The 57,671-nt window shown below is 58.6% G+C and carries 57 protein-coding genes (2 of these 57 running past the window's edge); 24 read left to right on the forward strand and 33 right to left on the reverse strand.

Translation table 11 applies throughout. The features are described 5' to 3' along the window. On the forward strand, positions 1–669 hold the 3' portion of the coding sequence (locus GH722_19775; GenBank protein ID MRG74004.1) for an ABC transporter permease subunit. It extends 144 nt beyond the left edge of the window; the window shows 669 of its 813 coding nt (coding positions 145–813); its start codon lies off the left edge, out of view; it ends in the stop codon at positions 667–669. A gap of 172 nt (positions 670–841) precedes the next feature. Here GH722_19775 and GH722_19780 read toward each other — a convergent pair whose 3' ends face one another. The 17 genes from GH722_19780 to GH722_19860 all read right to left on the reverse strand — a co-directional run bounded on the left by GH722_19780 (position 842) and on the right by GH722_19860 (position 19,469). After that, the gene (locus GH722_19780) at positions 842–1,750 is read right to left on the reverse strand and encodes an ABC transporter permease subunit (protein ID MRG74005.1); all 909 of its coding nucleotides are present in this window, start codon (positions 1,748–1,750) and stop codon (positions 842–844) included. 3 nt (positions 1,751–1,753) lie between these two features. Then, positions 1,754–2,692, reverse strand: a complete 939-nt coding sequence (locus GH722_19785) for an ABC transporter permease subunit (GenBank protein ID MRG74006.1) — start codon at positions 2,690–2,692, stop codon at positions 1,754–1,756. Between the two features lie 5 nt (positions 2,693–2,697). Beyond that, a complete protein-coding gene (locus GH722_19790; protein ID MRG74007.1) occupies positions 2,698–4,155 on the reverse strand; it encodes a hypothetical protein in 1,458 nt (485 codons plus the stop codon). Next, positions 4,152–4,877 carry a hypothetical protein gene (locus GH722_19795; GenBank protein ID MRG74008.1) on the reverse strand — a complete coding sequence of 242 codons (726 nt, stop codon included), beginning with the start codon at positions 4,875–4,877 and terminating at the stop codon, positions 4,152–4,154. The genes GH722_19790 and GH722_19795 overlap by 4 nt, the downstream gene beginning before the upstream one ends. Then, positions 4,874–5,869, reverse strand: coding sequence for an ATP-binding cassette domain-containing protein (locus GH722_19800; GenBank protein ID MRG74009.1), 996 nt, complete (start codon positions 5,867–5,869; stop codon positions 4,874–4,876). The genes GH722_19795 and GH722_19800 overlap by 4 nt, the downstream gene beginning before the upstream one ends. Then, the gene (locus GH722_19805) at positions 5,866–6,693 is read right to left on the reverse strand and encodes an ATP-binding cassette domain-containing protein (GenBank protein MRG74010.1); all 828 of its coding nucleotides are present in this window, start codon (positions 6,691–6,693) and stop codon (positions 5,866–5,868) included. The genes GH722_19800 and GH722_19805 overlap by 4 nt, the downstream gene beginning before the upstream one ends. 70 nt (positions 6,694–6,763) lie before the next feature. Continuing rightward, on the reverse strand, positions 6,764–8,374 hold the full coding sequence (locus GH722_19810; protein MRG74011.1) for an oligopeptide ABC transporter substrate-binding protein: 1,611 nt from the start codon (positions 8,372–8,374) through the stop codon (positions 6,764–6,766). 32 nt (positions 8,375–8,406) lie between these two features. Beyond that, positions 8,407–9,306, reverse strand: a complete 900-nt coding sequence (locus GH722_19815; protein ID MRG74012.1) for an SIS domain-containing protein — start codon at positions 9,304–9,306, stop codon at positions 8,407–8,409. 226 nt (positions 9,307–9,532) lie between these two features. Next, a complete protein-coding gene (locus GH722_19820) occupies positions 9,533–11,509 on the reverse strand; it encodes a TRAP transporter fused permease subunit (protein ID MRG74013.1) in 1,977 nt (658 codons plus the stop codon). A 90-nt stretch (positions 11,510–11,599) separates the two neighbouring features. Then, the gene (locus tag GH722_19825; GenBank protein ID MRG74014.1) at positions 11,600–12,586 is read right to left on the reverse strand and encodes a TAXI family TRAP transporter solute-binding subunit; all 987 of its coding nucleotides are present in this window, start codon (positions 12,584–12,586) and stop codon (positions 11,600–11,602) included. Positions 12,587–12,846: 260 nt separating this feature from the next. Continuing rightward, positions 12,847–13,629, reverse strand: coding sequence for an SDR family NAD(P)-dependent oxidoreductase (locus GH722_19830; protein ID MRG74015.1), 783 nt, complete (start codon positions 13,627–13,629; stop codon positions 12,847–12,849). Beyond that, positions 13,626–14,735 (reverse strand): FAD-dependent oxidoreductase, encoded by a 1,110-nt coding sequence (locus GH722_19835; protein ID MRG74016.1) that lies wholly within the window; start codon positions 14,733–14,735, stop codon positions 13,626–13,628. Before GH722_19835 ends, GH722_19830 begins: the two co-directional genes overlap by 4 nt. Beyond that, a complete protein-coding gene (locus tag GH722_19840; GenBank protein MRG74017.1) occupies positions 14,732–16,171 on the reverse strand; it encodes an FAD-dependent oxidoreductase in 1,440 nt (479 codons plus the stop codon). Before GH722_19840 ends, GH722_19835 begins: the two co-directional genes overlap by 4 nt. After that, the gene (locus tag GH722_19845; GenBank protein MRG74018.1) at positions 16,164–16,454 is read right to left on the reverse strand and encodes a (2Fe-2S)-binding protein; all 291 of its coding nucleotides are present in this window, start codon (positions 16,452–16,454) and stop codon (positions 16,164–16,166) included. The genes GH722_19840 and GH722_19845 overlap by 8 nt, the downstream gene beginning before the upstream one ends. After that, positions 16,451–17,353, reverse strand: a complete 903-nt coding sequence (locus GH722_19850; GenBank protein MRG74019.1) for a dihydrodipicolinate synthase family protein — start codon at positions 17,351–17,353, stop codon at positions 16,451–16,453. Before GH722_19850 ends, GH722_19845 begins: the two co-directional genes overlap by 4 nt. A 38-nt stretch (positions 17,354–17,391) precedes the next feature. Then, positions 17,392–18,294, reverse strand: coding sequence for an SMP-30/gluconolactonase/LRE family protein (locus GH722_19855; protein MRG74020.1), 903 nt, complete (start codon positions 18,292–18,294; stop codon positions 17,392–17,394). Beyond that, on the reverse strand, positions 18,291–19,469 hold the full coding sequence (locus GH722_19860; protein ID MRG74021.1) for a CoA transferase: 1,179 nt from the start codon (positions 19,467–19,469) through the stop codon (positions 18,291–18,293). Before GH722_19860 ends, GH722_19855 begins: the two co-directional genes overlap by 4 nt. A gap of 105 nt (positions 19,470–19,574) precedes the next feature. Between GH722_19860 and GH722_19865 the strand changes: the two genes are divergently transcribed. Next, positions 19,575–20,921 carry an aspartate aminotransferase family protein gene (locus GH722_19865; GenBank protein ID MRG74022.1) on the forward strand — a complete coding sequence of 449 codons (1,347 nt, stop codon included), beginning with the start codon at positions 19,575–19,577 and terminating at the stop codon, positions 20,919–20,921. Position 20,922: 1 nt separating this feature from the next. Then, positions 20,923–21,798 carry a 3-keto-5-aminohexanoate cleavage protein gene (locus GH722_19870; protein ID MRG74023.1) on the forward strand — a complete coding sequence of 292 codons (876 nt, stop codon included), beginning with the start codon at positions 20,923–20,925 and terminating at the stop codon, positions 21,796–21,798. A 21-nt stretch (positions 21,799–21,819) separates the two neighbouring features. Here GH722_19870 and GH722_19875 read toward each other — a convergent pair whose 3' ends face one another. From GH722_19875 to GH722_19890, 4 genes are all read right to left on the reverse strand, one after another. Continuing rightward, complete coding sequence (locus GH722_19875; protein ID MRG74024.1) at positions 21,820–22,656, reverse strand: helix-turn-helix domain-containing protein; 837 nt, start codon at positions 22,654–22,656, stop codon at positions 21,820–21,822. 125 nt (positions 22,657–22,781) lie between these two features. After that, positions 22,782–23,270 (reverse strand): GAF domain-containing protein, encoded by a 489-nt coding sequence (locus tag GH722_19880; GenBank protein ID MRG74025.1) that lies wholly within the window; start codon positions 23,268–23,270, stop codon positions 22,782–22,784. A gap of 17 nt (positions 23,271–23,287) precedes the next feature. Then, a complete protein-coding gene (locus GH722_19885) occupies positions 23,288–25,045 on the reverse strand; it encodes a gamma-glutamyltransferase family protein (protein MRG74026.1) in 1,758 nt (585 codons plus the stop codon). A 14-nt stretch (positions 25,046–25,059) separates the two neighbouring features. Continuing rightward, a complete protein-coding gene (locus GH722_19890) occupies positions 25,060–25,965 on the reverse strand; it encodes an MBL fold metallo-hydrolase (protein ID MRG74027.1) in 906 nt (301 codons plus the stop codon). 85 nt (positions 25,966–26,050) lie between these two features. Here GH722_19890 and GH722_19895 point away from each other — a divergent pair, with 85 nt between their 5' ends. From GH722_19895 to GH722_19915, 5 genes are all read left to right on the forward strand, one after another. Then, on the forward strand, positions 26,051–26,830 hold the full coding sequence (locus GH722_19895; protein MRG74028.1) for a GntR family transcriptional regulator: 780 nt from the start codon (positions 26,051–26,053) through the stop codon (positions 26,828–26,830). Between the two features lie 79 nt (positions 26,831–26,909). Beyond that, positions 26,910–27,848, forward strand: a complete 939-nt coding sequence (locus GH722_19900) for a tripartite tricarboxylate transporter substrate binding protein (protein ID MRG74029.1) — start codon at positions 26,910–26,912, stop codon at positions 27,846–27,848. A 17-nt stretch (positions 27,849–27,865) separates the two neighbouring features. Further along, on the forward strand, positions 27,866–28,465 hold the full coding sequence (locus GH722_19905) for a hypothetical protein (GenBank protein ID MRG74030.1): 600 nt from the start codon (positions 27,866–27,868) through the stop codon (positions 28,463–28,465). Positions 28,466–28,477: 12 nt separating this feature from the next. Further along, complete coding sequence (locus tag GH722_19910) at positions 28,478–30,082, forward strand: hypothetical protein (GenBank protein ID MRG74031.1); 1,605 nt, start codon at positions 28,478–28,480, stop codon at positions 30,080–30,082. Positions 30,083–30,165: 83 nt separating this feature from the next. Continuing rightward, positions 30,166–32,157: an NAD(P)-binding protein gene (locus GH722_19915; GenBank protein ID MRG74032.1), complete on the forward strand. Its 1,992-nt coding sequence runs from the start codon at positions 30,166–30,168 to the stop codon at positions 32,155–32,157. A 2-nt stretch (positions 32,158–32,159) separates the two neighbouring features. On the opposite strand, the gene GH722_19920 is transcribed toward GH722_19915, so the two are convergent. Genes GH722_19920 through GH722_19935 form a run of 4 tightly spaced genes read right to left on the reverse strand, consistent with a single transcriptional unit; the run spans position 32,160 to position 36,307 of the window. After that, positions 32,160–32,888 (reverse strand): SDR family oxidoreductase, encoded by a 729-nt coding sequence (locus tag GH722_19920; GenBank protein MRG74033.1) that lies wholly within the window; start codon positions 32,886–32,888, stop codon positions 32,160–32,162. Positions 32,889–32,914: 26 nt separating this feature from the next. Next, entirely contained in the window at positions 32,915–34,315 is a 1,401-nt protein-coding gene (locus GH722_19925) for an AMP-binding protein (GenBank protein MRG74034.1), read from the reverse strand. After that, positions 34,278–35,153, reverse strand: a complete 876-nt coding sequence (locus tag GH722_19930) for an amidohydrolase family protein (protein MRG74035.1) — start codon at positions 35,151–35,153, stop codon at positions 34,278–34,280. Before GH722_19930 ends, GH722_19925 begins: the two co-directional genes overlap by 38 nt. A gap of 2 nt (positions 35,154–35,155) precedes the next feature. Continuing rightward, positions 35,156–36,307, reverse strand: coding sequence for an acyl-CoA dehydrogenase (locus tag GH722_19935; protein ID MRG74036.1), 1,152 nt, complete (start codon positions 36,305–36,307; stop codon positions 35,156–35,158). Positions 36,308–36,363: 56 nt separating this feature from the next. Here GH722_19935 and GH722_19940 point away from each other — a divergent pair, with 56 nt between their 5' ends. Then, on the forward strand, positions 36,364–37,968 hold the full coding sequence (locus GH722_19940; protein ID MRG74037.1) for an FAD-binding protein: 1,605 nt from the start codon (positions 36,364–36,366) through the stop codon (positions 37,966–37,968). Here GH722_19940 and GH722_19945 read toward each other — a convergent pair. Together GH722_19945 and GH722_19950 are read right to left on the reverse strand one after the other, a co-directional pair. Beyond that, positions 37,962–38,720 (reverse strand): glucose 1-dehydrogenase, encoded by a 759-nt coding sequence (locus tag GH722_19945; GenBank protein MRG74038.1) that lies wholly within the window; start codon positions 38,718–38,720, stop codon positions 37,962–37,964. The two genes, GH722_19940 and GH722_19945, sit on opposite strands and share 7 nt — an antisense overlap. Position 38,721: 1 nt before the next feature. After that, the gene (locus GH722_19950; protein MRG74039.1) at positions 38,722–39,573 is read right to left on the reverse strand and encodes a UTRA domain-containing protein; all 852 of its coding nucleotides are present in this window, start codon (positions 39,571–39,573) and stop codon (positions 38,722–38,724) included. 73 nt (positions 39,574–39,646) lie between these two features. On the opposite strand from GH722_19950, the gene GH722_19955 reads away from it, so the two are divergent. The 14 genes from GH722_19955 to GH722_20020 all read left to right on the forward strand — a co-directional run bounded on the left by GH722_19955 (position 39,647) and on the right by GH722_20020 (position 53,850). Beyond that, positions 39,647–40,753 (forward strand): hypothetical protein, encoded by a 1,107-nt coding sequence (locus GH722_19955; protein ID MRG74040.1) that lies wholly within the window; start codon positions 39,647–39,649, stop codon positions 40,751–40,753. Between the two features lie 3 nt (positions 40,754–40,756). Next, positions 40,757–41,485, forward strand: a complete 729-nt coding sequence (locus GH722_19960) for a DUF2848 domain-containing protein (protein MRG74041.1) — start codon at positions 40,757–40,759, stop codon at positions 41,483–41,485. A 63-nt stretch (positions 41,486–41,548) separates the two neighbouring features. Then, on the forward strand, positions 41,549–43,120 hold the full coding sequence (locus tag GH722_19965) for a hypothetical protein (protein MRG74042.1): 1,572 nt from the start codon (positions 41,549–41,551) through the stop codon (positions 43,118–43,120). Positions 43,121–43,195: 75 nt separating this feature from the next. Continuing rightward, positions 43,196–44,209, forward strand: a complete 1,014-nt coding sequence (locus GH722_19970) for an ABC transporter permease subunit (protein ID MRG74043.1) — start codon at positions 43,196–43,198, stop codon at positions 44,207–44,209. Next, positions 44,209–45,105: an ABC transporter permease subunit gene (locus GH722_19975; GenBank protein MRG74044.1), complete on the forward strand. Its 897-nt coding sequence runs from the start codon at positions 44,209–44,211 to the stop codon at positions 45,103–45,105. Before GH722_19970 ends, GH722_19975 begins: the two co-directional genes overlap by 1 nt. Continuing rightward, on the forward strand, positions 45,102–46,091 hold the full coding sequence (locus GH722_19980; protein ID MRG74045.1) for an ATP-binding cassette domain-containing protein: 990 nt from the start codon (positions 45,102–45,104) through the stop codon (positions 46,089–46,091). Before GH722_19975 ends, GH722_19980 begins: the two co-directional genes overlap by 4 nt. Then, positions 46,088–47,068 (forward strand): ATP-binding cassette domain-containing protein, encoded by a 981-nt coding sequence (locus GH722_19985; GenBank protein MRG74046.1) that lies wholly within the window; start codon positions 46,088–46,090, stop codon positions 47,066–47,068. Before GH722_19980 ends, GH722_19985 begins: the two co-directional genes overlap by 4 nt. Before the next feature lie 27 nt (positions 47,069–47,095). Next, entirely contained in the window at positions 47,096–49,099 is a 2,004-nt protein-coding gene (locus GH722_19990) for an NAD(P)-binding protein (GenBank protein MRG74047.1), read from the forward strand. Further along, positions 49,056–49,514, forward strand: a complete 459-nt coding sequence (locus GH722_19995) for a hypothetical protein (GenBank protein MRG74048.1) — start codon at positions 49,056–49,058, stop codon at positions 49,512–49,514. The genes GH722_19990 and GH722_19995 overlap by 44 nt, the downstream gene beginning before the upstream one ends. Beyond that, positions 49,511–51,133 carry an FAD-dependent oxidoreductase gene (locus tag GH722_20000; GenBank protein ID MRG74049.1) on the forward strand — a complete coding sequence of 541 codons (1,623 nt, stop codon included), beginning with the start codon at positions 49,511–49,513 and terminating at the stop codon, positions 51,131–51,133. The genes GH722_19995 and GH722_20000 overlap by 4 nt, the downstream gene beginning before the upstream one ends. Continuing rightward, on the forward strand, positions 51,130–51,567 hold the full coding sequence (locus GH722_20005; protein MRG74050.1) for a hypothetical protein: 438 nt from the start codon (positions 51,130–51,132) through the stop codon (positions 51,565–51,567). The genes GH722_20000 and GH722_20005 overlap by 4 nt, the downstream gene beginning before the upstream one ends. After that, the gene (locus tag GH722_20010; GenBank protein ID MRG74051.1) at positions 51,564–52,484 is read left to right on the forward strand and encodes an EamA family transporter; all 921 of its coding nucleotides are present in this window, start codon (positions 51,564–51,566) and stop codon (positions 52,482–52,484) included. Before GH722_20005 ends, GH722_20010 begins: the two co-directional genes overlap by 4 nt. Before the next feature lie 30 nt (positions 52,485–52,514). Then, positions 52,515–53,588 carry a methyltransferase domain-containing protein gene (locus tag GH722_20015; protein MRG74052.1) on the forward strand — a complete coding sequence of 358 codons (1,074 nt, stop codon included), beginning with the start codon at positions 52,515–52,517 and terminating at the stop codon, positions 53,586–53,588. A 4-nt stretch (positions 53,589–53,592) separates the two neighbouring features. Continuing rightward, on the forward strand, positions 53,593–53,850 hold the full coding sequence (locus GH722_20020) for a hypothetical protein (GenBank protein ID MRG74053.1): 258 nt from the start codon (positions 53,593–53,595) through the stop codon (positions 53,848–53,850). A gap of 3 nt (positions 53,851–53,853) precedes the next feature. On the opposite strand, the gene GH722_20025 is transcribed toward GH722_20020, so the two are convergent. From GH722_20025 to GH722_20045, 5 genes are all read right to left on the reverse strand, one after another. Beyond that, on the reverse strand, positions 53,854–54,195 hold the full coding sequence (locus tag GH722_20025; protein ID MRG74054.1) for a type II toxin-antitoxin system RelE/ParE family toxin: 342 nt from the start codon (positions 54,193–54,195) through the stop codon (positions 53,854–53,856). Beyond that, positions 54,149–54,382 carry a type II toxin-antitoxin system ParD family antitoxin gene (locus tag GH722_20030; protein ID MRG74055.1) on the reverse strand — a complete coding sequence of 78 codons (234 nt, stop codon included), beginning with the start codon at positions 54,380–54,382 and terminating at the stop codon, positions 54,149–54,151. Before GH722_20030 ends, GH722_20025 begins: the two co-directional genes overlap by 47 nt. A 73-nt stretch (positions 54,383–54,455) precedes the next feature. Beyond that, positions 54,456–54,674 (reverse strand): hypothetical protein, encoded by a 219-nt coding sequence (locus GH722_20035; protein MRG74056.1) that lies wholly within the window; start codon positions 54,672–54,674, stop codon positions 54,456–54,458. A 21-nt stretch (positions 54,675–54,695) separates the two neighbouring features. Next, on the reverse strand, positions 54,696–54,974 hold the full coding sequence (locus GH722_20040) for a hypothetical protein (GenBank protein MRG74057.1): 279 nt from the start codon (positions 54,972–54,974) through the stop codon (positions 54,696–54,698). Further along, complete coding sequence (locus GH722_20045; GenBank protein MRG74058.1) at positions 54,965–56,419, reverse strand: thioredoxin; 1,455 nt, start codon at positions 56,417–56,419, stop codon at positions 54,965–54,967. Before GH722_20045 ends, GH722_20040 begins: the two co-directional genes overlap by 10 nt. 119 nt (positions 56,420–56,538) lie before the next feature. Between GH722_20045 and GH722_20050 the strand changes: the two genes are divergently transcribed. After that, a complete protein-coding gene (locus GH722_20050; GenBank protein MRG74059.1) occupies positions 56,539–57,234 on the forward strand; it encodes an FCD domain-containing protein in 696 nt (231 codons plus the stop codon). A 100-nt stretch (positions 57,235–57,334) separates the two neighbouring features. On the opposite strand, the gene GH722_20055 is transcribed toward GH722_20050, so the two are convergent. Then, a protein-coding gene (locus tag GH722_20055) for an alpha/beta fold hydrolase (GenBank protein MRG74060.1) crosses the window boundary here: on the reverse strand, positions 57,335–57,671 show its 3' portion. Its footprint extends 506 nt past the window's final position; 337 of the gene's 843 nt are visible here — the last part of the coding sequence; the start codon falls outside the window, past its right edge; its stop codon occupies positions 57,335–57,337.

The following is a 57,671-nucleotide window of genomic DNA, read 5'->3' on the forward strand; positions in this document are numbered from 1 at the left end:
TCGTTTCGCTGGTATGAGGCGATTCTGGACCATCCGGAGTTCATCGAGGCCCTGTTCAACAGTCTCGAAATTGCAGTGATTGTTGCTGTGGTGTCGACATTGCTGGGCACCACGACAGCAATTGGCATCTTCCGTTATCGCTTTCATGGACGGACGGTTCTTCTGAACCTGATCTTGTCGCCGCTGATGCTGCCGCAGCTTATTCTGGCCATCTCGCTGCTGATCTGGCTGTCGCAGCTTGGTCTGACAGGGTCAATTCTGGCCATGCTGATTGCCCATGTGATTGTCACCCTGCCGTTTGTCGTGCGGCTGGTGCTGGTCAGTCTGGAACGGGTTGATCCGAATATCGAGCGGGCTGCCCAGATATCCGGCGCCAATCCGCTGACGGTTTTCCTGAAAGTGACGATCCGCCTGATTTTCCCGGGTATGTTCGCCGGTGCCGCCTTTGCGTTCATCATGAGCTTCGACAATATCGTGGTATCGCTGTTTTTCACCACACCACGGCTGATGACATTGCCGGTGGAGATTTACGCCTATCTGGAGAATGCGGATGACCCGCTGATTACATCCGTCTCTGCGGTCGTGATCTTCATGATTGTTGCCATGCTGATCGTCATCGAGAAGACGGTCGGTTTCTCAAACTCCTTCGCTTCTGTAGAGAAGGGCTGAGGCTCTACGGTCCGGCACCCTGCCTGATACGGGCCGGGGCCGGATCTGTCTGATGTGTGGTGCGCGCGGCCAGTTGTGGCCGGGCCGCAGATATCACAGCCAGGTAACCTGAAACAGAAACGCCATCACCTCGGAAGCAGCCCGGCAGATCAGCTATCTGCCGGGTTTGTGCTTACCTGCCTGAAAGGGTCGGGTCGAGGCGATCGCGAAGCCAGTCACCGACGATACTGATCGACAGGGTGGTCAGGAAGATAATCATCCCCGGCAGGACGGCGATCCACCAGGCTGTCAGCAGATGGACGCGACCGGCACCCAGCATCTGTCCGAGGCTGGTCAGTGGTGGCCGGATGCCGAGGCCAAGGAATGACAATGAGGTTTCCAGCAGGATTGTCTGCGGGAAGTTCAGGGTGAACTGGACAATCAGCACGCTCAGGATATTCGGCAGGACATGGCGCATATAAATACGCGCCGGTGATGCGCCGAGTGACGAGAGAGCGACGGCATAGCCATGCGTGTTTGCCTGTATCACCATGCCGCGGGTCAGGCGGGCGAAGACTTCCCAGCCATAGACACCCATCAGCAGAATAAACAGGCCAAACCCGCCGCCAAAGAAGGCCACAACGGCCAGGGCGATAAGGATGAAGGGCAGGGATGCCTGAACATCCACCATCATCATGATGACTTCTTCGACATATCCCCGGAAATGCGCGGCAATGAAGCCCAGCAGGGTGCCGAGCATGGCACCGATTGCCGTACCCGCCAGCGCCACCATGATTGAAAAGCGAATGGCATAGATCAGGCGGCTCAGGATATCCCGACCGAGTTCATCCGTTCCCAGCAGGAACTGGCTGCTGCCACCCATGAAGACAGGTGGCTTCAGACGGTTGAGCAGCGACTGGGTACGATAATCGTAAGGGGCAATCAGGTCGGCGAAGATGAAGATGAAGGCGATGATTGCCAGAAAGCCCAGTGCAATGATGACAATCGGCGGCCATCGATCTTCGCGGGGCTGATGCGTGGCATCTGCTGCGGTATCAATTGCCGGTTTCGGCGACAGAATGCGTTTCAGAAAGCCCGCCATTTTCTATTCCTTGTCTGCGGTGCTGGAGGCGCGCACACGGGGGTCGATCAGGCCGTAAAGCAGGTCTACCGCCAGATTGACGAAGACCATTGATGTGGCAACCATGATCAGAATTGTCTGTACCAGTGCGAGGTCACGCGACGAGACGGCAGTCACCAGCAGTCTGCCGACACCGGGCCAGGCAAAGACGGTTTCGACAACAATCGAACCGGCAATCAGATCCCCCAGTTTCAGCCCGGCGATGGTCACCACCGGAATTGCCGCATTGGGCACGGCATGCCAGTTGATCCGGCGCGCATAGGGAACCCCCTTGGCACGGGCAGATGTCATGTACTGCTTGTTGAGAACTTCCAGCATGGCCGAGCGTGTGAAGCGGGCGAAGGTGCCGGCGAAATGCGTTCCCAGTGTGATTGCCGGCAGAATGACATGCATCAGTGTGCCACTGCCGGAACTGGGCAGCAGGCGCAGATACAGCGAAAACAGCAGGATCAGCAGGATTCCGAAGAAGAAATTCGGAACACTGAACCCGAAAACCGCGAATCCCATCACGAATCTGTCGATAGGCTTGTTGCGGTTCAGGGCCGAGACGACCCCCAGCGGAATGCCAAGAAACAGGCCGAGAGAGAACGAGACGCCAGCCAGCAGCAGTGTGTTGGGCAGGGCTGCGATAATCAGGGTTGTTGTCGGCGTCCGGTCAGACAATGAAATCCCGAAATCACCGGAAGCCAGCGCCCCGAAATAGGAGAGGTATTGCTCCCACAACGGCCGGTCGAAACCGTATTTCTTGGTATAGTAGTCGACGACTTCCTGAGATGCCTCGTCTCCGACCAGCGCCTCAATCGGGTCGCCGGAGAGATGCAGGACTACGAAGGCAAAACTGATCACCAGCCAGATCGTGAACAGCGCCCGGCCAAACTTGACGAGGAAAAGGTTCAGATTCATCGGATTTAACTGATTGCGCCGGAATGGATATAGCCGACACCGTTGGTGGTGCTGCGCCGGATCGTCATGACACCGGCCCGGCCCTCAACCGAGAACTGGTCGCTTTTATGAACCGGGTCTTCGGTATTGCCGTGCAGAGCCTCGGTCACGACACGTCCTTCCATTGCCGCAGGCGCTTTCAGGCCCAGCAGATGCAGGACGGTCGGTGCGACATCAATGATGCCGGTCGGAACCTCGCTGACATGGTTCTGCCGGAAGGCCGAGCCACCAAACGCCATGAGGTTATTCATTTCGCGGCGGTGCAGGCCGCTGTGAATTGATCCGCCATCCGGCATGTCGCCCTGAAAGAAACAGGTGCCATCGACACCGGCCGCATTCAGACGGTCATCAGATCGCATGATGTAATACAGATCAGCCGACCGCTGGTGGTCGTTGGACAGAAGCGCCCGTGACAGGGTGCCGGGGATAACGCCTTCGACGCCATTCCGGTCAGCACTGAACATCAGCCCGCACCACGGTTGTTCGGCAAGGCCGGCGGCCAGTCGTTCTAGATGCTTCTGGTCGTCGTTCATGGAACGGATGGCACCCATATAGCCAATTGCGCCGACCAGAGTGTCATCATTCTGGCCAATGCTGAAGCCGGCTGCTTTCAGGTCGGGGGCGACAGTGACCCGCTCGCGTGCGGTCAGATGGCCGTGGTCCGAGACCACCAGAATCTGAACATTTTCACCACCGGCACCAGAATCTCTCCAGTCCAGAAGACGGGCGAATTCACGGTCCAGTGCCTGCAAGGCAGAATTTGCTTCCGGTGAGCCAAGCCCCTTGTGGTGGAAGGTCAGGTCCGGATCATTGTACCAGAGGATCGTTACATCGGGCTGGTATTCAGGGAATACGCCTTCGATGAACATGGTGGTCTGCTGAACCATGCGTTCCGAATTCGGTTTGCCCTCGGCCGCAACCGGGCCGAAGCGGGTGAGCATGCGCTTTGCAAAATCATCCGGCTGGCTGGCATCCCAGTCCCGCAGGCAAATCGCAGGCTGGCCGTTTTTTGCCGCCCGGGGATTGACCAGATGGGTTGTACCGGCGCTGCCTGAACTGACGACAGCCATTCGCAATCCTGCTTCGGCGATGGCTTCGCCCAGTGTTGTTGTGGTGACGTAACCGCCATCATAGGCAGCTTCCGCCGCTTCGATATCCGGGAAAAGTCCGGTATGGATCATGCGTCCGCCAGCCACGCCCGGATCAAAATACTTGTTTGAGATGATGCCATTCCGGCCAGGTGTCGCCCCGGAGCCGAGCGCCGCCGAGTTAACCCGCGTGGCAGATGGGAAAACTGAAGAGCTTTCCGGGCAATCAACGCCCTGATTCATGAAACGGCGCAATACCGGCATGTTGGCATGATCGATCAGATCACGTCGCATACCATCAAGAACAACAACGAGAAGGACAGGTTTATCGGTCATGTGACGGGTTCCAGTGCGAGTTGATCAATCAGGGTGGGATTGTTGAGCAGGACGGCACTTACCTGCCGTGCCGCAAGTTTGCGCAGTCGTTCCAGCGGAATATCACCGGTTGGGTCTGGCGTGCCGCGACCGCCGACGGTGATCCATATCGGTACTTTCGGGGCAATCCTGTCTTCGAGTTCCGGGGTGAACTCACTTTCCCAGATGCGAACCACGCTGGCACCGGCGTCAATCCACCGGTCTGCCTCGGAATAATCTGACAGCATGGCGATGCAGTGAGCTGCGGGGGCCATCTTCCGGGTTGCGCATAACTGGTCGTAGGAACGGACACCGAACCAGGTATTTGCCATCTGCCCGGCGGCCATCACACAATCCAGCAGGGCGAAGGTCATGGCATCGTCCTGCAATTTGATGTCGAGCATGATGCCGCATTTCCCGTTCACCAGATTCAGCAGCTCTGGCAGGGTCGTCAGGCTTTGACCATCCCCGATCCGGATGTCACGAAGTTCACGGGTCGTGCAATCTGCAACCATACGGTCGTCGCCGGTCAGCCGCTTCAGGTCAGGATCGTGCAGGCAGAAGATATCTCCATCCTTGCTGAATCGTGTGTCGGCTTCGACCATATCGGTTCCGGCGCGCATGGCTTCAGCATGGGCGGTCAGTGTGTTTTCCGGGAATTTCGATGAGTAGCCGCGATGGGCAATACTGAGCGGCCGGTTCATATGGCATCCTTCAGGTCTTCGGCGTGGTGACAGGCGGCACGATGGCCAGTCGCCAGATCGCGCAATTCAGGTATTTCCCGGCTGCAGATGTCGGTCGCGAACGGACAACGTGTGTGGAAACTGCAACCGGAAGGCGGGTTCAGCGGGCTCGGGGGATCGCCTTTCAGAACCAGTCGTCGCGGTGTTGGCGGGACGGTGGTTTTGGGGACTGCCGAAATCAGCGCCTTGGTGTAGGGGTGAAAGGCCCGGTCATAGACATCGCCGGTCGCACCTTCCTCGACAATCCGGCCGAGATACATCACGGCAGTCCGATGGGCGAGTTGCTTCACAACCTTCAGATCGTGCGAGATGAACAGATAGGCGATGCCGGATTTTTGTTGCAGATCAGCCAGCAGTCGGGTGACGGTGGCCTGCACAGAAACATCCAGTGCGGATACCGGCTCGTCGCAGACCAGTAATTTCGACTTCAGGGTGAGTGCGCGGGCAATTACGATACGCTGTGCCTGACCGCCACTGATCTGATGCGGGTAGCGGGTGGCAATCTCGGCATCCAGCCCGACCGCGTCGAGCATGTCGATGACGAGGTCGTCGCGTTCCTGCGGCGCGGCGATATCGTGGATATCCATTGCCTCGCGGATTTGCGGGCCAACCCGTAACCGGGGGTCAAGAGCCGCCAGCGGGTTCTGAAAGATCATCTGAAGATCCCGGCGGAAGGGCTTCATGCCGCGTGCGTTGAGTGCAGAAATTTCGGTTCCGGCAAAATGGACGGCCCCGTATGTCGGCTGGTCAATCCCAACCACAATGCGCCCGAGTGTCGACTTCCCGCAGCCGCTTTCGCCGACAATGCCCAGGGTCTCGCCGGGGCGGATGTAAAGGTCAATACCGGCGACGGCCCGGACCGACTGCCGTGCGGCAAACGGATGGCGGCGGGGTTTGCGGTAATGCCGGTGCAGCCCGGTCACGCTCAGCAGTGGTTCAGTGGTGGCGTTCATGCGATGGCTGCCTGATGCTGGTAGACTGGCGACGGGGCTTCAAGGCGCGGGACGAGGTTCATCAGTTCCCCGGTATAGGGATGTTCCGGGTGATTGAAGATGGCGTCTGTGGTTCCGGATTCGACGACGACGCCATGCCGCATGACGACAACACTGTCAGCCGTTTCGGCGACAACACCGAGGTCATGTGTGATGAACAGCATCGACATGCCAAATTCACCTTTCAGACTGCGAAGCAGTTCGAGTATCTGTGCCTGAATCGTGACATCCAGTGCGGTTGTCGGTTCGTCGGCGATCAGCAGAGCCGGACGACAGGCAAGGGCGATGGCGATCATCACCCGCTGGTTCATGCCGCCGCTCAGCTGATGCGGATATTCACGCAGTCTCTGACGGGGTTCGGGAATGCCGACAGCGTCAAGCAGTTCGGTGGCGCGCTGTTGCGCGGCAGCGCCGGACAGGCCCTGATGCAGATGAAGACTTTCAATGATCTGGTTGCCGATACGATGAAGCGGGTTCAGCGAGGCGACGGGATCCTGAAAGATCATGCCGATATCGCGGCCCCGGATTTTCTCAAGATCATTTTCCGATTTTTGCAGCAGGTCATCACCCCGGAACAGGGCTGTTCCGCCGCTTACCCTGCCATTCTGTGGCAGCAGCCCGAGCAGTGCCTGACAGGTCACGCTTTTACCGCTGCCGCTTTCTCCGACAATGCAGAGTGTTTCACCTTTTGCGATGGAAAAGGCTGTGTCCCGGACGGCATGCACCGGCCCTTCGGTCGTGCCGAAAGTGACATTCAGGTTTTTGACTTCAAGAATATTGGTCATGAAATTGTCCCGGACGCCGAAACCATCTGGCTGCGGCGTCCGGGATGCTCCCTCGGAAATTTCGCCGGTCTTAGTTGATGGCGAAGTTGTCAGGACGGAAATCCATGTAGAACAACGTGTAGGGTGTCCACTCGATGTTCTTCTTCATGGCGTAGGTGGTCAGCGGATTGTAGAGCATGGTGATCGGCATCTCGTCTTCGAAGATGTCGAGCATCCGGGCAAACTTGGCCTGACGCTCTGTCATGTCGGCGGTCTGCAGCAACTCGTCCGCAAGCTTGTTGTATTCAGCCGGTGCCCCGAAGAACTTGTACTTCTTCTGGATCGCAGCATTGGGACCATAGAGCGGCAGCATGGCACCGGCCGGATCCGGAATACGATAGGTGTTGGACCAGGCATAGATCTGGGAACCCTCGGCCCGGACAGCCTTGAAGCTTTCAACGAAATCGAGTTCCACGTTAACGCCGACTGCCCGCCACATTTCCTGAATGATCTGTGCGGCCTCGACATTGTACGGATAGTAGTTCGGGATCAGGCGATAGCTGATCTTCTCACCCTTGTAGCCGCTTTCTGCGATCAGCTTTTTGGCTTTCTCGACGTCAGTGACATAACCGGGACGATCCTTCACATACATCGCACCGAACTTCTCAAGCTGGTGGCCTTTCGGTGTGTAGGTCTTGCCGCGCCACAGGGCATTAATCAGTGCGCTGCGATCAATTGCGAGGCTGAGGCCCTGCCGCAGTTTCTTGCTGCCCATCACCGGGTCAGAGGTGTTGAAGACAAGGACATGCGTATTGTCGAGAACAACAGATTCCTGCTTGATGTCGTCATAGCGGTCGATGACATCCCACTGGTCCGGCGTCAGGTCGACAACGATGTCGAATTCACCGGAAACCAGGCCGGAAATGCGTGCGGCAACTTCCGGAACAGCCTTGAAGTTGATGCTGGCAGCAGCAGGCTTGCCACCCCAGTAGGCATCGAACGCATCAAGTTTGATGTGGTCATTCTTCTGGTAGCTGGCGAATTTATACGGACCCGTGCCGACCGGATTCCAGTTCATCGCCTTCGAGGCTTTGTCCATCCAGACGGTGTAGTCGACGCCGGCTTCCTTATGCGCATTCCAGGCTTCATCGCAGACGATGAAGGAGGTGTAGCTGGACAGCAGAAGCTCAAGTGCGGCATCCGGTCCTTCGGTGGTGAAAGCGACCTTGTAATCACCCAGTTTCTCGACACTGGTCAGATGCGAGAAATATTCACGGCCTCTCGCATAGTAGGATTTTGGTCCCCAGAGGCGTTCAGGATCAAAGGTCGACAGAACGTCATCGGCATTGAACGGGTTGCCATCATGGCAGCTGACGCCCTGACGCAGTTCAAGTTCAAGCCGGTTCGGGGCTGTACGGGTCCAGGATGTTGCCAGACCGGGTATCAGCTTCGCGGCACCGCCTTTTGTCTCGCTGGCAAAGTCCCGGCGGATCAGGGTGTCATAGATCGAGTAATAAACACGGGTGTCCACGGTGCCGGTCTGTTCGACAGGGTCGAGGCCACGGGCAAGCTTGTTCACGGCAACAGTGATGGCAGGTCCGTCAGCAGCTTGTGCGGCTTGCTGGGCTGTCACTGTCACGGTCAGGGCTGCGGTCAATGCCGCGGCGCCCAGTCCGGCTTTCAGATAGTTACGAAACATCATTCTCTCCGTTTTGCTTTTGGCAGTGTGAGGCGTCAGTGTTCGTCGTCCGTTTCTCTTGTCGGATCGGCGGGTTTCGTCGCAGCAGGTTCCCCGGATACGGCGAAATGGCGGGCCAGTGTCGACAGTCGTTCCAGCGCTTCGATTGATCGACCGTCATCACAACGGGACAATTCGAGGATCAGCGCATTACAGATCGCCATCGGCACGGTAAGGGATTGTGAATCGAGATCTTCGCCGCGTGATGCGGCAAGCAGGATGTCTGGCTTTGGTCGAACGGCGAGGCCAGCCAGATCAGAGATCAGCAGACAACTGGCACCCACATCACGGGTATAGGCAAGCAGCCGGTCCAGCCGTTCCGCAGGACGCCGGAAGGCACAGACAACAACGACATCTTCGCGGCGCATCGACAGCAGAACGTCGGAGGCCTGCCAGTCGAGATGCTGGAGTTCAACCACATCATATCCGGACCGCGTCAGCCGGCGGGCAAACAGGTTGGTCAGGGATGAGGCATGACCCTGGCCGAACAGGAAAATTCGTCTGGCATCCCGCAGCATTTCAGCGGCAGAAGTCATGGTTGTGTGGTCGATCTGTTTTGGCAGAGACATCAGGGTACGTACCTCGCTCTCGACCAGTGCATCGAGAATCGAGCCTCTGGCCATACGGTCCAGTCGCCCCCGGATACGGCCTGCGGCGGAATCGACTTCAGAGATGACCTCGTTCCGCAGATGGGCTTTCATCGTGCGGTAGCTGTCAAAGCCGAGCTTTTGAGCAAGCCGGCCGGCAGTGCTTTCATGGACACCGGCGCGTTTCGCCACGGTCACTGCGGGCAGAAAGCTGCTTTCGACCGGATCGACAAAAAGGACAGCCAGCAACCGACGGTCTGCATCCGTCAGCTTGCCACCATACTCCTCGACGATCTCTCTAAGGCCCAAAGTGCATACCCCCTATGCTACCGGACAGGTTTGAACCTTACGCCCGATTTGGTTTTCGTGCAAGAAAACTTGCATGAATGGATTTTTACGCAATTTATGTTGCTGTTTTATGGCAGCGAAATGACGGGGGAATTACAAATGAAAATTTTCAGAGATATTTGTTCCGGCTGACCTATTGTCAGCCGGTCGCCCGTGATCAGAACGGGCGACCGGTCAGGGTCGGGCTTCAGGCTGCGACTTTCGGCCGTGCATTGAAGAAGACAAAGATAGTGGAACCGGCAACGGCGCCAGCAATCCAGTACAGCCCATCGATAGCCGGCCCAACCGTGGCTGTCAGGGCAATCAGGGAGGTGGCGCCGAGCAGGATACGTGTTGCCGCGTTGAGATCAGCCCGCCAGTAGCCGGTGATCGCCAGTTGCATGGCGGTGAAGCAGATAAACAGCGCGAAGACATCGAAGATAATCTCGGCGATGCTGTCATCCAGCAGACTGCCGAAGGCGAAGACGAAGGGGATGATGTAGAGGGCTTTTGCAAGTTTGACGCATTCCCAGCCGGTTCGCATCGGATTGGCATTGGCGATACGTGCGCCGACAAAGGCCGTCATGCAGATCGGTGGCGTGATGGTCGAGTCCTGGGCGAACCAGAAGATGATCAGATGGGCAGCCAGCGCCGACATGCCGAGATCCTGCAGGAAGGTCGCCCCCAGCGCCGCAATAATGACGTAAGAAGCGGTGACGGGCATACCCATGCCGACGACATAGCTGATCAGGCCGATCAGAACGATGGCGATGAACATGGAGCCACCGGAGAAGTCGAGCAGGATGGAGGTGATCTTGATCAGCAGTCCGGTCTGGACCGTTACCCCGTAAATAATTGCCGCACTGGCCAGCAGGGCAGAAATGCTCAGTGCAACGCGGGTGCCGGTCTCAAGGGTAACAATGATCTTCTCCGGGCTGATGCGGGTTGCCTTTCGCATCATGGCGACGGCGAAGGTCGCAACAACACAGGCACCGGCCGAAAAGAACGGTGTGAAGTCCATCAGCAGGAGAGTAATCAGCAGACCGACTGCAGCCAGAATATGCCAGCCCTGTGCCAGGGCATCACGAATACGCGGCAGTTCTGACCGGGGTAGGCCCTGCAGGTTGCGCTGGGCTGCCTTGACGTCGGTGAAGATATAAATGGCGACGTAGTACAGCAGTGCGGGTGCAATGGAATAGGCGAGAATTTTCCCCAGAGGTTCGCCGGTCAGGCTGGCCATGATGAAGGCGCCCGCACCCATCAGGGGCGGGGTCAGGCCACCACCGACAGAGGCGACAACTTCGATCGCCGCGGCTTCATGAGGTTTGTAGCCGGTTCGTTTCATCAGCGGGATGGTCATGGCACCGGTGGTGGCGACGTTGGAGATTGAGGATCCGGAAAGCATCCCCATCAGTGCAGAGGAAATGACTGCAACCTTGGCCGGGCCGCCGCGCCGGTGACCGGCAATGGCCATCGCCAGATTGGTGAATACGGCGTCTCCGCCGGTCGCACGCAGCAGTGAGCCGAACAGCAGGAAAGCGAACAGGAAGGTCGCCATGATGCCGGTGATGAAATTGAACAGGCCGCTGGTGTCCATATACAGCGTCTCGATCAGTTCGCTCAGCGGCACACCGCGATGCTGGAACAGACCGGGCCAGTAGGGGCCGGTGACCGCATAGGTGATGAAGAACAGATTGAGCCCGACAATGATGCTGCCGACGGTCCGGCGGGTGGCTTCGGCCACCACGATAAGCGCCAGAATACCGAGTATGATATCGCCGATTGCGACATCATCATAGCCGACATAACGATCGAGAAAACGATCCTGGGACCAGAATGACCAGGCAAAGCAGACGAGGGCTGTCACCGCGAGCAGGATGTCCAGCAGGGATGGCTTGTTGCGGCTGGCCGCCCGGTATGCGGGATAAAGCAACAGCGTCAGCGGCACCGTAAACATCAGATGCAGACTGCGTGTGGCGATTTCGCCAATGGTCGCCGTAAAAGCGAAGTAGAGCGTGATCAGCGTCAGGGCGACGCAGGAGATGCGGACAAGGTGCCGCAGCCAGCCCGTGAAAACACGTTGTTCAGACGGGAACAGCCGTTCTTCGAACTCGGTAACGGAAACCTCCGCGACATCAAGTTTTGCTGTGAGATTGAGATGGTCAGCAGATGGCTTGGTGGTCATGGCAGGCCCGATCCATTGAGCAGAAAAAGGAGTGGCAGCGGACGGTTCATCCGCACGCTGCCACTATAGACAAGTCAGGAAGCTGAATGCTTATTTCATCCAGCCGCGTTCTTTGTAGTATTTTACGGCACCCGGATGTGTCGGGATCGGATGGCTGTCCGGCATATCTTCCGGCTTCCAGGTTTTGAAACCGCTATAGGCGGAGATCAGGCGGTCCTGATTTTCGGCCATGTCCTTGACCATCAGATAGACGATTTCGTCATCCATATCGGCGGAGGTGAAAATCGTTGTCGGCAGGTTCAGGGCGCGAACCGGCTTGTCCTGACCGGTATAGGTGCCGGCAGGAATGTCGAACTTGGTGTAACCCCAGTCCTTGACCATGCGGTCACGGATCTCGTCCGGCATATCAAACAGGTAGGAATCCCGTGCAGCGGTAGCCTGCTGCAGGTCACTGGCCAGCAGACCAACCGTGTTGGTGTAAATATCGATCTGGCGGTTCATGTAGGCGTCAAGCAGGCCTTCCTGTGCACCTTCCATCACGGTGCCGCCGGCCGCTTCGATACCCTTGAAGTCCGTGCCGTGCATTTCCATGATGCGTTCAATACCGAAAAGGTTCGATGAACCCTTGGCGCCGACGCCGATGCGAACTTTTGCGCCATTCTTGACCTGGGAAAAGATGTCTTTCGGCACGTCACCGGCCATTGAAATCTGCACGGTATTTGCCACGACGTTGGCGATGGTGCGCAGGTTTTTCATGCCTTCCTTCGGCATAACCGGATTGTTGCCGTCATAGATGGCGCGCAGGAACGGGCCGTATGACAGACCGAAGTCAGCCTTGCCGCTACCCACTGCGAGCGGATTGCCGATGGCTCCCTTGCCGGGGATGGTGCTGACAGGCTGGCCGTCATAATGCTTGTTGACGAGTTCCGAAATTGCCGTGGCGGTCGGGAACCATGTGCCGGTCGGGCCACCCGAAATAAAGGTGGCAATGGCGTGCTTCTTTTCCTGTGCAGCAGCTGGCGCAACGGTAAGTGCAATTACGCTGGCTGACGCAAGAATAAGATGTGTAAGTTTCATGCTTGATCTCCCTCATTGAGACTGTCCGACCAGAAGCAACACTGGCGCACAGATCGATTTACCTTGGGATCCCCGTTTCCGGGTCTGATCCCCGTTTCCGTCTGCTCATCTCTGACAGCGCCGCTGCAATTACCGGAAAGCTGTTCCGCCCGGTAATTCTGCACGCGCTCCCCTCCACTCCACGAGAGCCGGTCCCATTGTTTTAAACACGAACGAATGTTTTGTATACAAAAATATGTATCTGCAGTCCCGTCGTTGATTCAGAACCGTCCGCAATCGACTTTCATCTTCTCGCCGGTCGTCGCCCCTGATGCGGCTGAGGCGAAGTATAGCGCGGCATAGCCAACCTCATGCGGGTCGACCCAGCGTTTCAGGGCTGCCGGATCGGTGTAATTTTCACGAATGATCTCGGCGACATCGCGTCCTTCGCGTTTTGCCCGCTGTTCAAGAATGCGATCCATATTGCCGCCGGAGACGGCGCCCGGCAGCAGGGCATTGACCCGGACGCCATGTGGGCCGACTTCGCGGGCAACGGCTTCCGTCATGCCAACAAGGGCAAATTTCGAGGCACTGTAGGCTGTCCGCATGGGATAGCCCTGAATGCCCATCAGTGACGACATGTTGACGATGCTGCCGCTGCCCTGTGCGGTCATGATTTTCGCAGCAGCTTTCATACAGTGGAAGGCGCCGAACAGGTTCACTTCCATACAGGCGCGCCAGGCGTCGATATCCACATCTGCGACCGGTGCAATGGGACCGGGACCGCCAGCATTATTGATCAGGATGTCGACCTTGCCGGTAATCTTTGCGGCTGTTTCAAACAGGGCTTCAACCTGTGCGAAGTCTGAAACATCACAGTTGACGGCTGTGCCCTTCACCCGTTTGGCAACTTCGGTGATGGTTGCGTCGGTTCGTCCGGCAACAACGACATGGGCACCGGCGGCTGCCAGAACTTCGCAACAGGCTTCGCCGATCCCCGTTCCGCCACCGGTAACAATGGCGACCTGTCCGTCAACGCGGGTCTGGCTGGCGATGTCGATCATAACTGTATTTCCTTTGTAAAGTCGCGGGCAGGGTCGAACAGGGGAAGTTCGGTCTCCCGTCCCAGAATGAAGTCACCCATCAGCTTGCTGATAAAGGGACCGATGGTGTAGCCGCCGCGCACGCATCCCAGCAGGAAGGCGCCCTCAACACCAGGTGCCGCACCGGCAAGTGGATAGAAATCGGGTACATTGGCTTCGAACCCGGTCCATGAGCGGACGATACGGAGCTCTTTCAGGCCGGGAACGGCATAGCGTGCCAGCCGCAGGTTTGGCAGAACGCTTTCGGCATCAACCCGGCCCCGGTTACCACCCTCTCCGGGTTGACCAAGACCTTGCCAGCCGCCGCCGATCAATACCGTGCCATTGCCTTTCTGTTTCAGGGTCAGCAGGCCGGTTGCATGACCGATCACACTGCTGACAAGACGTGGTCCCCGCTCGGTGACGGAGACGGTATTCACCCGTGCGCGAACCGGCAGGTCCAGACCAATCATGCCAGCCGCCTGTTTCAGCCAGCCACCGCAGGCCAGCAGCAACCGTCTGGCATGAACGGGGCCGGTTGATGTCTGTAAGGTGAAGCCCGGTTCGTCCCGGTGAATTTCTGCAACAGAACAGTGTTCCCTGACATCAATATTGGCCGCTTTGAGACGGTGGCGGTAATAGCGCCCGGTCAGGGATGAATTGGCAAAACCGTCAGACGGACACCGGGACGCGGCGACAACTTTCCGGCAGAGGCCGGGTTCACGAACCGCAACCTCATTTGGTGAGATGAAGCTGATGGGAGCACCTGCTTCCTGCTTCATGGTCATGCGTTCATGGAGCAGGTCCGCTTCCCGGTCAGTAAAGGCCAGGGTGTAGCCCCCGGTCTCCCGGTAATCGACCTCGGCGCCCATGCGTTTCCATTCCTGATGGCCGCGCAGGGCATAGGGCATCAGTTTGACACGCTTGATTTGCAGGCTGAGTGTCCCGGCATTCACGCCGGACGCTCCCTGTCCGATATCTCCCTGTTCCAGCAGGACCACCCGCATGCCACCTTCGGCCAGTCGCAGGGCAGCGCCACTTCCCATGATGCCGCCACCGACAACGGCAATATCGTAAATATCACTCATAGCGGGGCCGGTGCCGGAATTGGCAGTTCGTCATAATCAAAATCTGACGCCACCACCTCAATCGCCAGTGGGCGCAGGGGAGGACGCCCGGTGGGTAATCCGATGTCCTCAACCCTGCGACCGGTCAGCCGGGCCGTCAGCATGGCGGCGGTCTCCTGACAGAAGCGGCCGCCACAAGGGCCCATACCGCAGCGGGTGTCGGACTTCAGGGCATTGGGGCTGATACCACCTGATGTGATGCCGGCTTCGACATCAGCGCGGGTCAGTCCCTCACAGCGGCAGACAATTGTCTCCGGCGTGATCTGGTCGAGAATGCCGTCCCGGGGGATGGCGAGTGATGTCATCGCCCGACCGAAAGCACTGACTGAGCGGAGATTACCTGTTGCTGATGAATGTGGGGGCCGGGCTTTGTCTGTGAGATCAGCCAGCACCGCCAGCGCCGTATTCCGCCCCCGTACAGGAGCCGCCGCGGCACCCAGAATACCCGCACCGTCGCCACAGGCGTAAATACCGGCAATGCTGGTCCGGCCCAGATCATCAGTTGTCACATGCCAGCCGCCCAGCGCCGGGTCATGGTGATGCCGGCAGTTCAGCATGCGGGTTGCTTCGGTCGCGGGAGCCAGGCCATGCCCAAGACAGACCGCATCGACATCAAATGAACGGGTGGCTTTGGTATCTGCTGGCTTCCACTGGTCATCGACGGGTCCAACCTCGACCCGTTCCACCTTGCCATCACCTGTGATGTTCCGGATGCCATGGCGGTAGAGCAGGGGGATTCCGGCCGCCCGGAGTCTGGCAAGCCATCCGGCGCCACGCAGGGCAAGGTCTGGGCGTCGCAGCATCTGTGGTATGCGTTTTGACCAGTCGGCAAAGCCATTGAGGTCAGCAACAAAAGCAACCTCACCACCCTGACGGTGGATTTCATGGGCAACAAAAGGAAGCAGCGGGCCGACACCGGCAACCGCCACCCGTTGTCCGGGCAGGATCATCTGGCCCTTCATCAGCGCCGTTGCCGCAGCCAGCCCGATCACCCCGGGCAGGGTCCAGCCGGGGACAGGGAATATCCGCTCCTGTGCGCCGGTGGCCAGAACAACGGTTTGTGCCGTTATTGTCTTCGGGCCTTTGCTGCCGGTCAGGGCAACCATCCAGCCATCATCGACAGGCTGAATCTGCCATACCCGGTGATCGAACAGGCAAACCGCTTCGGAGGTGGAAAGCCTTTGCCGCAGGTCGTCTCCGGCGCGGGATTCCGGTGTCGGCGGTGCTGACAGAATGGCCGGGCTTTTTGCCCGCCAGACCTGCCCGCCTGCTGCTTTCTGCTCATCAATGATGATGACGGAGCGTCCGGCCGATGCGGCTTCGATAGCGACCGTCGCACCGGCGGGTCCGGCACCGACGACAAGAACATCAATGATGGCCGTCTGTTGTTCAGCCATAGATCACCCGACCAAGGACAAGACCTTCGCGGACTTCAAGACGACAGGATTCAACCCGCTGACCATCTGCGTTGACGATGCATTCCTGACAGACGCCCATGGCACAGAAGACCCCGCGGTCACCACCGTCAACCGGTGCGGTGCGGAGCGAAAGTTCACCAGCCGCCATCAGGGCAGCGGCGACACTTTCGCCCGCATGAGCTTCTATCCTGTTACCGTCAAAGGTGAAGCTGACCAGTTCTGACCGGCGGACGCCCCTGACAATGCGTGGTCCCCTGTTCATGCAACCCTGGCGATACCAAGGTCGTCGAAGCAGGCACGGATGCGATCAAGATCGGCCTCGCTGGCGGGAAGCACGGGGTCGCGGGGAATGCCGGCTGGCCAGCCGATGAGGTTGAGAGCTGCCTTGAAGGCGGCAGGCCAGGTGCCGATACCCATCAGCAACTCATAAAGTACCGTAAGTTTGTAATGCATTTCCCGCGCTTCGGCGCTGGCTCCGGCCTGCCCGATCTCGCCCAACCGGGCGGCATCCTTGCCGAGAAATTCAGGGCCGGTCGCGATGAAGCCCCGTGCCCCCAGCATGTAGGATGGCAGGATGTAATGGCAGGGGCCGGTCATCACACTCATCTTGTCGGCAAAGCGGTCGAGCAGATGGGTGTGATGGAAGAAGTCACGGTTTGATTCCTTGATGCCGATAACAGGTGCCGCATCACAGATCGCAGCGATATCGTCCATCGACAGGGAATAGCCATGTCGCCGGGGCGAGTTATAGGCGACCATCGGCAGGTCAACGGCGGCGGCAATCTTGGCATAACGTCCGACGATTTCTGCGCGGCTGCCTTTCAGGACATAGGTTGGCGGCATGGAGAGCAGGCCAACGGCACCATTTTCCTGTGCGGCGCGGGCATACCCCAGTGCGGCATCAATGGTCGGTGCGGAACAGCCACAGATTACCGGCACGCGCCCGGCAGATTTATCCACCGCAAGACGGACCAGACGACCACGTTCCGATGCCGAGACAGCCCAGCTCTCGCCGTTGTCCCCGGCGACGCAGATGCCGGTGGAACCGATATCGATCAGGTTCTCGACAATCTGGCAGAAGGCATCTTCCATAATTTCACCATTCTCGGCGAAAGGGGTCACAATCGCCGGCAACATGCCGTGCAGGTCCTGCTTGTTCATTGAGCGTTCCTTGTTCTCTTTTGCATTCGGTTTCTGTCTCAGGTCCGGTCGAGATGCCCGACGCGGATGCGATAGACCGCACCCTGCTGGGCCTCGACAATATAAAGGTAGCTGTCATCCGGACCGCCAAAGGTAACGGACGTAACCCAGAGACCGCCGGGCGTGCGGATTTCGGCGACAGGGTCGCCCATGGCGGTCAGCAGCCAGACCCGGCCGGCCTGTGCATGAGCAATTGCCACACGCCCCCGCTGATCCACGGCCAGTCCGTCCGGGCCGAGCCCTCCCGCAAGCTGTACCCACAATCCGGCCATCGGTTGCACCGGATCGGTCCATTCCGTGTTCAGACGCCAGACCGCATTGGCACGTGTGGCGGCAACGTAAACCAGTTTTCCGTCCGGGCTCAGCGCCACACCATTCGGGTAGGGCACATTCGACAATGGCTGTTGCAGCCGACCGTCAGCCCGGAGGACGAACAGCCGCCCGGTCGGGTCGGTCAGGCTGGTCCGGCCGGAATCGGTGAACCAGATGTCTCCATTCGCAGCGACGGCCAGATCCGATAAGCCGCGGAAGGATTCGGTGTTTGTGCTGGCGCAGAGGGTTTCGAAGATACCGGTTCCGGGATCAAAAGCCTGCAGGCCGAGCAGATAATCAACAAGTGCCAGCCGCCCGTCAGCCATCGGTTTGACCGCATGGGGCTGGCCTGCTGTCTGAGCTTCCAGATTCCAGACGCCCTGAGGGTTGATCGAGAATACCCGGCCAAAAGGAACATCGGTCAGCCAGAGCGACCCATCTTCAGTGAAGCAGGGGCCTTCCAGAAAGGAGTGCAATGTCTGGCCGGGGCGGGCCGCATTGACCCAGCTGTTCATTGGTCCGTCCCAGTGCAGCCTATCCGGCAGGACGGTCCAGACCTCGGCATCCAGCCGGATCGGAGCGGTAATCATACGACACCTTCCCGGTGCAACTGGCTGATTGCATCGCTGTCGTGACCCAGCGACCGGAGGATTTCATCGGTATGTTCGCCAAAGCCGGGGGGGCGCCGGTCAATTGCCGGGCCGTCATGCTCAAAGGAAAAGGCGGCGACCGGGGTGATGACCGGTGCCGTGCTGTCGCCCGGTCCGGCCTCGAACTGGTGAAGGAAGGGGCGTGCCCTGAGTTGCGGGTCGTGGGCGGCGTCTGCCAGCGGGCGGACAACCTCCGCGGCAAAGCCCCGTTGTTCCATCCATGCTTGCCAGTCGGTGGCGGTGCGCTGTCGCATGATCGGCTCCAGTGCCACTTTCATGCGTTCCGATCGTGCCCAGAGGTCTTCCCAGCAGTCCGTCTCGCCAAGGTCGTGCTGATCAAATCCTTCATCGGCAAGGGCCTGCCAGAAACGCCGGTTCTGGCCGGGGGTGAAGACGCCCAGCATGACTACGCCATCAGCGGTTTCGTAGGACTGGATCGTGGCTTCCTTGCCCCGGCTGGCTTTGATGGGATGAAGGGCCGCCGACATTTCCGGTGCCATCATGATCATGACCGTTTCCAGCATCGAACAGTCGATATGCTGCCCCTCACCATCGCGCTGCCGCTGAAACAGGGCTGCGGAGATCGCAAAGGCGGCGTTCATGCCGGCACCGTAATCAACAAAGGACAATCCGGGTTTGCGTCCGCCGGTCTGGGCAATCGCGCCGGACGTTGCCTGTATGACATTATCATAGGCGGCAACACCGGCTTTCGGACCCTGTCCGCCAAATCCGGTCATGGAACAGTAGATCAGGGCGGGGTTGATCTGACGCAGATCGTTGTAACCCAGCCCAAGCCTGTCCATTGCGCCGGTACGGTAATTTTCAAGGAAGACGTCAGCGGTCGCGACCATCTGACGCAGGATCTCGCGGCCTTCCTCCGATTTCAGATTCAGGGTCATGGCGCGCTTATTGCCGCCCTGTACCTGATAGTTCAGACCGCGAAGCGCTGCGTTCTGGTCCGGATCGGGACCGCGGCCACGGGCACAGTCCGGCTCGCCAGGCGGCTCGATCTTGATGACATCAGCCCCAAGCACAGCCAGCTGGTAAGCGCAGAATGGTCCTGCAAGGACATGGGTGAGGTCCAGTACCTTCAAACCCTCAAATGCACGTGACATCAACCCCTCCCGGTTTGCAGCGGCACCGCCTTAAACCTTTCATCTTGTTTTTTATACGTACGCATGTTTTATATATCAACCATTAAAACCCGAATGAGTATCCATATGTCAGCGCTTCTGCACAGGAGTCTCACCTCCGAATTACCGACGGTTGTGCGCGGTGAAGGCCCTTATCTGTTCGACTCGAACGGAAAACGATACTTCGATGGATCATGCGGCGCAGCAGTTTCCTGCCTTGGTCACAGTCATCCGAAGGTTGTTGAAGCGATCAGGGAGCAGGTCGGGCAGGTATCCTATGCCCATACTTCCTTCTTTACGAACGAACCGGCAGAGCAACTGGCAGCACATCTGATTGAGCGTGCGCCGGAAGGCTTTGGCAAGGGGCGGGCGATGTTTGTCGGATCAGGATCGGAAGGTGTCGAGGCGGCGCTGAAACTGACACGGCAATACTGGATTGAAAAAGGCCGGCCGGAACGCAGCAATATCATTGCCCGCGATATGGCTTATCACGGTAACACGCTGGGTGCGCTGGCTGTTGGCGGCCATATGGCGCGTCGCGCTCCCTATGCTCCGATGCTGATGAATGTCGGACGTGTCCCGGCCTGTTATCCTTACCGCCGTCAGGAAATCGGCGAGTCGGATGCGGATTTCGGCGTCCGGATGGCAGAGACCCTGCGGGATGAAATCGAGCGTCTGGGGCCGGAAACGGTTGCCGGATTTTTCGTCGAGCCGGTTTCCGGGGCGACGCTGGGCTGCGTTCCTCCGGCTCCGGGCTACTTCCGCCGGATTCGTGAGATATGTGATGCCTATGACATTCTGCTGGTCGCTGATGAGGTGATGTGCGGCATGGGGCGGACCGGAACGCTGTTCGCAATGGAACAGGAAGGCGTCTGCCCGGACATTATCATCGTTGCCAAGGGTCTGGGAGCCGGTTTCCAGCCAATTGCCGGGGTTCTGGCGCGCGAAAGCGTGATTGATGCGATTGAAGCCGGCAGCGGCGCACTGGCAAATGGCCATACCTATATGAGTCATGCGGTTGCCTGTGCGGGTTCCCTGGCTGCGCTGAAAGTGATTGAGGACGAGAACCTGCTGGAGCGGGTTGTCTATCTCGGAAAATATCTGCGGGCCGGGCTTGAAAGCCGTTTCGGCCAGCATGCCCATGTTGGTGATATCCGTGGACGGGGCCTGTTTCAGGCAATGGAATTCGTCACCGACCGTGAAACGAAGGAACCTTTCCCGAAAGAATTCGCACTGGCCGCCCGGTTCAAGGCAACCGCGATGCAGGCAGGTCTGGTAACCTATCCTTCTGCCGGTTGCGCGGATGGTGTGCTTGGCGATCACCTGTTGCTGGCCCCGCCCTATATCTCGACGGAAGAACAGATCGATAGCATGATCGATATTTGTGACGATGTATTGCGCCAGTGTCTGGCGGAACAGAAAACGGCGGCCTGATATGACAGATAAAACCATCCTGACCTGTGCGGTAACCGGCAATCTGACCATGCCGTCGCAGAATCCCAACCTGCCGATCACCCCGCAGCAGATTGCTGATGCGGCGCTGGAAGCAGCCTCGGCCGGAGCGGCGATTGTTCATTGTCATGTCCGCGATCCGGAGACCGGCAAGGGCTCAATGGAGGGTGCGTTATATGCTGAACTGGTCAGCCGCATTCGCGAAAAGAATACCGATCTGATCATCAATCTGACGACTGGTGAGGGTGGGCGTTTCATTCCGTCTGAAGATGAACCCCGTCTGGCGGCCGAAGGATCGACCCTTTGCCGTCCGGAAAGCCGTGTCGCGCATGTGGAGGCGCTGAAGCCGGATATCTGTACACTTGATCTCAATACCATGTGGTCGGGACGTGCGGCGGTGATCAATACGCCGGATAACCTGAAGATCATGGCAGAGCGGATTTATGCTGCCGGTGTGAAGCCGGAGTTCGAGGTGTTTGATTCCGGGGATGTTCAGTTGATGAATCATTTCCTCGACATGGGCATTCTGAAATCCCCCCCGATGGTGCAGATGGTGCTGGGTGTCCGCTATGGTGCCATCGCCTCGCCGGAGACCATGATGTATCTTCGCGGTCTGCTGCCTGCCGGATGCGACTGGGCCGGGTTCGGTATTGGCCGCAATGCGTTTCCGATGGTCGCGCAGGCTTATCTGCTTGGCGGGCATGTTCGGATCGGCATGGAGGATACCGTGCATATCAGCCGTGGCGAGCTGTGCCGGGGGAATGCGCAACTGGTCGAGAAGGCGGTTGGTATTGTCGAGACGCTGGGTGGCACCATGGCGACGGCGCAGGAAGCCCGCGGGATCCTGGGGCTGTCCTGACCGGTTGGGGCGGATGGCGGTTCAGTTGCCGCTGTAACCCAGCCGTTCGGAAATCAGGCCAGCAGCGCGGATGACTTCCGGTTTGTAGAAATCCTCGAACTTTGAATGATCGAAGGCGCTGTCCGGGCCGGAAATGTCGATTGCAGCGACAATGGCCCCGTCCTTGTTGAAGACAGGGGCGGAAACCGAGCAGCCACCCTGTTCTGCAAAACCACGGCTGATGATATAGCCCTGGGTGGCAGCCAGCATAACCTTCTCCATCAGGGCCTGCAGCGTGACCGGTGTCTTATCGGTCAGCGGCTCCAGCGTTGCGCCCTTGAATAACGTGGCGATGTCCCGGCTGGCGATGTCCGACATCAGCAGCCAGCCCAGTGGCGAGGCATGGGCACCAAGCCGCGCGCCCACATTGACGTTACTCTGGAAGCCGGTCCGGGCCTGAACGCAGTCGAGGAAAAGCACGTCACGGCCATCCCGGATGGCGAGATGGGCTGAGACGTTGGTGGCATCGCGGAGGGCTTCCAGGTCGCGCCGTGCGACCTGAATGATGCTCTGGGTGTTCAGGAAAGCGAATCCGAGATTCAGGACACGGGCACCAAGCTGATAAGACCGGTCATCTGACGACAGTTCCAGACACCCCATATACCGCAGCGTATAGATAAGACGGAACGCGGAGGAGCGACTGACACCAAGGCTGTCGGCAATCTCTGTTACGGTCAGTGGTTTGCGGGCGGCGGCGACAATCTCAAGCACGTTCAGGCCACGTTGCAGGCCCGGAACCAGATAGGTGCCGTGATTCTTGTTCAGTGCTGCACCGTCTTCACCAATTTGTGGCTCGTCCGACATTCGCGGCTTTCTCATTTAAATGATCTGACTGATTGCTTCGCTGACGATGCTTCTAGCATTGGTAGGCCGCTGCCAACACTGCTTTTTGTTTACCTGTAAAACAAAAAGTGAGGGGCGGGCTGTCAGGAAAGGAACAGTCTTCAGCGGGATAACAGAGTTCCGGCCAGCCCGCTGGCGATGATCGAGGCAAGCCCAACCTGTGATTCATAGTAGTACCCGGCTTCATGCAGCAGGTTCAGGGTGCCGATAGTCTTGCCGTGGCAACGGATGGGAATGTTGAGAATTGACCGCAGGCCAAGGCTGTCGATCAGTTCATGGTCGTTGAAGTGACGCCTGATATCGGCCGCTTCATAGCCAATGTAATACCGGCCTTCCTGAAGGACGTGGCGGCCCCAGTCGGTATCACGCTTCTGCTTGCGGCCACCTGCCGGATAGGCTTCGGGATTGCTGGAATAGCAGCGTTCAACCTCCATGGCATCGGCATGAAAGGCCATGATGGTACATAACCGGTGGCCGATCAGCTGTCCGGCTGCCCGGTCTGCTGCCTGAAAAGCCTCACTGTCTGTGGTCGCTTCTCCGACAAGTCGGGTGAAGGAGGCAAGGGCGTCCAATTGGTCTGTCTGCTGCATCATATTTCCAGAGTTGTTCATGCGCCCCACGCGGTGCCGGCGCGGCGCGGGTCTGCGCCAGCCTGAATTTTGCCGCTGTCAGGATCCCGGACAACAGCCAGTACGCCGCCTGCTTTCCAGGTTCCGTCCTGCCAGCATTCGACCTTGTGGCCGCGGCCGGTCAGGTCTTCGGCAATCGTTTCATGCAGGCTGTTTTCAATCATCAGGAGACCGGGGTGATAACTGTTCGGGGCAAAGGATGAAGGATAGTTGTATGAGGCAAATCGCGGAGCCTCAATCGCCTGCTGGATATCCATGCCATGAACGAACCGGTTCAGATAGACCTGTATCATGGCCTGAATCTGCACATCCCCGCCGGGGGTGCCGAAGGCCATCAGCGGCTTGCCATCTTTGATGGCCATTGCCGGATTTGGGGTCAGTCGGGGGCGTTTGCCCGGCGCAACGGCATTCAGGGAACTGGCTGTCCCGCGGGATTGCGACCCACGCGATGAAGGGCAAAGGCCGGTTCCGGGGATAACCTCGGTATCGGCTGAGGTGTCGCTGGGCGTGGCCGAGAACATGTTGCCGAACCGGTCGATGACCGCGACATAGGAGGTGTCGGCGGATGCCGGGTCCTGAACCAGAGGCAGGGTGTGATGCGGATCGCCTGAACCGGTCGCGCCGGAACTGCCCTGACCTGATGCGGCGGTCAGGATGGCCTCACCGGTATGCGGGTTTCCGGCAGGCGGCATTTCCCCAAACGCCTTTGCCGGATTGATCAGACCGCGACGGGCAGCGAGATAGCTTTCATCCAGCAGTCCGGCGACCGGAATGTCAGCAAAGGCCGGGTCGGTGATGTGTGTTTCACGATCGGCGAAGACCAGATTGAACAGTTCGGTCAGGGTATGAACATAATCCGCTGAATTGTATGGCGTTGCCCGGATATCAAGCCCGTTGAGCATCTTGAATGCCTGGGCCAGCGAGAAGCCCTGACACCAGGGGCCGCAGGTGAGAATTTCCGCGTCACCGAAGTTGATGCTCATCGGTGCTTCCAGCCGGACCTGATAATCAGCCATATCGTCAGCCCGCAGGAAACCGCCATTGGCGATGTGATGATCGGTGATGGTCCGTGCGATATCACCGCGATAGAAGGCGTCTCTTGCCGCCCTTAACCCGGCTATCCGGTCGCCCCCGGCTGTGGCTTCCTCATCGATCATATACTGGATGGTGGCGGCCAGGTCGCTCTGGACGAAAATGTCGCCAACCACTGGCGGGCGTCCACCGGGCAGATAGATGTCGGCACCGGCCGCAGTCCGGCGATAGGCATTTTCATTGTCGGCAATGAACTGGGCAAAGATAGGATAAGTCGGAAATCCTTCACGGGCGTAAGAAGCCGCGAAACGGGCAACTTCGCCATAGCTCATCGTGCCATAGCGGATCAGCGCCTCGATCCAGGCTGCGGGTGCGGCGGGAACAACTGTCCGCGCCAGCCCTTCCGGCATGGCGCCGCCATGTTCCCGTTCGAAATAATCCACGGAAGCCAGTTTCGGCCAGACACCAAGGCCGTCGATGGTCACGGTCTCTCGGCTGTCGGCAAGGCGGATCATGATCGGGGCGACACCGGCGAAGTTCACCAGGTCGCTGTGCAGCACACCCAGCGCAATGCCGGCGGCGACACCGGCATCAATGGCGTTGCCGCCATTCTGGAGGACTTCCATCCCGGCTTTTGTCGCCAGATCATGCCCGGCAGAAATAGCGTGATTGCTGGCACGTATCATGGCCCGTGTTTCGAACATCCGGTGTCTCCTGATCAGTCGATGCGATGGGGGTATTTTACGTTCAGCGACAGTTCCATGAGGTCTCGACCGATGATGATGTTACCGTCATAGACCGTCTTCATTTCGGTCACCAGTTGTTCCAGAACCCCCGGCTGATCAAGCAGATGGATGAAGTGGGTCAGGACGACGGTTTTTACATTGGCGCGGCGGGCAATCTCAGCAATGTCCATATGATTGCCGCTGGCATCGCGATAGCCCTGTGTCGGTTCCATGCCCGACGCGAAATGACACATATGAATCAGCATGTCGCAGTCCCGGGCCAGTTCGATCATGCTGTCCGGGACACCACCGCTGTCACCTGAATAGACCAGCGTTCCGGCTTCGGTTTCCATACGAAATCCGAGGCAGTCCAGAATCGGCTGAAAATGGGCAGCTTCACCGACCGTGATGCGCCAGTCCTTGCCCTCGATGACATCGCCCGGAACGACTTCATGAATTTCCGGCTTTGGCTTCTGCCGGGGCAGGATGCCGCCGCGTGAGACATAGACATCCTTGCTGGCCTGGTGGCTGACACGGGATTCAATGTCGAGGCCGAAAACGCTGTCCTCTCCAATGATACGGTCGGTAATACGGGCCAGCGGCTGCGGTCCATAAACTTTCAGCTCAGGAATTTTGCCGGCACCGATATCCCAGCGCTGCAACAGCAGCCGTGGGTAATCCATCATGTGATCATAATGCATATGGCTGATGAAGGCGTGGGTGACCCTGGTTGGATGGCAGCCGGCTTCCAGCAACCGGTGCGCGGCACCCGGTCCATGATCCATGACGATGACGTCATCGCCGATTTCAATCAGGTAGCCCGAACTCTGGCGGGTCAGGGATGGGGCGGGGGTGCCGGTGCCGAGCAATGTGATCTTCAATTCAGTCTCCTGCCTGATGCGATGTTTTTTCTGGGTCTATTGATCGCAATTCATCGATATACTATAGAGTATATAGTTCAAAACTAATTAGTAAAAGATTGAAATGGCCGCGGCGGAAATCGCACTCGATGAACTGGTGGAATGTGTCGCCGACGATGCGTCGGGTGCTTCCGGCCCGAAATATGTCCGGCTGTTCGAGGCTTTTTCAGATTGTGTGATCTCCGGGCGCTTTAAGCCGGGTGAGCGCGTGCCGACCGAGACCGAACTGGCCAGAAACCTGCCTTACAGTGTCGGAACGGTTCAGAAGGCGCTGGCGCAACTGGTGTCGAACGGTCTGATTGTCCGGCATCGTCGTACCGGGACTTTCATTGCGGAGCGACGGTCGCAGGCCAACAAGGTCTTCGTTTATCGGTTCAGGGATCCGGCGACGGGCAAGATGATGCTGCCGTTTGTGCGGACGCTGGCGGTCACTGTTGATGAGAGCGATGGCCCCTGGCGTCGTGCGCTGAACGTGAAACGGATGGTGCGTGTTGACCGGCTTGTCTGGTTCGACCAGCAGCCTCCCGCTTTCTCCAGCGTTTATTTCAGCTATGCGCACGGGAAAGACTATCTGGATGAGCCGGTTGAGAATCTGCACGGTTCGTCACTGCACGCCATGATGATCGAACGTTTCAATCTGCCGACCCTCCGTATGGAGCACAGCATCGGCTGTATGGAACTGTCAGATGTTGCCTGCGAGAACCTTATTCTGCCGTCAGGGGCCATGGGAATGGTCTGGGATATCAAGGACTTTTCGTTTCAGGATACGCCGATCCTGTTCCAGCGGTATCAGTTGCCGCCGGGACACCGGCCAATCGAGATAACGGAAAGCTATGGAGCTTGAAGGAATGCTGCCACAATAGGGCGCTTCCTGATGGGAATGACGAAAACAAGAACGCGTTTCAACAGAGGAGAGCGAATTGATGAAAAGATTAATTCCGATTGTTGCCGCCATCGCGATGATGGCCGGCCACGCCCATGCCGAGTGGGCACCGAAAGGTCCGATCAAGCTTTGGATCGGTTTTGGTGCCGGTGGCGGTACAGATACCCAGGCCCGTGCGCTTGCGGAAGAGCTGCAGGCCCTTAAAGGCTGGCGGATCATTCCGGAGAACAAGGCGGGCGGTGGCGGTGCCGTTATGGCAGCGCAGCTCAAGGGTGAACCGGCTGATGGACAGACCATCGGTTTCGCCATCAACACCACCTTCGATTTCGCCACCATCGGCAGTGAAAATATCTCGATTGATGATTTCACTTACATCACCATGACGGCCGGTTCGCAGATGGCTGTTCTGGCGCGTGCCGACAGCGGCTGGAAAACCCTTGAAGACATGGTCGCTGCCGCCAAGAGCGGCACCAAGATTGTCTGGGCAAACTGGGGCAACCAGGTTCAGGCCGGCGCCGAAGTTGTGGCCCGTCATTATGGTATCGAAGTCAATCATCTGCGTGGCGAGGGTGGCCGTTCGGCGATCAACGCACTGGTTGCCAAGGATGCGAATGTTGGCTGGGGTGGCGGCGTGCAGGGACCACTGGTTGCTGCAGGTGAACTGGTCATCCTGGCGTCGGCTGAGCCGTCACCGCTGGTGCAGGCACCGGAAGGCAAGACGCTGATCGACCGGGGTATCATGACCACCGGCCTCGGCTTCCAGTTTCTTCTGGCAGGTCCGAAGGGAATGGATACGGAAGCACGTGATGCGATTGCCAAGGCAATTCACGAAGTGCTGTCCAATCCGGAATCGAAGACAGCCCAGTTCGTGACCAAGCAGTATCCCCCGGGACCGCTGATGACCTCGGGCGACGAACTGACGAAGCAGCTCAAGGCGAACCTTGAGGCGAACAAAGAACTCGTCAAGCTGGTGAAGTGAGCACAGAGCGCTCATCGATGAACAGACGCAACGCGCCGGACCCGTGGGATATCGGGTTCGGCGTGATTGTGTTTGTGGCGTCTCTGCTGGCGATTTTCGTCTGGTTTCCGGCGGATATCCGCGGCGGGTTCATGCATATCAACATCACCGGCAAGGAAGAACCCGGCGATGCTTTTTTTCCGATCCTGCTGTCGGCAACGCTCGCCATTCTGAGCGCCCTTCAGGTGATCATTTCTCTCTTGCGCGGTTCACCGCCAATCACGCCCGGTGAACAGGGCAGACTGACACGGGAAAACCTGCTGTTTTTAGCCGGGTTTCTGGCGATCTGTGTCACCGGTCTGACCGTTATGTACGGGCTGGGACCGGTCACGGTCTGGGTTATGCAGCAATTCGGACTACTGGATGTCGGCTATCGTTATCTGACAGATACAGCGCCATATAAATATCTCGGCTATGTGGTGGGCGGCATCTCGATGACGGTTGCCCTGATTGCCTGGACCGAGGGCAGGGTGCGACCGGTCAGTGTGCTGACCGTGGTGATCGTGCTGACCACCATGATCCTGATCTTTGATCAGTTGCTGACCAATGTCCTGCTTCCCCCTAACGCCGAATTCTAGGTCAGCGCCCCTATGGAACTCGTTCTTGAATATGTGATCCGCGGTATCACAGATGTTTTCTTTGCAAGCGACGGCAGCTTTGACTGGCTGCCGATTGCCATGGTCTTTACCGGCCTGCTGGTTGGTATCATCGTCGGGGCAACCCCCGGACTGAATGGCCCCTTTGCGATGGCCTTGTCGTTGCCGGTGCTGATCTGGGTGTTTGGTGTCAGCAATGACGCCCTGCTGCCGATCCTGGGATTTCTGATCGGGGTGATGAAGGGGGCGACCGTTGGCGGTGCCGTACCTGCCATCCTGTTCAATACGCCGGGGACACCTGATGCCTATCTGACGACGCTTGACGGGCATCCGATGGCGATGAAGGGCGAAGGCCCGAAGGCGCTGAAGGTGGCACATTTCAGCTCGGTCTGTGGTGACAGCTTCAGCGATATGGCGTTGTTCCTCACAGCCCCGGTGCTGGCGATCCTGATCGAAAGTGTGCTCGACCTGCCAGAAAAGGCGGCACTTATCATTCTCTCCCTGTCCTTCATGGCAGCTGTTGCCGGCAGCGCCCCGATGAAGGGTCTGGTGATCGGCGTGTTTGGCATGTTGCTGGCACTGATGGGCTCAACCCTGTCCGGGAACGGCCCGCGCATGACCTTTGGCATTCCGGAACTTGGTGGCGGGCTGCCGCTGTCTTCAGCCATTCTCGGTGTGCTGATCGTTGGCGAGGTGTTTATTGGTATCGAAACCGCAGCACGCGAGCGGTTGCGCAACGCCGGAATCAGTATGACGCCCGTACTCGGCGACAATCGCCTGCGACTGGCGGATATCAAACGCATCATGCCGGTGATTTTCTCGTCTTCGATCATCGGCACGGCGATTGGCGCGCTGCCCGGTATCGGAACAACCCTTGCCGCCACCCTCGGCTATGATTTTGCCAAGCGCTTCTCAAAAAATCCCGAGCGTTACGGCACAGGTATTCCGGAGGGTGTCGCGGCGACGGAGGCGGCGAATTCCTCGGTCTCTGGCGCCAACCTGATTCCGGTGATGAGTCTGGGTATTCCCGGTAACTTTGCTGCTGTCTTCATCATTCTGGCGGTGGAATCGGTGGGTGATTTCACCCTCGGCCCGCAGGTCTTCCGCTTTACAGAAATCAAGGAGATTGAAGGTTACGGGACAATCATCAACAAGGATCTGGTGATTGCGTTCGCCATGTTCACCCTGATGGTATTCGCCAACATCTTCAACTGGACCGTCGGCGGGGTCGTCATGCGTTCGCTTGGGGTGCTGGCCCGGGTTCCGAAATCCATCATGCTGCCAGTGGTCATGCTGATCACGCTGACAGCGGTCTATGCGCAGGATGGTGGGTTCGTAGCGATCTGGGTGGTGATGATCTTTGGTCTGATCGGTTATGTGTTGCGACGGCTGGATATCTCGATCCTGCCTTTCGTGATCGGCTTCCTGCTGTCGCCACGTCTAGAAGAACTGATCCGGGGTGGTTATTCCGCATCGGGCGGTGATCCCTGGTTCCTGCTGAAATCACCGATTGCGCTGCTGTTTCTGGTGGGTGCCGTCTTCATCATCTACTTCGCAACCCGGCGGGCAAAAACAAAAGCTGTCACCGCCGACGCCTGACACCTGCGGTTACAGATTGCGGGATCTATCCGTGAAATGTTATAGATATAGAACATATTTGTAGCATTACATGGAATATTGCGATGTCCGGGATCCGCTATCCGCATGTTTTTCAGCCGCTCCGCATTGGTAATGTCGAGGTACGGAACCGGATCATGGTTCCCGCACATACGACAAACTTTGGCGAAGATAACCTGCCAAGTCAGCGGCATCTGGACTATCACCGGGCGCGGGCAGCCGGTGGAGTGGGCCTGATCATTTTCGAGGCGATCCGGGTGCACCGGTCCAGCCTCGGGCGCAAGCAGGGGGTCAATGGATATGACCGCGCCTGCATTCCAAAGTTCCGGGAAATAGCTGAAGCGGTGCAGGCTGAGGGCGGGCGGTTGTTCGGTCAGATCATCCATCTTGGCCGCCATATCGACGGCAACTTTACCCGTACACCAAGCTGGAGCGCGTCCGATACACCCTGGACCGCCATGGCCCCGGCCCCGCATCCGATGACCGTTGATGAAATCAGGGAAGTCACTACCGCCCATGCAGAGGTCGCCTGCAATCTGCTGGAAGCCGGCCTCGACGGGATCGAGTTGCAGATGGCGCATGGTCATCTGCTGCAACAGTTTCTGTCTCCTGCGGTCAACCGGCGAACCGATGATTATGGCGGCTCGCCGGAGAACCGGCTGCGTTTTCCGGTCGAGACCCTCCAGGCGGTTCGCAATGCAATCGGCCCCGATGCCTGTCTGGGGATCCGGATCAGTGCAGACGAGTTTCTGGAAGGCGGGCTGACCATCGAGGATATGTGCGATATCGTGCCGAAACTGGTTGCGGCGGCCAAGGTGGATTTCGTCAATGTTTCGCACAGCGCCTATCACGGCAGCTACACCATTGCGACGCAGATGGCCGACATGTCTTTTCCGAAAGGGACCTTCTGGCCGCTGACAACACGTATCCGTCAGGCACTGGAGCCGGTCAGTAACCGGCCGGTTGTCATGTCGGTTTGTCAGTACCGCACAATCGCAGATGCCGAGGCAATGCTGTCCTCTGGTGATACAGACATGGTTGGTATGGCCCGGGCCCATATTGCTGACCCGGAACTGGTCAATAAGGCAGCGCAGGGCCGGGAAACTGAAACGATCCCCTGTATCGGCTGCAATCAGGGCTGTGCCGGGATGCTGGCCCATAATCTCGCAATTACCTGCCTGACCAACCCGCGGACGGGGAAGGAGGGGGAATGGCTGAAACCGGACCTGACACCGGCCACTGACCGGAAGCGCGTGCTGGTGATCGGTGGTGGACCGGCCGGTGCCGAAGCCGCATGGACTGCCGCAGCACGGGGGCATGACGTAACCTTGTGGGAACGCGGTGATCGTCTGGGCGGTGAACTGAACCGGATCGAGAAGATGCCGTTACGGGCTGAATTCCTGCAACTTCTGGAGCATCAGAAACGCCGGCTGGAACAGTATGAGGTGAAGACCGAACTGGGGCGCAGCGCCGATCTCGACAGTGTCCGGTCCTTCATGCCGGATACGGTCATCATGGCAACGGGTGCCCGTGCTGTCGGGCAGTCTTTCCCAGAAGGGGGCAGAGGGCTGACCTTCGCTGAGGCGCTGGCCGATGTCAGTGCGCTGGGATCACGCATTGTGATGCTGGATGCGCTGGGGACCTGGGCGGTCTCCGGAATGGCAGAGTATCTGGCAGACCTCGGGAAACAGGTGACCCTGATTGTGCCGACCGGCACGCCGGCCTGGACTGTCAGCGTCTATTCTTCCTATGCCCTGCGCCATCGCCTGCGGGAAAAGCAGGTCAGGATCATCGGTACTCATGCGATCCGGTCATGGGATGGCGAGAAGGTACAACTGACGGACCTGTCTCTGGGAGAGGCTGGCCCCGAACTGACGGCCGACAGTGTGATCGCCCCACTGCACGGTCATGCTGATGACCGCCTGACATCGGAGCTGATTGCCTGGCGCAATGAAGCGAATGCCCCCGTCGATATCCGCTCTGCCGGTGACTGCCAGTCCCCGCGGACAGCACTGGAAGCTGTGTTTGAGGGGCAGGAAGCGGGCCGGCTGGTCTGAAGTCAGCCCATCCGCAGGCCGCCATTGACGGCGAGGACGGCACCGGTGGTGAAGGCGGCTTCGGGGGATAGCAGGTAGGCCACGGCGGCAGCGATTTCTTCAGGCTGGCCCATGCGTTTCAGCGGGGTCGAGGCGGACATCGCGGCTTTCTTTTCAGCGGGATGGGCGGCCAGCATCGGTGTTTCGATTGCACCGGGGGCGACACTGTTCACCGTGATCTTTCGCGGGGCAAGCTCCTGCGCCATTGATTTGGTCAGGGCTTCAACCCCGCCTTTCGATGCTGCATAGGCCGTGCCTGTGATGACCCCGCCGGTTTGTCCTGCCAGCGAGCCCAGCGTCACGATCCTTCCGCCATCGACCAGCCAGTCACGTGCAGCCTGACTGCACAGGAAAAACCCGGTCAGGTTGATGGTGATGATTTCGGTCCAGCGGGCCAGTGTCAGGTCCGCCAGCTTGCCGTTATCGACAACCCCGGCACAGAGCACGAGGGCGTCAAGAGCTGGCACGGCCTTGCGTGCGCTGTCGAAGGCACTGGCAATGCTGTCCGGGCTGGTCAGGTCGATCGGGACGGCGATACCGCCGGTCTCTGCTGCCATGGCATCCAGCGCCGGTGTGGCGAGGTCCATGCAGACCAGCGGACGGTATCCGTCGCGGGCGGCGCGTCGGGTGATGGCAGCACCGATGCCTCCGGTGGCACCGACGATACAGGCAGAACGTGGGGATTGGCTCATTTTTCCTGGTCCTTTGCTCTGGTCGATCAGCGCAGATCAATCAGGCGTTTAGATTTAAGTGATTTCTCGGTGTCGAAAATTTCGCGGGCATCAACCAGATCGATCTCCGGACGTACACCAACAGCGGCCTTTACCAGTTCCGCCATCTCACCCGCGAATTCGTCGCCGGTTGCCACATTGGCGGCAACACGTACGGTCAGCCGGTCCATAGACAGCCGGTCATTCGGGTCTGTCCGGTCGATCACGATCTGATATTCCGCGACCCGGTCATCTGCGATCAGTGCCTTGCCCAGCAGGGCCGGGTTGATCAGCATGCCCTTGACCTTCACCAGGTCGTCGGCACGGGATGGCATTTCGACAAAGCGGTCCGTCGTTGCATGACAATGCGGGCAGGCTTCCCGCGACAGCACGGTCAGGTCACCAAGGGCATAGCGCAGCAGCACGGTGCCGCGACGGTTCAGATGGGTCATCACGGCCATGCCGCGCTGGCCATCCGGCAGTGGTTTGTGGCTTTCCGGGTCGACGACCTCGAAATAGAACTCGTCCGGGGCCGGGTTGTGATATCCGGCACCGGGCTGGCATTCGACGGTGCCGACCTGCATTTCAGTCGCGGCATAGGATACGCTGACCAGCGGGTTCTTTGCCCCCATATTGACCAGACGGCGGGTCATGTCATCGCGCATTTCTTCGGTTACGGCCTCGCCGGTAACGAAGACCAGTCGCACAGCAGAGAAGTCCGCGCCGTTTTCTTCAGCCTGCAGGATGACGCGGCGGGTATAGCTGGCAACACCCCAGAGAATTGTGGCGCGGGTCCGGGCGACAGTTGCCACGACCTCGTCCATACCCGAACTCCAGTGGAAATAGGGGGATGGCTTGCCGGGAAGCGGACTGACCACCGGTATTTTCATCGCGTTCGCGGCGGCGATGGTACGGTGATAGGCCCCATAGGGATGAACGGTCAGCGGGCAGAGATTGGCTATGATATCGTTTTCATTTACGCCCCGGATTTCCAGCGCCCGGCGGTTGGTGGTCAGGATGTTGTAGAAATCGTAGGTCGTGGAATAGAAGGGCGTGGGGATGCCGGTCGACGTGCCCGTGGTATGCATGACATCCCATGTAACCTGCATTTCAATCGGCAGATCCCTGCAATCCATGCGGAAGGCTTCCGGTTCCGCCATATAGTCTTTCTTGGCAATGATCGGAATCCGGCTGATATCTTTCAGGCCGCCGATATCGCTGCGCTTCAGCCCCATATCGGCAAATCGCTGGCGATAATAGGGATGGCGCTCAAACACCAGATCAAGAGTGGCCGCGAAATTCCGTTCCTGAACGGCGTCGATTTCGTCACGGCTGCGGTACGGCAGGTCGGCAATCATCTCGTCCATCACGTCAGCCTCTCTGGTCCAGTTTGAAGATGCGGATCGCATTGTCGCGGAGGAACATCTTTCGTGATTCCGGGCGCAGCTTCAGCGCGTCAACTTCCCGGCGATAACGATCAAAGGTCAGGACCGGATAGTCGGTGCCGTACATGACCTTGTGACGGCCGTAGGAATCGATGTAGCGGACGAAGCTTTCAGGCCAGTATTTCGGCGCATGCGCGTCGGCGATGATATAGACGTTGTCATGTTTCCAGGCCATGGCGATCATTTCGTCGGTCCAGGGAATACCGATATGAATTCCGATCAGCTTCAGTTCCGGAAAGTCGCAGGCCACGCCGTCGAGCGTGATCGGACGGCCGACACTGCGCAGCGGTCGTTCCTTTGCATAGACCAGCGACTGGCCGACCTGCAGCATGTAGGGAATATCGAGCTCAACGCATTTGGCATAGAACGGGTAATAGCGCGCATGATCGGGTGCCAGTTCAAACCAGTGAGGATAGCAATGTGCGCCGATGAAGCCGTATTCCTTTACGGATCGTTCCAGCGCGCGAACGCCATCCATACCTTCCGTCGGGTCAATGCCAGCCAGCCCGTAAAAGCGGTCGGGGTATTTCTGTACGGCTTCATGGACCATTTCGTAAGGCAGATGCCAGCTGGCCGGTAAGCCGATCTGGCCGGTCTTGTTGGCAACCAGAAAGGCGCGCTCCGTTCCGGCGGCGTCCATTTGGCGCAACATGTCTTCGTAGGTCGTGCCTTCCATGACGCTGTCGTCGCGCCCGAATTTCTCACGGTGGAACTTGCCGCCCCAGTCCGGGCGCATCCGGACAATTTCAGGTGTATGCGGGTTTACGACTGTGTCGATGGCAAGAATATCGAAATCACTCATGATCAGTCCTCTGTCAGTCCGAGATCGCGGGCAATGATGCCGCGCTGAATTTCACTGGAACCTTCACCGAAGGTATAAAGACGCGCATCGCGCCAGTATCGCTGCATGTCGCTTTCCGCCGCGTATCCGGCGCTGGCCATGATCTGCATGCCGTCGTCGGTGACACGGTGGAGGGCCTCTGTTGCGACCAGTTTGGCCTGTGCCGCCAGCCGGGTGCAGTCTTCGCCCTGATCAATTGACCAGGCCAGTTTGCCAACCATCAACCGGGAAAGGTCGACCGCCGTCTGCATATCAGCCAGCCGGTGTGAGATGGTCTGGAAACTGCCAATGGAGCGACCGAACTGCCGGCGTTCCCTTGCATGGGCCAGCGCGCAATCCACTGCGGCCTGTGCGACGCCGGTAACCGAGGCAGCCAGCCCGGCGCGGGCATATTTCAGGGTATTGCGCAGAATGCTGAACCCTTTTCCAACCTCGCCAAGCACCGCATCATCGGGGACAAAGACATCCTCGAACCCGATATCCCAGGACAGCGAGCAGTTGTTTCCGACCTTGGCCAGCGGGGTCATGGATATGCCGGGCGCATCCGGTGGAATCAGGAACATGGTGACGCCTCTGGTGCCACGCTTTTCAGCGCCGGTACGGCAGGCGGTCACCATATAAGTCGCTGATTCTGCACCACTGATCCAGGTTTTGCGGCCATTGACCCGCCATCCGCCCTCAACCTTTGTTGCGCGGGTGATGATCCCTCCGGCATCACTGCCGGCACCGGGTTCGGTCAGGGCAAGGGCAAAGGCTGCGTCGCCGGCGATCAGTTTCGGTATCAGTTCCTGTCGTTGTTGTGCATTGCCTCCGGCCCGTATGGATTCAAGGCCGAAGCAGGTCACGCGGTTGAGCAGGGCAACCGCCATGAAGGCGTGATAACCCATACGTTCCTGAACCAGCACCAGTGTCTGCCAGTCACCGCCAAGGCCGCCATCGGCTTCTGGTGTGGTGATTCCGAGCAGGCCCATTTCACCCATCAGGGGCAGCAGATGATAGGGCGGATCGGCTTCCGCGTCGCGGCGACGTACCTCTGCCGGCGGCAGATGTTGCACCATGAAACGGTCGATACTGTCGAGCAGCATGCGTTGTTCATCGCTTACTGAGAAATTCAAACCGCCCTCCCATTGGTTGTTGCCAAGCGTCGGATGGTGCGCTGATTATCCTGACCATGACTGAAATACGTGATGCGATTATCATTGGAGCCGGTGCAGCGGGGGCCGCAGCGGCCTGGCGTTTGGCTACGTCCGGTATTGACGTGCTGTGTCTTGAACAGGGCGGCTGGGTTGACCCGGCGTCCTCGCCGTCTTCTGCGGATGACTGGGAGATCCGGCGACAGCAGGACTGGCATCCCAACCCCAATATCAGGCAGGCCGCGTCCGATTACCCGATTGATGACAGTACCAGCCCGATCCGGCCGCTGATGTATAATGGTGTCGGTGGGTCGACGGTGATGTGGTCCTGCCATATCCCGCGGTTTCATCCCTCCGATTTCCGGACATTCAGTCTCGACGGTGTCGGTGACGACTGGCCGGTCTCCTACGAGGATCTGGCCCCCTATTATGACCTGAATGAAGCCATGATGGGAGTGGCCGGGCAGGCCGGACATGGAGCCTACCCGGAAATGGGCGAGGGACGCCTGCCGGCGGCGCCGTTGGGCAAGCCCGGGCGTCGTATGGCCGATTGCTTCGATGATCTCGGCTGGTCCTGGTGGCCGGCTGATCTGGCGGTGAACACCGCGTCGCATATGGGGCGTGATGCCTGCAACAATTGCGGTCCCTGCGAGTTGTATTGCCCGACCGGATCGAAGGGCTCGGTTGACCAGACCTACTGGCCCGCAGCCCTCGACGCGGGAGCTGAACTCCGAACCGGTGCCCGCGTCTTGCGGATCGAGACAGATGCCGACGGTCATGCCTCCGCAGTGATCTGGCGTGATGGCAGCGGCATTGTGCAGGAAACCAGAGCCCGGACCATTCTGCTGGCCGCAAATGGTATCGGTTCGGCCAGAATTCTGCTGATGTCGGAAAGCGGGCGGCATCCGCAGGGCCTTTCCAATCGTTCGGGACTGGTCGGACGACGGTTGATGCTGCACCCGCTGGCCCGCGTCTCTGCCTGTTTTGATGAGCCGATGGAGGGACATCTCGGCATTACGGCGGGGGGCTTCGTGTCGCATCATTTCTATGAAACAGATATGGCCCGCGGCTTTCCGCGCGGGGTGAAGCTTCAGATGCTCGGTACACATGGCCCGGCCCTGACGGCATTGGGCAGCCTTGGCAAGCGTATGGGCTGGGGTTCGGATCATCATCGTGAATTTGCGCAGTATTTTGGCCGGTCGTTCAGCCTGTCGGTCTGTGCTGACGATATGCCGGATACGGAAAACCGGATCGTGCTGAACAGTGAACGCACTGACAGTGATGGCCTGCCCTCCGCCCAGATGATCTACCGGGTATCGGAAGATGCCCGTGCCGCACTGGATTTCGGCATGGACAGGGCGCGGGAAGCGCTGGCCCATGCGGGCGGGGCCGGGTTTGTTGAGATGGATCTGGTGGCTGACGCCGGATTTCACCTCATGGGAACCGCCCGTATGGGGAATGACCGGGAGACCTCGGTACTGGATTCCTGGTGTGAGGCGCATGATACGCCGGGACTTTTCGTGATCGATGGCAGTTCGTTTGTTACCGGCGCGGCGGTCAACCCGACCAATACGTTGCAGGCGCTGGCGTTGCGTGCCGCAGACCGGATCAGGGAGACAAGGCGGCTGCGCGGTTCTCACTGAGCGATATAACCGCCGTCGACAACGAGGTCAGACCCGGCCATGAAGGCGGCGTCATCTGATGCCAGAAACAAGGCAGCACCGGCAATTTCATCAGGTTCGCCAATCCGACCAATCGGATGTTTGGGGCCTAGTGCAGCCTGCGCGCCCTCTGGTGTGTCATAGAAATCGAGCAGTCGTTCCGTCACAACGGCACCGGGCGACAGGCTGACCACCCTGATACCTTCAGCGGCATGGTCGAGAGCCAGAACCCGTGTGAACTGGATCAGCGCACCTTTGGAGGCACAGTAAGGTGCCCGGCCCTTCGAGCCGACGGAACCCAGCTGTGAGGCGACATTGATAATCACCCCGTTGCCGCGCTCCCGCATGGCGGGGAGAACAGCCCGGCACATCAGATAGGCACCGGTCAGATTGATATCGATGGCCCGCCGCCAGTCTGCCGGTGATAATTCCAGAATCGACTGGGTCGGCGTGATGGAAGCTGCGTTGTTGACCATAATGTCCAGCTTTCCGAATGCAGCGATGGCGGAGTCCACGGCCATCAGGCCGGAGGTTTCATCGGAGACATCAAGCTCGACTGCAACGGCCTGACCACCGGCTTCCGTAATTTTTCCGGCGGCCTCGCGGGCACCATCCGGATTAATGTCACCAATGACGACAGCAGCCCCTTCAGCGGCATACCGCCGGGCGATCGCAAAGCCGATTCCCCGGGCGGCACCGGTTACAAGGGCGGTCTTTCCGGCAAGTGTCGGCATGTCAGTCTGCTTCCGTAACGGGGGTCGGGGCTGCGCGTCCTGCGCTGCTTACAACAAAGGGGGCTTTGCCATCGGCGTCTGCCGGTGCGCGTTCCATATCCAGCCAGTATTGGAACCGGTCCGGCCGATAACGCGCCCGGACAAATTCCACCGGTTCGCCGCTCTCGTCATACATGACACGGTTTGCGGTGATCAGGGCGGTACCGACATCGACGCCAAGTGTGCGGGCGATGATGGGGTCTGCCAGGCCGGCCGAAATATTCTGACTGGCATGGGTCAGCTTACGGCCTGTTGATTCCAGCAGGTCGACCAGGGAGTCGGTTTCCAGCCGGGCGCGGTCGAAATGGGCCGCGATTTCGTAAGGCACATAGGCTACAATGAAGCTGAACGGGTTGCCGAGGGTCGACCGAACCCGCACCGTTCGCTGTACCTGCGCGCCATCTTCCAGCCGGAGCGCCCGCTTGACGTCCGAAGGCGGCAGGTCAATGCCGTATTCCAGAAGTTTAACCGTGGTTTCCTTGCCGATTTCAAACAGGCCGCTCAGGATATTCTTTACGTCGACACTGATGACATCGCGCCCGGGCTCGTAGGTGACATGTGTTCCGGCACCGCGGCGCCGGCGGACAAGCCCTTCGGCAGCCAGGTCTTCAACTGCGCGCCTTACCGTGATTCGCGAGACGCCGTACATGCGGGATAATTCCGCTTCACTGGGAATCAGGTCGCCATCGTTGAAGACCCCGGAGAGAATTTTATCGCGGAGTATCAGATAGACCTGATGATAGAGCGGCGTACGTAACTGATCGTTCGGACGGCTGTCCGCAGGCATCTCGCTGGTGCGGCTTTTAAGTGCCATTTGCTGCTCCCTGACTCTGTTTCCCGGTCGTTTCTGACCTCTCCCGAAACCTGCGCCAACTCTTTTCGTCTGAATGCAAAATTTTCTTTGGCTAAAAAGTTATAAATCTATAACATTAGACACTCAAGTCGAAATGCGGGAGGGCATGACGGTAATGAGCGAGGCGATGTTGCGGGGGAATCAGAATAATCCGGTTCGTGTTTCTGCCAGATGCTGGGATCGGGCGGGTATGGAAGCCGTCGGTGATGCCTTTCGTTACGCCCTGTCGGAGAATGCTCTTTCCGAAATTGAGGCGGCTATCGGGTTTTGCCGTCGGAACGGACTGACATCCGAAACTGTCGAGCAGGAAGATTTCCGTATTCCGTCATTTGCTTCCGACGTGGCGTCGCTGCACCAGCAGCTTGATGCGGGCCGTGGTTTTGTTGTCATCGGCGGGCTGGACACCTCCAGATACAGTGATGACGAAGCCGGTATTATTGCCTGGGGGCTGGGGAACTATCTCGGCCGCCCGGTGCGTCAGGGGCTGCATACAGACCGGCGCATGTTCACCGTCACCGATACCGGCGGCAAGAATACCGATCCGACCCGTATCGGTGCCAGTTCCAAGCGGTCTGCCATGCATTCGGACAATGGCTGTCTGGAGCGGCGTCCGCCCTGTTACATTGGCCTGCTTTGCGTCAAGACCGCGGTGAAGGGCGGCGACAGCATGCTCATTTCTGCGGAGACTGTGCATGAGGTTGTGGAGCGTGAGCGACCGGATCTGCTGCCTCTCTTATATGAAACATGGGATTTTCGTCCGCCGGTTCTGCATACCTGGCCGGATGGTCCGAAGACCATTCGCAAGCCGATCTTCGAGCGCGATTCCGGCGAGCTTCGTATCCATTATGCCCGTGTGATGATCGAGCCGGGTATGGAACTGGCGGGAACGCCCCTGACCGACCGGCAGCGTGAGGCGCTGGATTACTTCGACAGCGTTCTGGAACGCCGTGATCTGTATTTCTCCTTCGTGCTGCGGCAGGGGGAGTTTCTTGTGACCAATAATCTCGTGAACCTGCATGGACGTGAGGCTTTTGCCACGGATTCAGCAGGCGGTCGCATTCTTAAACGCATCTGGATGTGGCGTCGACATGTCGGCGCCGGTGATAACCCCGTCGCGCTCGACGCGGCAGAAATGAGGTAAAATATGCAATTTTCGGCGACAGTGGCTTCCCGGACGGGTGGCGATAACAAACAGGATTTCCCGATCAGGCGGATGTACAATTTCGGCTCTGCGACACGTGATCCGCAGACCGCGGTCGCGCATCAGGAAGAAGTTGCGAAGTCAGGTATTTATATCGCTTTCGACGTTCCTGCGCCGCGTATCTATCCGATCGGCCGGCATTCCTTCACCATGGAAGATGAGGTCTTTGTGCAGACGGAGAAAACCTCCGGCGAGGTCGAGATCGTTCTTCACATGGCGGACCAGCTCTATGTTGGGGTTGGCAGTGACCATACGGACCGGGCGCTGGAAACCGTCAGCATTCCGGGCAGCAAGCAAGCCTGCCCGAACCATCTTGCGGGCACGCTCTGGCCTTACGCCGAGATTGCCGATCACTGGGATGAATGTGTTCTGAAGGCCTGGGTTGATGACCGCCTGTATCAGGATGTCAGTGTTTCGGCTTTCATGAAGCCGGAAGTCATCATCGACACCCTGCGGGAGCGGGTGGGTGGTGTTCCGGATCGCGATTTCACGGTGTTTTGCGGTACTATCGTCAGTGTCGATAAGGCGCTGGGCTTTGGTGCGCACTGGAAATACAGCCTCGAAGACCCGGTAACATCGCGGAATATCACGGGGAATTACGACGTTGTGAACATACTTTCTGAAGTCAGGGACGGTTTTCAGGTCCCCTTCTTCAACCCGCAAAAACAATAAAACACCACTCGGGAGCCGACTGCCGGTCCGGGTCCGGCGTCAAACTTAACAAGGGAGCATAGAATGCTTGAATGGAAAGATATGAGACGGGGAGCCCTCGCCGCAGCGGCGCTTGGTTCCACATTGCTGGCTGGCCCGGCTCTGGCGGCGACGCTGGTCGTTGCTTCGCCGAACACGCCGGAGGGTTTTGATGGTGACGCGCTGCGCCCCCATACCCAGAACGTCGTCGTACAGACCTATGAAGGTCTGACCAAATACGGTCGCATGATGAAAGACGGTCGCGAAGTGCTGGACCCCAGCAAGGCGCTGCCGCATCTGGCCGAAAGCTGGACAATTTCCGACGACAAGAAAACCTTTGTGCTGACGCTTCGTAAAGGGGTCAAAAGCCCTTATGGTAACGAACTGACAGCCGATGATGTCGAATGGAGCTGGGCCAAGTCCTTTGCTCAGAAACGTACCGGCAACTTCATTGCGCGTGTGTCGAACGTTGAGGCCGTCAAGGCGGTTGGCAAATATGACGTGGAATTCACGCTGAATGCGCCAAGCTCGATTTTCCTCAAGGCGCTGACGCTCTACGTTCCGGGCATCTATGATTCCACCGAAGTGAAAAAGCACGCTACGGCGGAAGACCCCTGGGGTCTGAAATGGATGGAAAACAACACCGCCGGATTTGGTGCCTATCATCTGGAAACCCTGAAGCCGGGTGATCAGGCGATCTTTGTCGCCAACCCGAATTACTTCGGTGAGAAGCCCTATTTTGATCGCGTGATCTACAAACAGATCCCGTCAGGTGCCAGCCGGGTTACCCTGCTGAAAACCGGTCAGGTTCAGTGGATTGACCGTCCTGCCATCCAGCAGGTTCTCGACATGCAGAAGGACTCGTCGGTCAAGATCGAAAAAGCGACAGGTCGCAGCTCTGCTGCCGCCCGTATGAACCCGAAGTGCAAGCCGTTTGACGATGTCCGGGTCCGTCAGGCAGTCAACTACGCTGTTGATGCGGAACTGATCAACAAGGCCGTGTTCGGTGGTACAGCAGCTCTCGCCAAGTCGGTGGTTCCGCCGATTGTCGATGGTTATGACACCAGCACTTTCACCTACGACTACAACCCTGAGAAAGCCAAGGCCCTGCTGGCGGAAGCCGGTTATCCGGACGGATTCGAAATGGATATCTTCTATTCGGATCTGTGGTGGCATCAGGAGCCGGTCGCCATTCAGATTGCTGACCAGCTCAACAAGATTGGCCTGAAAATCAAGCCGGTGAAGCTGATCGGCTCGGAAATGCGGTCACGCGGGTCACCCAAGGTGATGGATATGTGCTTCTTCACCTTTGAAGACGGCCCGATCGTGCTTGATCCGGTCTACACCATGTACCTGATCGCGCATACCAGCGGCGTTTCAAACCGCGCAGCCTATTCGAACCTGAAGGTTGATGAGTTGATTGACGCCGGGCGTCAGGAACTTGATGCCGACAAGAAGAATGAGCTGATGAAAGAAGCCCAGAAGCTTTGGCTCGCAGATGCTCCGTGGGTAATGACCGTTTATTCGGCGACCTTTGAAGCCATGAATCCGAAGATTTCCGGATGGGTTCACTATCCCGACGAACATGAGCGTTGGGCCGATCTGACGATGAAGTAAGGCTGTCGGACCGTGCGGGGGGCATGTCGGTGACGTGCTCCCCATAGTTCCCGATCTTTTTTTACGGATGAAATCATGACTTTCGGACGTTTCTTTCTGCGACGCATGCTGATGGTGATCCCGCTGATGCTGGGTATCGTCTTCGCCACTTTCATGCTGGTTCGCGTTGGGGGGCTGGACCCGGTGGGTCTGCTGGCAGGACCAACGGCAACCGCAGCCGAGTTTGATCTCATTCGCAGCGAGTTGGGTCTCGACAAATCATTATTTGAACAATTTTTCATTTATCTGGGTAATCTGCTGCAGGGTGATTTCGGTGAATCCTGGCTGAGCAACCGGCCCGTTCTGGACGATATGCTGGACCGGGTGATGGTCTCGGTGGAACTGCTGTTGTGGGGTGTCGGTATCGGCACGCTGGTCGGTATTCCGATCGGACTGCGGGCAGCCTTCCGGCCAGACGGTGCTTTTGACCATATCAGCCGCTTTTTCTCTCTGCTGGGTTTTTCCATCCCGACCTACTGGCTCGGTCTGGTGATGCTGTTTGTTTTCTTCTACCTGCTGGGATGGGCGCCCCCCGGCGTTGGCCGGATCGGACTGATCATGAGCCCGCCACCAACCGTCACCGGCAGTTACTTCATTGACGCGCTGATAATAGGTGACTGGGATGTGGCGAAATCTGCTGCGTCGCATCTGGTGTTGCCGGTGATCTGCATGGCGATTGTCTCGTCCGCACCGATTATCAAGCATACCCGGGCTATTACGCTTGAGGTGCTGTCGAATGACACGGTGCGCTATGCGCGGGCATCCGGTCTGCCGAAAGATGTGGTGAAACGGATTGTTCTGCGCAATTCCACAGTCCCGATCCTGACTTTTGTCGGTACAGAAATTACCGGCCTGGTGGGGACCATGTCGCTGATCGAGTTTGTTTTTGCATGGGGCGGGCTGGGCGAATACGGCCTGGCGGCGATTGTCCGCGGCGATTTCGCCGCAGTGCAGGGATATGTGCTCTTCCTCGCACTGTTCTCGGTCATCGTCTTTCTGATTATCGACTTTGTTGTCTATCTGATTGAACCCCGTGCGGAGTTGACGTGATGCCTGATGGTTCAAATTTCCCCGCCGGCGCAGCCCCTGTTCCCGGCTTTTCGGTCGCCCGGCGGATTGCCGGGATGTCCCGGTTCAGCCCGACCGCGGCGATTGGTCTGACGATCATTCTGGTCTTCGGTATTCTTGCCCTCGGCTCGAATATTTTCATGCCCTACGACCCGGTCTCATCCTTTCCGGAACGGGTTCTTCAGGCCCCGAATGCGGATCACTGGTTTGGTACGGATGGTAACGGGATGGATGTGTTTTCCCGTGTCATCTACGGCGCACGCTATGGTTTCGGGATTGCCATTCCGGCTGTCATCATCTCCCTGCTGATCGGTGTGCCGGTGGGGCTGTGGACGGGTTATAAAGGCGGGATCGGCGATGAAATCGTCATGCGCTTCTTTGATGGCCTGCGGGTTTTCCCCTCGATCATTCTGGCGCTTGCTGTCGTTGCTGCGACCGGGCAGTCGCTGATCAATGTGATCATCGTTCTTGGTGTGCTCGATTCTCCGGTTTTTGCCCGTGTCGTGCGCTCCGAAGTGCTGGCCCTGCGGTCCAGCGTCTTTGTCGAATCCGCCGTGGCTGCGGGCAATCCGACCTGGCGCGTCATGTTCGTTCATCTGTTGCCGAATGCCATTCAGGGAGCCATGGCCCAGACGGCGGTGCGTGCAGCGTGGGCCGTTCGTATTTCTGCAACGCTGGCTTTCCTGGGGGTCGGTATTCAGGCGCCAACCCCGGAATGGGGGGCGATGATTCGCCAGGGTGCTGAATTCATGGTTTCGGGTCAGTGGTGGGTGGCCCTGTTCCCGGGACTGGCACTGATTATGCTGGTTCTCGGCCTGAATATGCTCGGTGACGGGCTTCAGGATTTCCTCAACCCACGTCGCAGGTCGGTCAAGTGAGCTTACTCGAAGTCAACGAACTCGAGACGCATTTCGTTTCGCGCGATCTCGATAACAATATCCGCACCGCCCGTGCACTGAACGGCGTCACTTTCTCTGTCGATAGCGGAGAGTTTCTCGGCATCGTCGGGGAAACCGGTGCCGGCAAGTCACTGACAGCGCAGTCGGCGGTCGGGCTGTTACGCCCTCCGGCACGGGTGGTTGGCGGTTCCGTCAGGTTCGCCGGCAGGGAACTGCTGGAGCTGTCTGATGACGACCTGAACGGTCTGCGCGGTCATGAGATTGCGATGGTTGTGCAGAACCCCCGGACATCACTTGACCCGCTGACCCGGATTGGCGATCAGCTGGTCCGTATCCGTCAGGCGCATGTCAAAACCACTTACAGGGAAGCCCGCAAACGTGCGCTGGAAATGATGGATGCCGTCGGTATTCCTGATCCGGAACGCCGGGCGATGGCCTGGCCGCATGAATTGTCCGGCGGGATGGCTCAGCGCGTGCTGATCGCAATGGCGCTGATGAACGAGCCGCGGCTGCTGATTGCAGATGAGCCGACAACCGGCCTCGATGTGACCGTGCAGGCTCAGATTCTTGATCTGCTGCGCGATCTGGTGAAGCGGATGAATATGGCGGCAATCATCATCACCCACGACCTTGGCGTGGTGGCTCATTACTGTGACCGCATGGCGGTGATGTTTGCCGGATCAATGGTTGAGGTGGGGCCGGTCAAGTCGGTCTTCGATCATCCGGCACATCCCTATACAAAAAACCTTATCGCAGCGACGCCGGAGCGGCTGCAGCTTGGTGAAACCAGCATCCTCGGGGCACCGCCGCCGGATCTCTATAATCTTCCGGAAGGTTGCCATCACCGTGACCGGTGCCAGTTTGCCGAAGATATCTGCCTGACCGATCCGAAGATTGAAGATGTCACCCCCGGCCATGCCGCACGTTGTCATCTGGCGGCACGATTGCTGGAGACTACGAAATGAGCGAACAGCCCGTCATTGAGGTCAGGGGCCTCAAGAAGCATTTCCCGACCGGTCACAAGGACAAGGTGGTCCATGCTGTCAACGGAATCGATTTCGCCATCCGTCCGGGTGAGACTCTCGGCATGGTGGGGGAAAGCGGTTCCGGTAAGTCGACGGTTGGCCGGACGATCCTGCGCCTGACCAATCCGACTGCCGGGAAAATTACCTTCTGTGGTCAGGATATATCGAGCCTCTCGATGGATCAGTGCCGACCGCTCAGATCTGACATGCAGATGGTGTTTCAGGATCCGTGGAGTGCGCTGAATCCCCGCATGAAAATCGGAAGCCTGATTTCGGAGCCGCTGCTGCTGCATGACAAGATGCCACGCAGCGAACGTGAAGACCGTACCGAGGCTCTGGCCAAACGTGTGCAACTGAGTACCGAATTTCTGAACCGCTATCCCAGCGACCTGTCCGGCGGACAGTTGCAGCGGGTCTGTATTGCGCGGGCGATTGCCACGAACCCGAAGCTGATCGTCCTCGACGAGCCGACCAGCTCTCTGGATCTGTCGGTACGGGCCGGCATTCTGGAACTGCTGGCAGAGCTGAAGGAAGAAACCCGGGTCGCGATGCTGTTCATCTCACATGATCTGGGCACGGTGAAGCTGATCAGCGACCGGATTGTGGTGCTCTATCTCGGACAGATTGTTGAGCAGGCTGAAGCCGGTTCCGTGTTCGATGCTCCGGCCCATCCCTATACCCAGTCGCTGATGTCGGCACATCTGCCGGCGGACCCGCATTTCGTGGTGAAGCGTCAGATCCTCGAAGGCGAGGTTCCGAGCCCGATTGATCTGCCGACCGGCTGCTCGTTCCACACACGCTGCCCCGTCGCGATCGATAAGTGCAGCCAGCAAGAGCCACCGCTCGACCTGCTGAGCGATAACGGTCATCTCGCAGCCTGCCTGCGTATCAAGGATGGCGGCAACAGGATCGCCTGACTGACAGGCTATACAGAAAGGAAGACGATGTCTGGAGATACGGCATATACACGCTTGTTCAGTCCGATGAAGCTGGGGCCAAAGACGGCCCGTAACCGGATCTGGATGACCGCACATGCAACCCTGCTGGTGAAGGATCATCTCTTCACGGACGCGCATATCCATTACTACAAGGAGCGCGCCAAAGGTGGGGTCGCGGTCATCACCATGGAGGCGATGGCGGCCCATCCGACAACCCAGCCTTACAAGGGCAAGGCCTTCGCCTTTGATCAGCGGATGGCGGCGCAGTACCGGAAGCTGGCGGATGCCGTGCATGAATATGACACGCTGTTGCTGTCACAACCCTGGCATCGCGGACGGCAGACAAATTCTGTCGCCAATGGTCTGCCGGTCTGGGCGCCGTCCTCAATCCCCTGCAGCGTTTACCGTGAAATGCCGCATGTCATGACAACAGCGGATATCAATGAACTGATCGAAGGTTATCGCCTGTCGGCCAGGTATTCGAAGGAAGGCGGACTGGACGGGGTCGAGGTCCATGGCATGTCCCATGGCTACATGCTCAACCAGTTCCTGTCTCCGGCGACCAACAACCGGCGGGATGCCTATGGTGGCAGTCTTGAGAACCGGATGCGGATCGTCATGGAAATCCTTGATGCGTCGCGCCAGGAAATCGGTCGCGACATGATCATGGGAATGCGGATCAATTCGAATGACGGCCATCCCGGTGGCCTCGGCCCGGATGAATGGGCCGATATCGCGAAGGAATTCGAGGCCACTGGTCTGATCGATTACATCTCCGTCAGTCACGGAACCTATCTCAACCGCATGCTGATCTATCCGACATCGCCGGAAGATCAGGGCTATCAGCTGGCTGCTACGCAGAAAGTTGCAGATGCGGTCAGTGTTCCGGTTGTCGGCGTCGGCCGGATCATCGATCCGGCTGCGGCGGAAGGTTATCTGGCAGACGGAAAGTGCGAGTTCATCGGCATGGCCCGTCAGCTGATCGCTGATCCGGAATGGCCCAGGAAAGCCTATGAGAACAAGGCCGGTGATATTCGCCCCTGTGTTGGTGCGAACTGGTGCATGTCATCCATTTTCGCGCAGGCTGCGATCGCCTGCATCCATAACCCGGCAGCGGGTAATGAAATGGAACTGGGGGCGGGTACGCTGAGCCAGGCAGAAACAGCGAAGAAAGTTGCTGTGGTTGGTGCCGGTCCGGGAGGGATGCGTGCTGCGCTGACCGCCGCCGGGCGGGGACATGATGTGACACTGTTTGAAGCCCGCGACAATCTTGGTGGTCAGACAGCATGGTGGGCAAAAGCCGACAGCCGCAAGGAACTGGTGGGGATTGTCGACTGGCTGGAGACCCAGCTTCGCCAGACCGGTGTGACCATTCAGACCGGCACAAAGGTTGATGCGGGGATGCTGGCCGGGTTCGATGCGGTGGTTGTCGCAACCGGCTCCCGGGCACTGAAGCATGGCTGGAACATGCTGCATCCGGAACGCTGGGACGGGGATATCCTGCCCGGTGCCGATCAGCCCCATGTCTTCACCTATATGGAGTTACTGGCGGATGAACCGCCGGTCGGCAAAAAGGTCGTCGTTATTGACAGTATGGGCGGTCGTCAGGGAGCGGTCACAACCGAGTATCTGGCGCAACGCGGTGCTTCCGTCACTTTCATCACCCAGCTGGGGCAGCCATCGCCGGATCTGGCGGGCAGCCGTGACTGGGGCAAGGTCCATGGCATGTTGCGCCGGATGGGCGTGACCTTCATGTCGGACTCTGAAGTGACAGCGATTGATGGCCCGCAAGTTACGGTGCGCGATCTCTACACCGACGAACACACCCTGCTTAACGATATTGATCAGGTCGTCATGATTATCGGCGCACATGCCGAGGATGACCTGTTCCACGAACTCAGCCCGCGCAAAGCCGACGGGTTAGAGCTGCATCTGATCGGTGACGCCATGTCGCCGCGTCGGGTCAATGACGCAATTAGAGAGGGCGAACTGGTCGCCCGCAAAATCTGAGGAGAATCTGATGACACCTGAAGGCAAAGCAGAACTGGATAAAATCCGCGAAGTCCGCGGCTATACACTGCCGGTTCACGAATATCTTGCGGAACTCGATCCGGAAATGCTGAAGCGTTATGGCAATCTGGCAAGCTACACCCTGTTTGGTGATGCCGAAGGCCGCCCGATGGACCTGAAGACCCGCTTTCTGGTGCTGGTCGGCGTGACCACCGCCGTCAAGGGGGACCGGGAAGGTATTGAATGGGCGGCCATCCGCGCCATCCAGAACGGGGCAACCTGGAAAGAAGTCTATGAGGCTGCCTTCATGGCTGCTCTGCCAGCCGGTATCCCGGCATTTGAAGCATCCTGCCGCGCCTTCAATGAAATGAAGAAGGGTGATGGCTGGGTTGATCTGGAAGTGCCGGAAGAATGACCACCGGGCCGGAAACAGCTGATGTGGTGATTGTCGGCGCCGGGGCATCCGGTGCTGCAACCGCATGGGCACTTTCCGGCCATGGGTTGAAGATCGTCTGTCTGGAGCAGGGTGACTGGGTCGACCAGTCATCCTCGCCCAGCCTCGACAATGGCTGGGAGATTGCCCTGCAGACGGTGTTCCATCCCAATCCGAATATTCGCGCCGGTGCACGGGATTACCCGGTGACCGATGACGCAACGCCTATCAAGCCGGCTTTGTTTAACGCTGTTGGCGGTGGCACGATTCGCTGGGGCGGGCATTTCCCGCGTCTCCATCCCAGTGATTTCCGGGTACATACACTGGATGGCGTGGCCGATGACTGGCCGGTATCCTATCCGGAACTGGAACCCTATTTTGATATCAATGACCGGATGATGGGTGTCGCCGGTCTTGCCGGGGATCCGGCCAATCCGCCGCGCGCCGCCCGGCCAACTGGCCCACTACCACTTTGCCCCGCGACCCGCAGGATTGCCGCTGCCTTCGACAGTCTGGGATGGCACTGGTGGCCGGCGGATGCGGCGATTGTCTCCAGCAATTATGGCGAGGATCGCAAGGCCTGCAATAATTGCGGTCCCTGCGGTCTTGGCTGTCCGCGCAAGTCGCGCGCCAGCACGGATATCACCTACTGGCCTGCCGCCATTCGGGGTGGTGTTGATTTGCGGACACGCTCTGTTGTCACCGCGCTGAAGGCAGCATCTCCTCATCAGGTAGGTTCTGTCACCTATATTGACGGTGACGGGCAGGGGCAGGAAATTTCAGCCGGAACAGTGATTGTCGGCTGTAACGGTCTCGGGACATCGCGTCTGCTGCTGGCATCAGCCAGTGATCGGCATCGCAACGGTCTGGCCAACAGTTCCGGTCAGCTTGGCCGTAATCTCATGTTGCATCCGACGGCCATTGTGACCGGGGTGTTTACTGACAGGCTCGACAGCCATCGCGGTCCCTTTGCAACATCGCTCTACAGCCAGCAATTCTATGAAACCGATGGATCGAATGACTTTATCCGGGGCTATCAGTTACAGGCGCTGCGGGGTCAGGGACCGGTTGGCACGGCACTTGGCGGCTATATGCATCGCCTGCCCTGGGGTGAGGCGCATCACGACCGCTTCATGGCTGAGTTCGGCCATTCGGTCAGTCTGACAGTGACAACAGAGGATCTGCCGGAGCCGGTCAACCGGGTAGAGCTGGACAGAAACCGCAAGGATGCCTGGGGACTGCCCGCGCCGAAGATGACCTACCGGCTGGGTGAGAATACTAAACGTATGCTGGCCCACGGATCGGAAAAGGCACGGGAAGTGATGGCCGCAGCCGGTGCCTCAGAGATTATCGTCAATCCGCTGGCACGTCAGGCCGGGTTTCATTTTCTCGGCACGGCCCGGATGGGCAATGATCCGGCAGTTTCCGTCGTGAACGGAGACTGCGTGACCCACGATATTGATAATCTGATGGTTGTCGACGGATCGGTGTTTCCGACTTCGGCAGCCGTCAACCCGACCCCCACCATTCAGGCGGTGGCACTGCGTGCGGCCGACCGCCTGCTGCATCGACTTGGTATATCAGAAGGACCGAGAGCATGACCGCTTCACTGCTTTCCGCAATTCTTGACCGGCTTCTGCCGGGCAACAGCGAGGGATGGCCCGCAGCCGGAAAGCTGGGGCTGGCCCCGTCGGTCGGGGCTTTCATCTCGCGGACACCGGAAGGGGCCGCCTGGCTGGAAGTTGTTCTCGCCGGGACGGCACCCGGTTTTCTGGAAATGACACCGGCCGAGCAGACCCGTGATCTGCAACGACTGGAGGAAGCAGAACCCGAAGCATTCGAGCGGCTCGTCGTCGCAGCCTACAACATGTACTACACCCATCCGGAAGTTCGTCACGTAATTGAGCGGCTGACAGGCTATGAAGCCCGCCCGCCACAGCCGCTGGGCTATGAGATGGAACCGTTCGACGAGGCACTGCTGGTGCGTCAGAAGCAGCGTGCGCCGTTCTGGCGACGAACAGGCGGAGAAGCATGACGCAAGGCTCCGGCATTCTGCAGCCGCGCCCGCTCATCGGAGTGGGGGCCATGATGCTGACCACCATCGTTGTCCCGATGATGGGCGTCTTTGTGAAAATTCTTCACGGCTTTGGCCTGAACTCTACCGAGATGCTGGCGATCCGTTCGGTCATCGTGACGCTGGTACTGTTGCCGGGGTTGCTCTGGGCGGTTAACCGGGCAGCACTGATTGCGGCTGACAAGAAGGCGCATCTGCTGCATGCGGCCTTCGGCCTGTCTTCTATGGCCTGCTTTTATTATGCCTTCCAGTTCATGCCGCTGGTCATCGTGACCGCGATTAATTTCACAACCCCGATCTTTCTGGTTCTGATGGCCCGGTTCCTGTTCGGCGAACAGCTGGGCTGGCGCAGCTGGGTGGCAATATCGGTCGGCTTCCTGGGCGCACTGATCGTACTGCAACCGGCGGCGCTGGATGTCGGGCCGGTGGCCGCCGTGGTGGTGCTGGGGTCTTTTCTTGGCGCTTGTATGTTAATGGCAATCCGGCGGATGCCGGCCCGCAGTTCCAACTTTGCGGTTATCTTTTACTTCTCGATCTTCGGCACAATGGCGTTTGGCGGGCTGTATCTGCCCTGGATGGATGTACCGCCACGTGAGTCATGGTGGAGCCTGCTGGCGCTCGCGGCACTGGCGCTGGCTGTCCATTCCCTGCTGACCTTCGCCTACCGGTTTTCCTCCTCCATGCTGGTGGGGGCGCTGGATTATACCCGGCTGATCTGGGCCGGATTGCTGGGCTGGTATCTGTTCAATGAGACCCCTCAGACCAGCGACGGGGTTGGCATGATACTGATTCTCGCCAGCGGATTTTATATTCTTTACCGTGAGTCACGGGGGCGCGGCGGCGCGACCTCGAAGACGGCGGCCAAGCGACTTGAATAGACGTGAACGCTAACTGACAGGAGACGGAACATGGATCTCAGACTGGCAAGGCCGGATCAGGCCCGACTGGATTTTGTTGAAGGACTGAAGGTTTTTGTGGCGAGCGATGTCGCCCCGGCACTACGGGTGGAATATGACGACTGGGTCAGCACAACAAAGCCGGATGAGGCAAAGCTGCGTGACCGGAATTTCATGAGCGAACGCTTCGAGCATGATCCGCTCTATCAGACATCCCGTGGTTTGCAGCGTCTCAGTCAGGAGGCCATGTGGCGGGAGACCATCTCGGGTCTCGCAGCCCGCCGGGGCGAGATCGAGGCAGAACTCGACGCGCCATCAGATGCCCCGGGATCACTGACGCTGGACCCGTCGCTGGAGATGCCGCGCTATTACGATGCCAACGAATTCCATCTGCAACCCGGCAACTATCACCGCGATACGCTGTCCGGTCCGGTCTACGAGGTTGGGGTCGCCACCTACACCATGCACCGCTATGGCAAGGCAGGTGACGAAATGGGGCGTGCGCTGGTGGGTGCCCTGCCGAAACGTGACTACAAGCGCATCCTCTATATGGGCTGCGGCCCGGCCTATAAATGCTATCCCCTCGTTGATGCATTCCCTGATGCAGAATTTCATGCCTGCGACCTCAGCGCCCCGATGCTGAAGTTCGCCCGTAACCGGGCTGCCGAACATGGCAAGGCGATTCATTTCAGCCAGCAGAACGCAGAAGACATGTCCTACCCGGAAGGCCATTTCGATCTGGTCTTCTGCAAGCTGCTGTTCCACGAAATGCCAACGAAGGCGGTTATCAACGCCGTCAATTCTGCCGCCCGCGTGCTGGCTCCCGGTGGCATTCTCGCCAATCTGGAACTGCCAAGCTATGAAAGCCTCGACCCGTTCAGCGCCTATCTGATGGACTGGGATACGCTGAACAATGGCGAACCTTTCTGGCGGGCCTATCACGAAATGGATCTGGAAGGCGCCTATCGTGACGCCGGTCTGGAGGCGAAAACCATTGAAGCCTACAGCGAGTGGGGCGGTGCGAAGGGGAATTACATGGGCAAGTTCTCCTATCACGTCACCATGGGCGAAAAGACGGAGGCCTGAGAGCATGGCAACGAAGACTGACTATTTTGCAGATGTCGCCCAGACCGACCTGATGCGCGTCGTCGTGGCGCTGGCGACGGAGGTCTATGAACTCCGCGACCGCCAGCGTCTCACCGAAAGCCTGCTGACCGAACAGGGGCTGAAACTGGACGATCTCGACGCAAAGGCGGAACCGGCAGTCTATGAGGAAGACCGATTGCGGGAGCGCGATGCCTTTGTCGCCCGGGTTTTCGCCGCCATGAAAGACCCGGTGGGGGGATAGGGTTCAGGTCAGGAGGGCGAGAGCCGGGTTGTTACATCCATGTTGGACACGGACAATCAGGAGACTCTCCGGGTCTGAGATGTAGACAATGAGGTGCTTCTGGAAGGGATGAATTCGAACCACAGGTTCAAATTCCGGACGCTCTGGTGCGAGGAAAGGGTTTTCAGCTATCTGCTGGAAGCTTTTCTCAAGCCCGTTGAGATAGATTCGGCGTTGTTCTTTTCCCCATATCTGCTGGGTATAGAGACCGATCTCCCGGATGTCTTCCTGCGCTTTTCTGCTGATGCGATAAGGGCTGTTAACGGGCGTCAAGTTCGGTCTGGATCGCCTCCATACTGAAGTCATCTGCGGTGCCGCTCTCAATCCCTTCGGTGATGGCGGTCTGAATCCTGGCGAGTTCTGCTGCCCGCGCCTGATCTTTTCGTATCAGGTCGCGTACATAGTCGCTGGCATTGCTATAACGCCCGGTTCGGGTCTGGGCCTCAACCCAGACCTTCATGGGATCAGGCAGAGAAACATTCATGGTTGCCATCAGCATCTCCTTTTTCTGAATTTGACATAGATTGGCAAAGTTTGTCAAATTCGGGAAAAGGAGATGCCAGCTCTCAGCTCTTACAGACTGCTTCCAGAATATCCCTGATCGACTGGTCGGCGAAGGCGTGCAGTTCCTCTGTCGTCTTGTTCTGCATCGGATGCGGCACGTAGATTGATGCTGCATCGAGACCGATGGCGGCTTTCTGGGAATCAAAGGCGTCGCGGAACTCCTCCGTCAGGATGCTGACGCCGGGGATGCCGCGTTTGTCCAGATCATTCAGGTCATGCAAACTGCACGACGTGCATGACCCTCAGTCGGACAGGGCGACGACGACGGCGTCACAGGTACCGGCGATCTCGGTAATCATCTCGGGCGGGGCGACGCGGGTGTTGGTCGGTTTTTTGAAACGCCGCGTTGCAACACCCCGCTCAGTACAGAGCTGTTCCAGCCGGTCGATGAACTCATCGCCGCGCATCTTGCCGATATCCATCAGGGCAAGGGTCTTTCCGTCAAATCCCGCAAGCGGTGACGTGCGGTCCCGCAGCAGGGATGTTGCCTCACCGGTCGGGTCTCTCAGTGTTACAGCCATGGTTTTATCTCCCGTGTTACAGTTTTTGACTCGTGGCGGAACCGGCCGCCCGTCCAGCCGGCGCAGATGGCGGAGAACAATCCGGCCTGTCCGCCGGCATGCACAATCTGCAATCCTTCCGGCCAGAATTTGTCGACCATGTCGTCCAGTCTGTCTGGGCTGACGCCTTCTCCGATGCCATGGGCACCCTGAACAACATCGCTGCCCGGTCGCCGCAGGGCGTCGTGCAGGGCGGTTGTGATGCGGTCGCGATCCCATCCGGCGTTGCGGTAAATCGCATAATGTTCGGGCACCAGCACCAGCATGGCGTTGGTGAACTCGCAAAGCTTCCAGTTGCCAACAGCCATCAGCGACCGGGCGAGGGACCGGGTCAGCTGCTCCGGGGTGCGGGATCGCTGGTCGACAAAGCCCTGTATGCCGTCGCCCTGAAACAGGGTCACCGTATCCGTATCCGGATCGAAACCACGTGAGACATTCAGCGGGGTCCAGCTCGGATCCTGCTCGTTCTCGGCAAAGCAGAAGGTGAATTTACCCGGTCCGCCAAGAACAGCCCTGTCGAGCTCGCCGGGGCGACCGCCGCCAACGTTTCGAATGATTAATTGGAGCGCCCGTCCGATCGTGGCATTGGCCCGGTTGCCCTGACCGAGACAGTTAATCCCTGAATTCATGCCGATCTTGCGGGTGATGGGACCATTGACGACAAGGATGGGAGAGGAAAAGCAGGTGGTGCAGAGAACACCATGCATGGTGGCTTCCGGCTGCAGGGCCGCGTCGAGCGCAGCCAGAATTACCGGCATATATTCCGGTCGTGCGCCCGCCATGACGGCATTAATGGCAACTTTCTCAACCGTGATCGGGGTCAGGTTCGGGGGAACTTCTCCCAGAATTTCGTCAGGCTTGCGGCTGGTGCCGCCCAGCATGCGGATGATCCGGGAATCGGTTGGCGGCACAACGGGCAGGCCGTCTGTCCAGCCCCGGTCATAGCAGGCTTCGGCGTCATCATCCCAGTCGCCGAGCGGGACAGGACGCGCCGCAATATTACTGTCGCCATAGCGTTCCATCAGGATTTCCCAGGCACCGGGGTCGCGCGAACGCGATCCGCATCCCGGCCGCTGATCCGGGAGGTCAGGGGCAAGGTTTTGCTGCCCGGTCAGTTCTTCCCAGTCAGCCCTGTGCCATCCGTAGGTTCTGGCGACCTCCTGTCCGTTCCGGAAACGGATGACGGTTGGTACCACCTCGATGTCGTGACGAAACGAGAGCTCCAGGGATCTGTCATCAAGACTGCGAAGGCCGGCCGGAAAGGCTGGGTCGTCCTGAGAAATGACGGTCAGGTCTGGCAACTGCCGGTCCAGGGCGCGGAGGACAGGCTGAACCATCACACAGGTTTCACAGCCAGCCTTGACGAATACAACCAGGCCGTCGCCGGGCAGTCCTGTCTGTTTCATCTTCGCCTCCTGAAAGTTTAGATTGATATATTAATTAATCAGGAAGGTTTGTCGAATCTATTAAAATCTGGGAAAAATTCGCTAAATTCATTAAGCTGGCCAGATTATTAATATACCAGATGATTGTACGGACCATGGAACAAAAGCTTGCGACAACTGTCCCGGCTGTCGGGCAACCGGCGCTGACGAAGCCTGTCATTGCTGATCTGATACGTGACCGGATCATCGCCGGGCGGCTGGCGATGGGAGAGCGGATTGCGGACAAGCAACTGGCGGCTGACCTTGGTGTCAGCCGGACACCAGTACGTGAGGCATTGTTGCAGCTTCAGTCGGAAGGGCTGGTTGAGATAAAGCCGCAAAGCGGAACATTTGTCTTTGATCTGACGGCTGCGGATATCGCAGAGATCTGCGCACTCCGGGTCATTCTGGAAACAGGTGCGATCCGTTCACTGCTGGCGAATGAGATGAAAGAGGCGCTGGCCAGGCTGGGGTTGATTGTGGGCCAGGCGGCACTGGCGCTTGAGGACGGCGACATGGCGCAATGCGATGCGCTGGACTGGCAGTTCCACGAAAGCCTGATTGCGGCGACGGGTAATCAGTACCTGATCCGGGCCTATCGCGGCATCTCCTCCCAACTGCGTGCCTTGCGTCAGCGAATGCCGCGGGATGCAGATCGCATCGCACAGGCCATTGCACAGCATCGTCGCATCGTTGATCTCTGCGCCGCCGGTCGTGTGGATGGGGCGGTGGCACAGATATCAGGCCATGTTGGCAATGTTGAACGGCTGCTGACAGCCATCGGAGAGACCGGCTGAGTTCCGGCGCAATGGTAAGTGACTGGCAGGGCTGTCCTCACCTCATGTCATTCCATCGTGTTGCGGAATGACATGAGGGATGGTGTCGGGGAAGGGAAGTCTAGGTTCCCAGAAACCGGTTAAACGCGGCTGTCGTTTCCGCCAGTGTCTCTTCCGTGCGAATTCCCGGCAGCGCCTGATATTCGGCGTGGGGGAGGATGCCGCGGGCTTCTTCCAGGACCGGGAATACCATGTCGGTGGTGGCGAAGGTAATCAGGGTGGGCTGGGTGATCTTCGGCACATTGACGGCCATCGGATAGCGGAAGGCGGCGCGGTAGGATTTGTGGTAGGTGGTCAGGCCCTTCATGACCTCCACGAACTTGTCATGCAGGAACTCGGCTGACGGCAGGTCGAGGGGGACACGATGTTCCTTGTCCTTCTTGAACCAGGGGAAATAA

It is taken from the genome of Alphaproteobacteria bacterium HT1-32 (assembly GCA_009649675.1).
GTDB lineage: Bacteria > Pseudomonadota > Alphaproteobacteria > Rhodospirillales > HT1-32 > HT1-32.

Coding starts and splice junctions, on each gene's coding strand:
- GH722_19780 (MRG74005.1), bottom strand. CDS start 1,750: ATGGCGGGCTTTCTGAAACGCATTCTGTCGCCGAAACCGGCAATTGAT.
- GH722_19785 (MRG74006.1), bottom strand. CDS start 2,692: ATGAATCTGAACCTTTTCCTCGTCAAGTTTGGCCGGGCGCTGTTCACG.
- GH722_19790 (MRG74007.1), bottom strand. CDS start 4,155: ATGACCGATAAACCTGTCCTTCTCGTTGTTGTTCTTGATGGTATGCGA.
- GH722_19795 (MRG74008.1), bottom strand. CDS start 4,877: ATGAACCGGCCGCTCAGTATTGCCCATCGCGGCTACTCATCGAAATTC.
- GH722_19800 (MRG74009.1), bottom strand. CDS start 5,869: ATGAACGCCACCACTGAACCACTGCTGAGCGTGACCGGGCTGCACCGG.
- GH722_19805 (MRG74010.1), bottom strand. CDS start 6,693: ATGACCAATATTCTTGAAGTCAAAAACCTGAATGTCACTTTCGGCACG.
- GH722_19810 (MRG74011.1), bottom strand. CDS start 8,374: ATGATGTTTCGTAACTATCTGAAAGCCGGACTGGGCGCCGCGGCATTG.
- GH722_19820 (MRG74013.1), bottom strand. CDS start 11,509: ATGACCACCAAGCCATCTGCTGACCATCTCAATCTCACAGCAAAACTT.
- GH722_19825 (MRG74014.1), bottom strand. CDS start 12,586: ATGAAACTTACACATCTTATTCTTGCGTCAGCCAGCGTAATTGCACTT.
- GH722_19830 (MRG74015.1), bottom strand. CDS start 13,629: ATGATCGACATCGCCAGCCAGACCCGCGTTGACGGACAGGTCGCCATT.
- GH722_19835 (MRG74016.1), bottom strand. CDS start 14,735: ATGAGTGATATTTACGATATTGCCGTTGTCGGTGGCGGCATCATGGGA.
- GH722_19840 (MRG74017.1), bottom strand. CDS start 16,171: ATGGCTGAACAACAGACGGCCATCATTGATGTTCTTGTCGTCGGTGCC.
- GH722_19845 (MRG74018.1), bottom strand. CDS start 16,454: ATGAACAGGGGACCACGCATTGTCAGGGGCGTCCGCCGGTCAGAACTG.
- GH722_19850 (MRG74019.1), bottom strand. CDS start 17,353: ATGAACAAGCAGGACCTGCACGGCATGTTGCCGGCGATTGTGACCCCT.
- GH722_19855 (MRG74020.1), bottom strand. CDS start 18,294: ATGATTACCGCTCCGATCCGGCTGGATGCCGAGGTCTGGACCGTCCTG.
- GH722_19860 (MRG74021.1), bottom strand. CDS start 19,469: ATGTCACGTGCATTTGAGGGTTTGAAGGTACTGGACCTCACCCATGTC.
- GH722_19865 (MRG74022.1), top strand. CDS start 19,575: ATGTCAGCGCTTCTGCACAGGAGTCTCACCTCCGAATTACCGACGGTT.
- GH722_19870 (MRG74023.1), top strand. CDS start 20,923: ATGACAGATAAAACCATCCTGACCTGTGCGGTAACCGGCAATCTGACC.
- GH722_19875 (MRG74024.1), bottom strand. CDS start 22,656: ATGAGAAAGCCGCGAATGTCGGACGAGCCACAAATTGGTGAAGACGGT.
- GH722_19880 (MRG74025.1), bottom strand. CDS start 23,270: ATGCAGCAGACAGACCAATTGGACGCCCTTGCCTCCTTCACCCGACTT.
- GH722_19885 (MRG74026.1), bottom strand. CDS start 25,045: ATGTTCGAAACACGGGCCATGATACGTGCCAGCAATCACGCTATTTCT.
- GH722_19895 (MRG74028.1), top strand. CDS start 26,051: ATGGCCGCGGCGGAAATCGCACTCGATGAACTGGTGGAATGTGTCGCC.
- GH722_19900 (MRG74029.1), top strand. CDS start 26,910: ATGAAAAGATTAATTCCGATTGTTGCCGCCATCGCGATGATGGCCGGC.
- GH722_19905 (MRG74030.1), top strand. CDS start 27,866: ATGAACAGACGCAACGCGCCGGACCCGTGGGATATCGGGTTCGGCGTG.
- GH722_19910 (MRG74031.1), top strand. CDS start 28,478: ATGGAACTCGTTCTTGAATATGTGATCCGCGGTATCACAGATGTTTTC.
- GH722_19915 (MRG74032.1), top strand. CDS start 30,166: ATGTCCGGGATCCGCTATCCGCATGTTTTTCAGCCGCTCCGCATTGGT.
- GH722_19920 (MRG74033.1), bottom strand. CDS start 32,888: ATGAGCCAATCCCCACGTTCTGCCTGTATCGTCGGTGCCACCGGAGGC.
- GH722_19925 (MRG74034.1), bottom strand. CDS start 34,315: ATGCGATCCGCATCTTCAAACTGGACCAGAGAGGCTGACGTGATGGAC.
- GH722_19930 (MRG74035.1), bottom strand. CDS start 35,153: ATGAGTGATTTCGATATTCTTGCCATCGACACAGTCGTAAACCCGCAT.
- GH722_19940 (MRG74037.1), top strand. CDS start 36,364: ATGACTGAAATACGTGATGCGATTATCATTGGAGCCGGTGCAGCGGGG.
- GH722_19945 (MRG74038.1), bottom strand. CDS start 38,720: ATGCCGACACTTGCCGGAAAGACCGCCCTTGTAACCGGTGCCGCCCGG.
- GH722_19950 (MRG74039.1), bottom strand. CDS start 39,573: ATGGCACTTAAAAGCCGCACCAGCGAGATGCCTGCGGACAGCCGTCCG.
- GH722_19955 (MRG74040.1), top strand. CDS start 39,647: ATGCAAAATTTTCTTTGGCTAAAAAGTTATAAATCTATAACATTAGAC.
- GH722_19960 (MRG74041.1), top strand. CDS start 40,757: ATGCAATTTTCGGCGACAGTGGCTTCCCGGACGGGTGGCGATAACAAA.
- GH722_19965 (MRG74042.1), top strand. CDS start 41,549: ATGCTTGAATGGAAAGATATGAGACGGGGAGCCCTCGCCGCAGCGGCG.
- GH722_19970 (MRG74043.1), top strand. CDS start 43,196: ATGACTTTCGGACGTTTCTTTCTGCGACGCATGCTGATGGTGATCCCG.
- GH722_19975 (MRG74044.1), top strand. CDS start 44,209: ATGCCTGATGGTTCAAATTTCCCCGCCGGCGCAGCCCCTGTTCCCGGC.
- GH722_19985 (MRG74046.1), top strand. CDS start 46,088: ATGAGCGAACAGCCCGTCATTGAGGTCAGGGGCCTCAAGAAGCATTTC.
- GH722_19990 (MRG74047.1), top strand. CDS start 47,096: ATGTCTGGAGATACGGCATATACACGCTTGTTCAGTCCGATGAAGCTG.
- GH722_19995 (MRG74048.1), top strand. CDS start 49,056: ATGACGCAATTAGAGAGGGCGAACTGGTCGCCCGCAAAATCTGAGGAG.
- GH722_20000 (MRG74049.1), top strand. CDS start 49,511: ATGACCACCGGGCCGGAAACAGCTGATGTGGTGATTGTCGGCGCCGGG.
- GH722_20005 (MRG74050.1), top strand. CDS start 51,130: ATGACCGCTTCACTGCTTTCCGCAATTCTTGACCGGCTTCTGCCGGGC.
- GH722_20010 (MRG74051.1), top strand. CDS start 51,564: ATGACGCAAGGCTCCGGCATTCTGCAGCCGCGCCCGCTCATCGGAGTG.
- GH722_20015 (MRG74052.1), top strand. CDS start 52,515: ATGGATCTCAGACTGGCAAGGCCGGATCAGGCCCGACTGGATTTTGTT.
- GH722_20020 (MRG74053.1), top strand. CDS start 53,593: ATGGCAACGAAGACTGACTATTTTGCAGATGTCGCCCAGACCGACCTG.
- GH722_20025 (MRG74054.1), bottom strand. CDS start 54,195: ATGACTTCAGTATGGAGGCGATCCAGACCGAACTTGACGCCCGTTAAC.
- GH722_20030 (MRG74055.1), bottom strand. CDS start 54,382: ATGGCAACCATGAATGTTTCTCTGCCTGATCCCATGAAGGTCTGGGTT.
- GH722_20040 (MRG74057.1), bottom strand. CDS start 54,974: ATGGCTGTAACACTGAGAGACCCGACCGGTGAGGCAACATCCCTGCTG.
- GH722_20045 (MRG74058.1), bottom strand. CDS start 56,419: ATGAAACAGACAGGACTGCCCGGCGACGGCCTGGTTGTATTCGTCAAG.
- GH722_20050 (MRG74059.1), top strand. CDS start 56,539: ATGATTGTACGGACCATGGAACAAAAGCTTGCGACAACTGTCCCGGCT.